The organism is Dysgonomonas sp. ZJ279, assembly GCF_011039205.1.
In the GTDB taxonomy this organism is placed as follows: domain Bacteria; phylum Bacteroidota; class Bacteroidia; order Bacteroidales; family Dysgonomonadaceae; genus Dysgonomonas.
The window spans coordinates 173,015-230,685 of the sequence record NZ_JAAKEL010000005.1; the positions used below are offsets into that span (position 1 = coordinate 173,015).

General features: G+C 37.8%; 51 protein-coding genes and 1 tRNA gene (2 of these 52 running past the window's edge). 20 read left to right on the forward strand and 32 right to left on the reverse strand.

Features of this window, described 5'->3' with window-relative positions; translation table 11 throughout:
- The 3 genes from G7Y57_RS08825 to G7Y57_RS08835 all read left to right on the forward strand — a co-directional run.
- Positions 1 to 1,200, forward strand: partial view of a DUF4301 family protein gene (locus G7Y57_RS08825; protein ID WP_165022506.1) — the 3' portion only. It extends 321 nt beyond the left edge of the window; 1,200 of the gene's 1,521 nt are visible here — the last part of the coding sequence; its start codon lies off the left edge, out of view; its stop codon occupies positions 1,198 to 1,200.
- A gap of 309 nt (positions 1,201 to 1,509) precedes the next feature.
- Entirely contained in the window at positions 1,510 to 4,035 is a 2,526-nt protein-coding gene (locus tag G7Y57_RS08830; RefSeq protein WP_165022509.1) for a T9SS type A sorting domain-containing protein, read from the forward strand.
- 53 nt (positions 4,036 to 4,088) lie between these two features.
- A complete protein-coding gene (locus G7Y57_RS08835) occupies positions 4,089 to 4,478 on the forward strand; it encodes a hypothetical protein (protein ID WP_165022514.1) in 390 nt (129 codons plus the stop codon).
- Between the two features lie 78 nt (positions 4,479 to 4,556).
- Here the strand turns inward: G7Y57_RS08835 and gdhA are convergent, their stop codons facing one another.
- The gene (gdhA, locus tag G7Y57_RS08840) at positions 4,557 to 5,894 is read right to left on the reverse strand and encodes an NADP-specific glutamate dehydrogenase (protein ID WP_165022517.1); all 1,338 of its coding nucleotides are present in this window, start codon (positions 5,892 to 5,894) and stop codon (positions 4,557 to 4,559) included.
- Between the two features lie 208 nt (positions 5,895 to 6,102).
- Here gdhA and epsC point away from each other — a divergent pair, with 208 nt between their 5' ends.
- A complete protein-coding gene (gene epsC, locus G7Y57_RS08845; protein WP_165022520.1) occupies positions 6,103 to 6,918 on the forward strand; it encodes a serine O-acetyltransferase EpsC in 816 nt (271 codons plus the stop codon).
- Positions 6,919 to 6,984: 66 nt separating this feature from the next.
- Complete coding sequence (locus G7Y57_RS08850; RefSeq protein WP_165022523.1) at positions 6,985 to 7,437, forward strand: hypothetical protein; 453 nt, start codon at positions 6,985 to 6,987, stop codon at positions 7,435 to 7,437.
- Positions 7,438 to 7,455: 18 nt separating this feature from the next.
- On the opposite strand, the gene G7Y57_RS08855 is transcribed toward G7Y57_RS08850, so the two are convergent.
- The 6 genes from G7Y57_RS08855 to purL form a co-directional block, all read right to left on the reverse strand.
- Complete coding sequence (locus G7Y57_RS08855; RefSeq protein ID WP_165022526.1) at positions 7,456 to 8,154, reverse strand: histidine phosphatase family protein; 699 nt, start codon at positions 8,152 to 8,154, stop codon at positions 7,456 to 7,458.
- 1 nt (position 8,155) lies between these two features.
- Positions 8,156 to 8,563 carry an acyl-CoA thioesterase gene (locus G7Y57_RS08860; RefSeq protein ID WP_165022530.1) on the reverse strand — a complete coding sequence of 136 codons (408 nt, stop codon included), beginning with the start codon at positions 8,561 to 8,563 and terminating at the stop codon, positions 8,156 to 8,158.
- 3 nt (positions 8,564 to 8,566) lie between these two features.
- The gene (locus tag G7Y57_RS08865) at positions 8,567 to 8,980 is read right to left on the reverse strand and encodes an acyl-CoA thioesterase (protein WP_165022534.1); all 414 of its coding nucleotides are present in this window, start codon (positions 8,978 to 8,980) and stop codon (positions 8,567 to 8,569) included.
- Positions 8,977 to 9,762, reverse strand: coding sequence for a hypothetical protein (locus tag G7Y57_RS08870; protein WP_165022537.1), 786 nt, complete (start codon positions 9,760 to 9,762; stop codon positions 8,977 to 8,979). Before G7Y57_RS08870 ends, G7Y57_RS08865 begins: the two co-directional genes overlap by 4 nt.
- Positions 9,763 to 9,875: 113 nt before the next feature.
- Positions 9,876 to 10,469 (reverse strand): hypothetical protein, encoded by a 594-nt coding sequence (locus G7Y57_RS08875; RefSeq protein ID WP_165022540.1) that lies wholly within the window; start codon positions 10,467 to 10,469, stop codon positions 9,876 to 9,878.
- 79 nt (positions 10,470 to 10,548) lie between these two features.
- Positions 10,549 to 14,232 carry a phosphoribosylformylglycinamidine synthase gene (gene purL, locus G7Y57_RS08880; RefSeq protein ID WP_165022543.1) on the reverse strand — a complete coding sequence of 1,228 codons (3,684 nt, stop codon included), beginning with the start codon at positions 14,230 to 14,232 and terminating at the stop codon, positions 10,549 to 10,551.
- A 336-nt stretch (positions 14,233 to 14,568) separates the two neighbouring features.
- On the opposite strand from purL, the gene G7Y57_RS08885 reads away from it, so the two are divergent.
- Positions 14,569 to 15,885 carry a UDP-glucose dehydrogenase family protein gene (locus G7Y57_RS08885; protein ID WP_165022546.1) on the forward strand — a complete coding sequence of 439 codons (1,317 nt, stop codon included), beginning with the start codon at positions 14,569 to 14,571 and terminating at the stop codon, positions 15,883 to 15,885.
- Between the two features lie 160 nt (positions 15,886 to 16,045).
- Here G7Y57_RS08885 and G7Y57_RS08890 read toward each other — a convergent pair whose 3' ends face one another.
- The 4 genes from G7Y57_RS08890 to G7Y57_RS08905 all read right to left on the reverse strand — a co-directional run bounded on the left by G7Y57_RS08890 (position 16,046) and on the right by G7Y57_RS08905 (position 19,785).
- The gene (locus G7Y57_RS08890; RefSeq protein ID WP_165022549.1) at positions 16,046 to 16,585 is read right to left on the reverse strand and encodes a glutathione peroxidase; all 540 of its coding nucleotides are present in this window, start codon (positions 16,583 to 16,585) and stop codon (positions 16,046 to 16,048) included.
- 71 nt (positions 16,586 to 16,656) lie between these two features.
- A complete protein-coding gene (locus tag G7Y57_RS08895; RefSeq protein WP_165022552.1) occupies positions 16,657 to 17,553 on the reverse strand; it encodes a DUF1080 domain-containing protein in 897 nt (298 codons plus the stop codon).
- A gap of 124 nt (positions 17,554 to 17,677) precedes the next feature.
- Entirely contained in the window at positions 17,678 to 18,184 is a 507-nt protein-coding gene (locus G7Y57_RS08900; protein WP_165022556.1) for a hypothetical protein, read from the reverse strand.
- A gap of 47 nt (positions 18,185 to 18,231) precedes the next feature.
- Positions 18,232 to 19,785 carry a hypothetical protein gene (locus G7Y57_RS08905; protein WP_165022559.1) on the reverse strand — a complete coding sequence of 518 codons (1,554 nt, stop codon included), beginning with the start codon at positions 19,783 to 19,785 and terminating at the stop codon, positions 18,232 to 18,234.
- 390 nt (positions 19,786 to 20,175) lie between these two features.
- Between G7Y57_RS08905 and G7Y57_RS08910 the strand changes: the two genes are divergently transcribed.
- Both G7Y57_RS08910 and G7Y57_RS08915 read left to right on the forward strand, forming a co-directional pair.
- The gene (locus G7Y57_RS08910) at positions 20,176 to 22,428 is read left to right on the forward strand and encodes a GH92 family glycosyl hydrolase (RefSeq protein WP_165022562.1); all 2,253 of its coding nucleotides are present in this window, start codon (positions 20,176 to 20,178) and stop codon (positions 22,426 to 22,428) included.
- Positions 22,429 to 22,449: 21 nt separating this feature from the next.
- Positions 22,450 to 24,006: a family 43 glycosylhydrolase gene (locus G7Y57_RS08915; protein WP_165022565.1), complete on the forward strand. Its 1,557-nt coding sequence runs from the start codon at positions 22,450 to 22,452 to the stop codon at positions 24,004 to 24,006.
- Positions 24,007 to 24,079: 73 nt separating this feature from the next.
- Here the strand turns inward: G7Y57_RS08915 and G7Y57_RS08920 are convergent, their stop codons facing one another.
- From G7Y57_RS08920 to G7Y57_RS08955, 8 genes are all read right to left on the reverse strand, one after another.
- Positions 24,080 to 25,753 (reverse strand): tetratricopeptide repeat protein, encoded by a 1,674-nt coding sequence (locus tag G7Y57_RS08920; RefSeq protein WP_165022568.1) that lies wholly within the window; start codon positions 25,751 to 25,753, stop codon positions 24,080 to 24,082.
- Positions 25,754 to 25,818: 65 nt separating this feature from the next.
- A complete protein-coding gene (locus G7Y57_RS08925) occupies positions 25,819 to 26,025 on the reverse strand; it encodes a hypothetical protein (RefSeq protein WP_165022571.1) in 207 nt (68 codons plus the stop codon).
- Positions 26,026 to 26,274: 249 nt separating this feature from the next.
- On the reverse strand, positions 26,275 to 27,960 hold the full coding sequence (locus G7Y57_RS08930) for a tetratricopeptide repeat protein (protein WP_165022574.1): 1,686 nt from the start codon (positions 27,958 to 27,960) through the stop codon (positions 26,275 to 26,277).
- A 60-nt stretch (positions 27,961 to 28,020) separates the two neighbouring features.
- Positions 28,021 to 28,224: a hypothetical protein gene (locus tag G7Y57_RS08935; RefSeq protein ID WP_165022577.1), complete on the reverse strand. Its 204-nt coding sequence runs from the start codon at positions 28,222 to 28,224 to the stop codon at positions 28,021 to 28,023.
- 1,075 nt (positions 28,225 to 29,299) lie between these two features.
- A complete protein-coding gene (locus G7Y57_RS08940) occupies positions 29,300 to 30,916 on the reverse strand; it encodes an MGH1-like glycoside hydrolase domain-containing protein (RefSeq protein ID WP_165022579.1) in 1,617 nt (538 codons plus the stop codon).
- A 26-nt stretch (positions 30,917 to 30,942) separates the two neighbouring features.
- Positions 30,943 to 32,394, reverse strand: a complete 1,452-nt coding sequence (locus G7Y57_RS08945; protein WP_165022582.1) for a PA14 domain-containing protein — start codon at positions 32,392 to 32,394, stop codon at positions 30,943 to 30,945.
- A 7-nt stretch (positions 32,395 to 32,401) separates the two neighbouring features.
- Positions 32,402 to 34,351, reverse strand: coding sequence for an alkaline phosphatase (locus tag G7Y57_RS08950; protein WP_165022585.1), 1,950 nt, complete (start codon positions 34,349 to 34,351; stop codon positions 32,402 to 32,404).
- Between the two features lie 17 nt (positions 34,352 to 34,368).
- On the reverse strand, positions 34,369 to 35,220 hold the full coding sequence (locus G7Y57_RS08955; RefSeq protein ID WP_165022588.1) for an endonuclease/exonuclease/phosphatase family protein: 852 nt from the start codon (positions 35,218 to 35,220) through the stop codon (positions 34,369 to 34,371).
- A gap of 360 nt (positions 35,221 to 35,580) precedes the next feature.
- Here G7Y57_RS08955 and G7Y57_RS08960 point away from each other — a divergent pair, with 360 nt between their 5' ends.
- Genes G7Y57_RS08960 through G7Y57_RS08975 form a run of 4 tightly spaced genes read left to right on the forward strand, consistent with a single transcriptional unit; the run spans position 35,581 to position 40,801 of the window.
- Positions 35,581 to 37,905, forward strand: coding sequence for a TonB-dependent receptor (locus G7Y57_RS08960; protein ID WP_165022591.1), 2,325 nt, complete (start codon positions 35,581 to 35,583; stop codon positions 37,903 to 37,905).
- A gap of 32 nt (positions 37,906 to 37,937) precedes the next feature.
- On the forward strand, positions 37,938 to 39,011 hold the full coding sequence (locus G7Y57_RS08965) for a sensor histidine kinase (RefSeq protein ID WP_165022594.1): 1,074 nt from the start codon (positions 37,938 to 37,940) through the stop codon (positions 39,009 to 39,011).
- Positions 39,012 to 39,021: 10 nt separating this feature from the next.
- Positions 39,022 to 40,083 carry a sensor histidine kinase gene (locus G7Y57_RS08970; RefSeq protein WP_165022597.1) on the forward strand — a complete coding sequence of 354 codons (1,062 nt, stop codon included), beginning with the start codon at positions 39,022 to 39,024 and terminating at the stop codon, positions 40,081 to 40,083.
- A gap of 1 nt (position 40,084) precedes the next feature.
- A complete protein-coding gene (locus G7Y57_RS08975) occupies positions 40,085 to 40,801 on the forward strand; it encodes a LytR/AlgR family response regulator transcription factor (protein WP_165022600.1) in 717 nt (238 codons plus the stop codon).
- A gap of 210 nt (positions 40,802 to 41,011) precedes the next feature.
- On the opposite strand, the gene G7Y57_RS08980 is transcribed toward G7Y57_RS08975, so the two are convergent.
- Together G7Y57_RS08980 and G7Y57_RS08985 are read right to left on the reverse strand one after the other, a co-directional pair.
- On the reverse strand, positions 41,012 to 41,572 hold the full coding sequence (locus G7Y57_RS08980) for a lipocalin family protein (RefSeq protein ID WP_165022603.1): 561 nt from the start codon (positions 41,570 to 41,572) through the stop codon (positions 41,012 to 41,014).
- A gap of 37 nt (positions 41,573 to 41,609) precedes the next feature.
- Complete coding sequence (locus G7Y57_RS08985; protein WP_165022606.1) at positions 41,610 to 41,813, reverse strand: hypothetical protein; 204 nt, start codon at positions 41,811 to 41,813, stop codon at positions 41,610 to 41,612.
- A 171-nt stretch (positions 41,814 to 41,984) separates the two neighbouring features.
- Between G7Y57_RS08985 and G7Y57_RS08990 the strand changes: the two genes are divergently transcribed.
- Positions 41,985 to 42,317, forward strand: a complete 333-nt coding sequence (locus G7Y57_RS08990; protein ID WP_165022609.1) for a hypothetical protein — start codon at positions 41,985 to 41,987, stop codon at positions 42,315 to 42,317.
- Positions 42,318 to 42,502: 185 nt separating this feature from the next.
- Here G7Y57_RS08990 and G7Y57_RS08995 read toward each other — a convergent pair whose 3' ends face one another.
- The 6 genes from G7Y57_RS08995 to G7Y57_RS09020 all read right to left on the reverse strand — a co-directional run bounded on the left by G7Y57_RS08995 (position 42,503) and on the right by G7Y57_RS09020 (position 46,079).
- A complete protein-coding gene (locus G7Y57_RS08995) occupies positions 42,503 to 42,697 on the reverse strand; it encodes a hypothetical protein (RefSeq protein WP_165022612.1) in 195 nt (64 codons plus the stop codon).
- A gap of 135 nt (positions 42,698 to 42,832) precedes the next feature.
- Positions 42,833 to 43,141 (reverse strand): hypothetical protein, encoded by a 309-nt coding sequence (locus G7Y57_RS09000; protein WP_165022615.1) that lies wholly within the window; start codon positions 43,139 to 43,141, stop codon positions 42,833 to 42,835.
- Between the two features lie 373 nt (positions 43,142 to 43,514).
- Positions 43,515 to 43,601: transfer RNA gene (locus tag G7Y57_RS09005), tRNA-Ser, on the reverse strand.
- Between the two features lie 28 nt (positions 43,602 to 43,629).
- Entirely contained in the window at positions 43,630 to 44,406 is a 777-nt protein-coding gene (locus G7Y57_RS09010; protein ID WP_165022618.1) for a TatD family hydrolase, read from the reverse strand.
- Complete coding sequence (locus G7Y57_RS09015; RefSeq protein WP_165022621.1) at positions 44,393 to 45,091, reverse strand: hypothetical protein; 699 nt, start codon at positions 45,089 to 45,091, stop codon at positions 44,393 to 44,395. The genes G7Y57_RS09010 and G7Y57_RS09015 overlap by 14 nt, the downstream gene beginning before the upstream one ends.
- Before the next feature lie 16 nt (positions 45,092 to 45,107).
- Positions 45,108 to 46,079, reverse strand: coding sequence for a polyprenyl synthetase family protein (locus tag G7Y57_RS09020; protein ID WP_165022675.1), 972 nt, complete (start codon positions 46,077 to 46,079; stop codon positions 45,108 to 45,110).
- 238 nt (positions 46,080 to 46,317) lie between these two features.
- Here G7Y57_RS09020 and G7Y57_RS09025 point away from each other — a divergent pair, with 238 nt between their 5' ends.
- The 5 genes from G7Y57_RS09025 to G7Y57_RS09045 all read left to right on the forward strand — a co-directional run bounded on the left by G7Y57_RS09025 (position 46,318) and on the right by G7Y57_RS09045 (position 50,859).
- The gene (locus G7Y57_RS09025) at positions 46,318 to 47,274 is read left to right on the forward strand and encodes a glycoside hydrolase family 43 protein (RefSeq protein ID WP_410492641.1); all 957 of its coding nucleotides are present in this window, start codon (positions 46,318 to 46,320) and stop codon (positions 47,272 to 47,274) included.
- Positions 47,275 to 47,294: 20 nt separating this feature from the next.
- A complete protein-coding gene (locus G7Y57_RS09030) occupies positions 47,295 to 48,437 on the forward strand; it encodes an aldose epimerase family protein (protein ID WP_165022627.1) in 1,143 nt (380 codons plus the stop codon).
- 139 nt (positions 48,438 to 48,576) lie between these two features.
- Positions 48,577 to 49,425: a sulfite exporter TauE/SafE family protein gene (locus G7Y57_RS09035; RefSeq protein WP_165022630.1), complete on the forward strand. Its 849-nt coding sequence runs from the start codon at positions 48,577 to 48,579 to the stop codon at positions 49,423 to 49,425.
- A gap of 6 nt (positions 49,426 to 49,431) precedes the next feature.
- Positions 49,432 to 49,845 carry a DUF1634 domain-containing protein gene (locus G7Y57_RS09040; protein ID WP_165022633.1) on the forward strand — a complete coding sequence of 138 codons (414 nt, stop codon included), beginning with the start codon at positions 49,432 to 49,434 and terminating at the stop codon, positions 49,843 to 49,845.
- A gap of 12 nt (positions 49,846 to 49,857) precedes the next feature.
- Positions 49,858 to 50,859, forward strand: coding sequence for a M28 family metallopeptidase (locus G7Y57_RS09045; RefSeq protein ID WP_165022636.1), 1,002 nt, complete (start codon positions 49,858 to 49,860; stop codon positions 50,857 to 50,859).
- A gap of 230 nt (positions 50,860 to 51,089) precedes the next feature.
- On the opposite strand, the gene dprA is transcribed toward G7Y57_RS09045, so the two are convergent.
- The gene (gene dprA, locus G7Y57_RS09050; protein WP_165022639.1) at positions 51,090 to 52,211 is read right to left on the reverse strand and encodes a DNA-processing protein DprA; all 1,122 of its coding nucleotides are present in this window, start codon (positions 52,209 to 52,211) and stop codon (positions 51,090 to 51,092) included.
- On the reverse strand, positions 52,212 to 52,883 hold the full coding sequence (locus tag G7Y57_RS09055; RefSeq protein WP_165022642.1) for an ABC transporter ATP-binding protein: 672 nt from the start codon (positions 52,881 to 52,883) through the stop codon (positions 52,212 to 52,214).
- Between the two features lie 102 nt (positions 52,884 to 52,985).
- On the opposite strand from G7Y57_RS09055, the gene mtgA reads away from it, so the two are divergent.
- Together mtgA and G7Y57_RS09065 are read left to right on the forward strand one after the other, a co-directional pair.
- Positions 52,986 to 53,711, forward strand: coding sequence for a monofunctional biosynthetic peptidoglycan transglycosylase (mtgA, locus tag G7Y57_RS09060; protein ID WP_165022645.1), 726 nt, complete (start codon positions 52,986 to 52,988; stop codon positions 53,709 to 53,711).
- Between the two features lie 34 nt (positions 53,712 to 53,745).
- Positions 53,746 to 54,276, forward strand: a complete 531-nt coding sequence (locus G7Y57_RS09065; protein WP_165022648.1) for a hypothetical protein — start codon at positions 53,746 to 53,748, stop codon at positions 54,274 to 54,276.
- 205 nt (positions 54,277 to 54,481) lie between these two features.
- On the opposite strand, the gene G7Y57_RS09070 is transcribed toward G7Y57_RS09065, so the two are convergent.
- The 3 genes from G7Y57_RS09070 to G7Y57_RS09080 form a co-directional block, all read right to left on the reverse strand.
- The gene (locus G7Y57_RS09070; protein ID WP_165022651.1) at positions 54,482 to 55,636 is read right to left on the reverse strand and encodes a glycoside hydrolase family 76 protein; all 1,155 of its coding nucleotides are present in this window, start codon (positions 55,634 to 55,636) and stop codon (positions 54,482 to 54,484) included.
- A 77-nt stretch (positions 55,637 to 55,713) separates the two neighbouring features.
- Entirely contained in the window at positions 55,714 to 56,862 is a 1,149-nt protein-coding gene (locus G7Y57_RS09075; protein ID WP_165022654.1) for a SusE domain-containing protein, read from the reverse strand.
- A gap of 50 nt (positions 56,863 to 56,912) precedes the next feature.
- Positions 56,913 to 57,671 carry the 3' portion of a RagB/SusD family nutrient uptake outer membrane protein gene (locus G7Y57_RS09080; protein ID WP_221412121.1) on the reverse strand. Its footprint extends 867 nt past the window's final position, so 759 of the gene's 1,626 nt are visible here — the last part of the coding sequence; its start codon lies beyond the right edge, outside the window; it ends in the stop codon at positions 56,913 to 56,915.

Genomic DNA, 57,671 nt, shown 5'->3' on the forward strand with positions numbered 1-57,671 from the left:
GATGAGTTAAGTCAGTTTGCCTTTTATGAAGACCTGGATGAAGCTTGCTTAAAACATTCACATAAAAATATAGAACACCTGCTAAAGGAGGGGAAATATAAAAGTATAGTAGGGAATTTAATAGAACCCTACGGTCTTAAATACGGCGATCTGCCTAAAGGATTATTGAAATTTCATCGTTATGATGGTTTCTCCCGTACGCCGGTCGAAGAACATCTGAAAGAAGGTTATCTATATGCGTGCAATAGTAAAGGTGAAGTTAATGTGCATTTTACTGTATCGCCCGAACATCGCAAGGAGTTTCAAAAACTGATCAATGATAAGATACCATCGGTAGAAGCTGAGCTGAAGGTTGCTTACGATGTTACTTTCAGTGAACAGAAATCAAGTACAGATACTGTAGCTGCAGATTCTAATAATGAACCATTCAGAGAAAATGGCGAATTGCTTTTCCGCCCGGGTGGGCATGGAGCTTTGATCGAAAATCTGAACGATTTGAATGCGGATATAGTCTTTATTAAGAATATAGATAATACAGTGCCTGATAAGTTTAAAGAAACAGAGACAAAATATAAAAAGATACTTGCAGGAGTGTTGGTATCTACACAAAAGAAAATATTTGAGTATCTGAAATTGCTCGATAGTGGTCGATATACTCACGATGAGTTGCTCGAAATTCTGCATTTCCTGCAAAATGTTCTCAATATTAAAAACCCTGAAACCAAGCTACTCGAAGATGCTGAGCTGGTTTTATATCTTAAGCGTAAGCTCGATCGTCCCAGCCGTGTATGCGGTATGGTGAAAAATGTGGGAGAGCCCGGTGGCGGTCCGTTTTTGGCAGAAAATTCGGATGGTACTATTTCTCCGCAAATACTGGAAAGCTCGCAAATAGATATGGATGATCCGACTAAGAAAAGAATGTTCAGTGAGGGTACGCATTTCAATCCGGTTGACTTGGTGTGCGGTATAAAAGATTATCGTGGGCGGACATTCAATCTTAAAGATTTTGTAGATGAGAATACTGGTTTTATCTCTATAAAGTCGAAGAATGGCAAGAAGCTCAAAGCACTCGAATTACCCGGCTTGTGGAATGGGGCAATGTCTGACTGGAACACTATATTTGTAGAGGTGCCGATTGAAACATTTAATCCGGTAAAAACAATAAACGATTTGCTTCGGAAGCATCATCTGAATGTGTGATTTTAAATCATTTTATTCATTTTGCTGTTATTATTTGCCCTCTGCAGATGTGATGAAATATTAAGAATAACTAAAAGAATAATAAATTATTAATCATTTAATATTAGGCATTTAACCTATGTTATTTTATAGAAGAAAAAATGGTGTTTTATTGTAATGTTGAAAAAAAGAACTATATTTGCATAATATTCTGAGGATGCGACCGACTGATTGTGTATCGAGGGCTGTAATACCCTGTGTCGCATATAGTTTTAAAACTATATTTATGTTACCGACTTTATTTAAACTACTTTATTTATAGAACTGCATATGAGATTACGATTATTACTAATCATACTTTTATTTATTCCTTTTGTCGCAAAGGGTCAAGAGCCTAGTCATAAAGTGACCTTTTATAACAAGGGGGCGATGTATACTGCACCAACGACTCGTACAAGCACTAGTCCTATTGGAAGAGATAAGGTGATAATGTTGATTGATGGTTCTGCCGAATTTGCTTCAGGTAGTGCCGTTAAGATGCAAAATGAATCTGCGTTTGGTATTACAGGAGACTTTATTAGTAACCCCGTTTTGGCATCAGATAGTGTTTTTGTTGATGCTGATAAGTCTGGTTTCCAAACTGGTAAAGTTTGGTTTATGAATACAAACTTTGACTTTCTCACCTCTTCTGTGAATGTGCCTGTTGCTATTAGTCCTGCTAAAGAGTTTGCTATATCGGTGTTGCCTACACCTTCTACTGGTAGCCCTATTTCGTCATATCTTAAAGATAAGCAAGTTATAAAGATGAATTCTACAACGAGAGATGTGCATCACATTGCTTTCCCTAGCATTGTTGTGGATAGCACGTCTTATGTTGCCGTTGATCCGTCGGCTGCTGTATTGGTTAATGGTATCGTCCTAAATTCCGGATCGTGGTTTACGCAGGAGGCAAAATATAATTCTGCTAATTCTAGGGTGTTGGATATTGCTTATATCAAATCCAGAGGTGCAGCAGGTATAACTAAAGCTGTTAGCAATGGTGTTGTAAGTGGTTATGCTGATAACGATTATAGAACTTGGTATCAGGGACGTTCTTTTCTTGATCTGAAATTGTATAATCCTGTAACATTACCGGGAGCAGGTGCTCCGGGTTCGAATCAATTGTCTGGTGATGATGGGTATATGCTGACTGGTTTTACCCCGATACAAGGTCGTAATATGATTGGGTATCCGGCGTCGGGTGTTCGTGCTGACCATATGTTTTTCAATACATTGTTAGATCCGAAACCTTGGAGTTTAACTGGTTCTACGGGACCTGTTGTAGATCCTAAATTTGACATGAAACCAGGTAAAGGTTATTTTATGGCGCAAGATGTTACATCTTTTGATTTCGATCTTATTGAAGATAATCATTCACTTCCTGGTGGTACCGATGGCTATAGGGCTGTTGGTGGTTACCAATTTAATAGGGCTTTATTGACACAGGTAAGATATGGATTTAATCAATTCCCTGCTACTGCAAACTCTGCTTCAGGTGCCATTTCTCCGACAGATGTGAACAACTGGACGGACTACAGAGAAAGCTTTTTGAATATAGAATCGGCTGTTTCTCCGATGGTAGCATCTTACACTGTCGATTTGACAAAAGGTCTTAACTTTTTGGGTAATCCGTACGGAGCTCCATTAGATTTGTCCGATATAATTAATGTGGCTGCATCTGTAGGTACTGATACTCCTACATCTTTACCTGATTGGGGTGTGACAGTTTCTGATAATAATACTGCTGCCGATATCCGTAACAAATACTGGATTGTTGGCGATGGCAGAATAAGATATAAATTAGAGGGTGGAAAGCATTATTTCCAATACAAGGTATCTTACTGGGATTCACCGTCGGGTGGTATAGGTGGTACTTTGCTAGGACTAGATGCTGTCGGTAACTCGGTTAATATTGGTGCCGATAATGGCTTAGTAGCTCCAATGCAGATGTTTGCATTGCAAGCAAGTAAGAATGTTACAATAACATTGCCAAATAAGAAAACAAAATTCGGTAACCCGACTCTTAGAAAAGCTGTTGCTGAAAAGGTAGACGAAATTTTGCTGCAATCTATCGTATTGGGAGACAACAATGAGAATTTGATGGAAGATCGTATGACAATCGTTCTTCGCGAGAATGCAACTTTGGGCTCTAATGATAATACGGATTCACGTAAGGGTATTGTTAATGCACGTGGTTCTGCTGAACATGGACAAGGTGGTCAATTGACAGATAATGGAGAAGATCCGGCTCTAAATTATAGTGGTATTATTTATACCCGATCGAGCGAAGGTGTTCCTATGCTGACAAATACGATTCCTACTACAACTAAGCAGATTGCTGTATATTATACACCTACACAAACTACGCAACGTGTGCGTATCAAACCATTCCGCATGGAGTCACTGCAATCAGTGCAACGTGCATGGTTGGTGGATAGATTTGAAAACAATAAAGAAATAGAACTGACACCGGAGACAGAGTATGTATTTACTTCAAAACCTCTGACTGGCGAGCAAGCTAAAGAAAATCGTTTTATATTATATTTCGATAAAAAACCAAACGAAATTATAGTAGATGAGGTTCTGCCAATTAGCGTTTATTACAATAGTTCTATTATTTACATTGATGGATTAAATGATGGTGATATGAATAGCCTTGTTCAGATATACGACCTTCAAGGTCGCCTTATGGGTAAGACTACTGTAACAAATACGCCGTCGATGCAATATATGAAGATATTAAGCCAAGGAACTTACATCATCAAGATTACCGGAAAGAGAAACTTTACAACTAAATTTATTACATTACAAAACTAAGATATTATAACACTAACGACAGAGCACGAAGCACAAAGAAAAACTAATAGAGAATGAAGACTAAATTAATAATATTGTTGCTACTTATTGGCTGTTTCACCTTTGCATTACCAACTGTAGTTCAAGCTGACACTCCGGATGTACCTATAAATACAACTGAAGTTCCGTCGGAATCATATTTGCGCAAAGAAAAGCGTTCTATGGCTGGAGATAATGTATCACCTTTATCTGCATCTGCACAAGGAGTATCTTCTTGGGTAGGATATGGAAAGTCTTGGGACGAAGGTCTTATATTCCCCGGAGGAGATGAATGGGAAGAAGGTAACGCCGGCAATGTCGGAGGCCCTATTGGTGATGCAACTCTACCTGTTGTATTGTCTATTCTTTTACTCTACATCGGATTTAGAAGGATGACGACATCTAGACGGAAGAATGATATTTAATGAGATAAAATAACTATAAAAAAAGAGGCATATCCGATATGCCTCTTTTTTTATTATCAATCGGATTATACTGTTTTATTATATTATACCTTGTGCCATCATGGCCTTTGCTACTTTCATAAAGCCTGCAATATTAGCACCCTTTACATAATTGATACATCCATCCCTTTCTTTGCCATATTGCAGACATTGGCTATGGATGCTATTCATTATCTGATGCAATCGTTGATCTACTTCTTCTGCCGACCATTGAATATGCATCGCATTCTGACTCATTTCTAGGCCCGAAGTGGCAACACCACCGGCATTAACAGCTTTTCCAGGAGCGAAAAGGATTCTTTTTTCGATAAGTAAATCGATGGCTTCGGCAGTACATCCCATATTAGACACTTCTGCTATACATATTACATTGTTAGTAATTAGATTTTTAGCGTCAACTTCATTCAACTCATTTTGAATGGCACAAGGTAATGCTATATCGACCTGCTGTTCCCATGGCTTCTTGCCGGCATAGAATACCGCATTTGGATAGCGTTGGGCATAAGGAGCAACTATATCCTCTCCCGAGTCTCTCAATTCCAGCATATATTCTATTTTCTCGCCCGATATACCATCTTTGTCATAAACATAACCATCGGGCCCCGATATTGTAACTACTTTCGCACCGAGTTCAGTTGCTTTAAGGGTTGCGCCCCAAGCTACGTTTCCGAATCCTGATACAGCAACGGTTTTCCCTTTTATATCTATATTCTTTGATTTCAACATTTCATTGACGAAATAAAGGGCACCAAAGCCTGTCGCTTCGGGGCGAACTAAAGAACCACCATACTCTAGGCCTTTGCCCGTAAATGTGCCTGTATTTTCTCTCGCTAGTTTTTTATACATTCCATATAGGTAGCCTATCTCGCGAGTACCTACTCCTATATCTCCTGCCGGAACATCTGTGTCGGGGCCTATATTACGCCACAATTCGAGCATAAAGGCTTGGCAGAAACGCATGATCTCCGTATTCGATTTTCCTCTCGGACTGAAATCCGAACCGCCTTTACCACCTCCCATCGGAAGGGTTGTAAGCGCATTCTTGAATATTTGCTCGAAGCCTAGAAATTTAAGGCTTGAGAGGTTCACCGAGGCATGAAAACGGAGCCCTCCTTTGTATGGGCCTATTGCATTGTTGAATTGCACACGGTATCCCAAATTCGTCTGTATTTGGCCTTTATCATCAAGCCATGTTACACGGAACGTAAAGATTCTATCCGGTTCTACCAGACGCTCTATTATACGTGCCTTCTCAAATTCGGGATGTTGATTGTACACATCTTCTATGGAAACCAATACCTCTTTTACTGCTTGGAGATATTCATGTTCGCCCGGATGCTTTGCTTCCAGCGCTGACAGAATGTTATTTATATTCATATTAATGTTGTTAAATATGTGTATGTAACTATACAAATGTAAGAATAATGGATTTTATTTAGATATTTTATTTTTATGTTTTTTAGCCTGAAAAATGTGATATAAAACATATTATTAATAAGACAATTTCGTGAACCTTTTTTTCTTTTTTAATTATTACATTTGTTTGTGTAAATAATAAAAGGTCTGCGACCTTAAAACTTAGATTATGGTAAACGTTCATAATATTGCTAGTCGCCTAAATGCTACGTCGAAGCATTTGCCTATTAATAAGATAGAGTTGGAGGATGCTTTGGATACGCTGATTCATCGTGTTCTCTTTCCGATATGTGATCACGAAAGAACAGTAGAGAAAAGTCTGTACTTATTTTATTCGGTTTTGGTCGAGAATCTAACTGCGCTTCTCGATCGTGAGCGGGCAGAAGCGATAATCGACACATTTCTGGAGAAGTTGCCAAAATTACAAGATCGTTTATATAAAGAGGCAGAAGTATATTATTTGAACGATCCTGCTGCAAGGTCGGTCGAAGAGGTGATGATAACTTATCCCGGTTTTTTTGCAATGACAGTTTACCGTATTTCGCATGAATTCTATAAACAAGGAACACCTATAATACCAAGGTTATTCTCTGAATATGCACATTCGAAAGTAGGAATAGATATTAATCCCGGTGCAGTGATCGGTGATTCGTTTTATATCGACCACGGAACAGGGATTGTAATAGGTGAGACAACGATAATAGGTAATAATGTGAAGATATATCAAGGCGTAACGCTCGGTGCCTTATTTGTAACTAAAGGACTGTTTAACGAGAAGCGCCATCCGACGATCGAAGATAATGTAGTGATATATGCAGGGGCTACTATTTTGGGTGGAAAAACTGTAGTTGGTCACGATTCGCTAATCGGGGGTAATGCCTGGTTGACAAAAAGCGTAGTTCCTTATTCGCAGGTGATGCAAAATGCTGAAATTAGAATTCGTAGCGCTTTGCATGGCGGTGAGGCTGCCGATTTCTCTATTTAATAGTATGTAGACATCAATTATTCGTTTATTTTATTACCTTCGTAAAAAATAATTAGCTCGAACCTTATGGATGAGAAAAATAAAGAGATACCTCAATTAATTAAGAAGACTTTTCTTGAAGCAGTAGACATTTTGTCCAAAAACTATCAGGGAAGTTCTCTTACTGATATTTTTATCACAGTAGATAAAGAGAGTGGTGAGGTGGCAATCTATGACGACGAAGAAAATCGTGCGGCAGAGGTTGTTATTTTCGATTGGATTGATAAGGTAGATGAACTGCCGGATGAATATATTGCATCCGTTCTTCGCGCTGTAACGGAGGATTTGGATGGTCAGGATGCTTTTGCATCACTAGAGCTATACAAGCCTTTTTCTATAAATTATGCTGACGAAAACTTTGTGGTAATAGAAGAACTTTTACTAATTACCGACGATTCTACCGTTCAGCTGGATAATGACTTACTCGAAAAATTTGATCGTGAATTCGATGAGTTTCTTGAGAAATTATTAAAAGAGTAAGAAAAATCTTACTCTTTTTTATTCCTTTTTCTTGCCTTTTTCGACATAGCTCATGTCGCCCATCGATTCTACTGTGAACTTGCCATCTTCGTAGATGACTTTGCATACAGCAGCATTATCTAGCGCACCTTTTAAAAGTTTATCACCTCCCAGATTGTAAAGCATACCAAGGATGCTCATACCATGTGCTATAACCAATACATTGCCATCTCCGTATTGTGCTTCATTTTCAGCTATTTCTTTGAGGCTTTCCTGTGTGCGGGCTTCCAACTGATCGAAGCTTTCGGCCATACCCATTTTATCGAGCTTTTTGATAACATTTAGTACATGGCTGTAATTGATCTTCCGATCCATTATGTCTTTGTACATATCTTCGTACGAAGTGTATTGTAAGAAAAGTGCAGCATTGCCCCACATCACACCATTATAGTCGGCTTCGAAGCTTCCAAAACATGCCTCACGCAGTCCGGCTAGTTCTATAACGGGTATATCATCCTGTCCTTTAGCTCCCAGTACAATCTGAACTGTTTGGCGGGTTCTTCTCAGGTCGCTGCAATAAGCAGTTCGAAAAGTTATATCATCCATACCATAACCCAGATACCGGGCTGCGTCAATACCTTCTTTTGTAAGGGGGGAGTCGCACCATCCTTGTACTTTATCAAGGCTATTCATCATTGTTTTGCCATGACGGGCAACGTATATTGTAATTTTACTCATGTTATTTCCAAGTTATATAATTAGTAAATGCTTTATCAAACATTTCGGGTTTAGCTACTTTGCCATCTATAAGGCACACTACTTCTATAATAGCACTCGAGCACAAAACGCTGTCGGCTGTACGCGTAATATCCTGATGAAAATAATAGCGCATACCTTCTCTTACTATTTTAATTGTACTCATAAATTCGTCAGAACCTCGTAATGAGTTTTTATAGCTGATATTTGCGTTTCGTACTACCGGCAGGATATTTGCTTCTGTCAGATCGCGAAGCCTGAGTCCGCATTCTTCCATCAATTCATGGCGTGTAGCTTCAAAATAATGCAGGTAATTTGCATTGTTGACTACACCCTGTGCATCACATTCGTAGTCACGCACTTTCATTTTATGTTCGTATGTTAGAGCCATTTTTTATTGCATGTACTTATCAAAAGCCTTGTCGAAAATATCAGGCTTGCCTACTTTCCCATTTGTCATACAAGCGACCTCTATCTTTGCTGTCGAGCAAACTTTATTGTCTTTTAACCGTACTATTTTTTGGTGAAAAATGTATCGAATACCTTCTTTCTCAAGAGAATCTATGGTGCATATAAAATCGTTACCTCCTCTTAGCGAGTGTTTGTAACGAATATACACACTCACTACTACGGCATCGATACCTTGCTCGTGCAGTTCGTAAAAGTTTAATTGATGCTCTTCCAGAAATTCGTGGCGAGCTACCTCATAGTAGTGCTGATAGTTGGCGTTGTTTACAATTCCCTGTGCGTCGCATTCGTAGTCGCGCACTTTCATGCTGTGTTGATATATTGATTGTTTATTATTCATTTTATTTCATTTTCTGGTTCAACCTCTTCACTTGTGGCTCTGAAAGGAGAGGTAATAAAATCTAAGAACTTATCAAAATCCATTTCGTAATAAAAATTCTCATACATAAGGTCTGTTTGATAATATTCGTCGGGATAATCGGCAGCAGTGATATATAGACCTAATTCTCCGTATGTTTCGACATCATTATATTTGCTATTAAGTGAAGACTTGCTTACCCTATATATTTCGTCTCTTGCATTGAATTGAGATTCGTCATATATCAGAAACTGGACAATGTTTTTCTCCACATCTACTCCAAATTTAAAGACAAGATATACCGAATAATTTGTATTCTCGTCTAAATTTATTGACTGAGGCTTCTTCGAGAATTCATTAGCCAATGCCCTGAAAGCAAATGTATTTCTTATGGGAGATATCTCGTGTGTTGCTTCTTTATATTCATCAATGTCCAAAATGTAAGTTTGTGACTCCTTCTTAAACCAGAAACTATTTTCGGTCAAATACTCTTTGGTAAAATAGAGATAACGTTTATCGCCAAAGGTTACAAATCCAAATTCATAACTCTTGAAATTGTCAATATTACCTATTATATTACTATCGCCTATCCATTGATCTTGCTCTCCATCATACCACCAACCTTTTGCTTTTGTAATCTTAGCAAAGGGTTTTGAATATATGGCTTCGTCCTTGCCTTTTTGCACAATATCCTTTTTATCTGTTTCGTTTGAATAAAGACAGATGGGGATAATGATAGAAAGTAGTAATATTATTCTTTTCATAGATAATGTGTTCTACTATTTTTCTAATGACATACTCCAAATTATTTCGGTACTGTAACAAATATAGTGAAATAGAATGGAAATATAATTAGCATGCAAGGGGCTTATATCATTTAGAAATCTTTCAAATTCTTATTTTTTTCTTTAGCTTCAACGATATCGCTAATCTTCAGATAATTATAAAAGATTGCTATCTTGGCTGCATCTGTTATACCTATCGAGACCGTAGATGTGGGCATTCTATTAGGAATACTCCATCTAGATCCTATGTTCGATTTACCACTTTTTATTGCCGATAGCTCATGTCCGTCACCCTCTTCAAAGGGATAATCAAAACTATATGTCTTTTTGTCTGGTTTTCCATATTTAGTAGATATATCGTCTACAAGAGAGTCGTATTTAGTCAATAATCTCGATTCTTTTGGTTTTAGCATGATTATAGCTCTATAAAATTGATCCTTATAAAAATTCAATGCTACAAGCTCTGCATCCTCACCCGCAAAGGAGCAATCAGAATAGTAAATTAAAGTATTATCACTATCCGCCGTGTCATTAACTATTTCCGGATCAGTCAATCCACGTTCTTTTGCTATCTGGGCAATGGCTTGTTTTTGAGTTATTCCATATTTTAAGTTCCATAAACTAAGTTCTTGCGCAGATAATTGCAGTGATAAAAAGAATGTTATTCCTAAAATAAAGTTTCTCATAATTATGTATTTTGCATTATAAATCCCGTCTTTTATTCTTAAAAACTAAGAACAACAGACGGGATAAATTATTCTTAGATTAATTATTTTTTATCCACTCTCTAGCATTCACAAATGCTTCCATCCAAGGAGTTACATCATCCTTGCGATGCTCGAACGGATAGTAGGCATTTTGCCATGGGAACAGAGAGCGTTCTAAGTGAGGCATCATAACTAAATGACGACCATCTGCTGAACAAAGACCTGCTGTATTATAGTCCGAACCATTCGGGTTACCCGGATATTCGTCATAAATATATTTTGCAATAATCTTGTATTCAGATTCAGCTTTAGGCATAGAGAAACGACCTTCGCCATGTGCTACCCAGATACCGATCTTGTTGCCCGAAAGTGAACCTAACATAACGGATTCATTCTTCGGAATCTCAACACTTACGTATGTCGATTCGAATTTGTGCGAACTGTTATGTTCCATTTTCGCTTTCACATCATGTTCGGGATATACAAGTCCCAATTCCATCATCAACTGACACCCGTTACATACACCCAGACTCAATGTATCTTTGCGTTCGTAGTAATTGCGTAAAGTTTCCTTTGCCTTTTCGTTATACATAAAGCTACCCGCCCAGCCTTTAGCCGAACCAAGTACGTCGGAGTTGGAGAATCCACCACAGAATACAATCAGATTGATATCTTCGAGTGTTTCCCTGCCTGTTGCCAAGTCGGTCATATGTACGTCTTTCACATCGAAACCGGCAAGATATAGCGAATAAGCCATTTCGCGCTCGCCATTCGTTCCTTTTTCGCGGATAATAGCCGCCTTGATGCCTGTTGGAGCAGTACGGTTCGGGTTAATATCGTATTGAGCGAATCGCCCTGTGAAATTAGGATTGAACTTGAATTGCAACAGCTGCTTCTTGTAATTTTCGAAACGGGCTTTTGCTAAAGTTTCTCCGCTTTGTTTTCTGTCTAGTAAGTATGATGGCTCATACCATACATCGCGCAATTCATCAATATCAAATTCCTGACGGAATTCATCTTTCTGTATAATCAACTTACGTTCTTCGATAGGGCGTGCTACAATAGCAAAGCCAACACCGTAATCATCCAGGATTTTTTCTACCAAATGATGATGTTTCACCTGAACAAGAATACCCGGATTTTCAGCAAATAAGATCTTAATAAGGTCAGTATTGCGAATTTTATCTAAACGTGTATCCAAACCACCTTGCGGATTGGCGAAACACATTTCGAGCATTGTTGTAACCAGACCTCCTGCCGACACGTCGTGTCCTGCAAGGATTAGTCCTCTATTGATCAGTTCCTGAACAGCTATAAATGCATTCTTGAAATATTCGCTATCTGTAACTGTTGGTACTTCTTCACCCAGTTTACCAAGAGTTTGGGCAAATGCCGAACCACCGAGCTTGAATGTGTCGAACGAGAAATCTATATAGTATAAGTATGTTCCTTTGATATAAGCCAATACCGGTGATACAATCTTACGGATGTTGCTTACTTCGCCTGCTGCCGAAATTATAACAGTTCCCGGAGAATAAACTTTTTCATCGCCATATTTTTGAGTCATCGACAAAGAGTCTTTTCCTGTCGGGATATTGATTCCCAAATCGCATGCAAATTCTGAACAAGCTTCTACTGCTTTGTACAAACGGGCATCTTCACCCGGATTTTTACATGGCCACATCCAGTTGGCACTTAGCGAAATGCTTTTCAGACCTTCGGCCATCGGAGCAAATACTATATTGGTCAACGATTCTGCTATAGCCAATACCGAACCTGCGGCAGGATCTACCATCGCAGCTTGCGGTGCATGACCGATCGATGTTGCTATACCTGCTTTTCCGTGATAGTCTAAAGCCACAGCACCAAGGTCGCTTAGTGGTAGTTGTATTTCACCTTGTGTTTGCTGGCGGGCAACTTTACCTGTTACAGAGCGGTCAACTTTGTTTGTTAACCAGTCTTTAGAAGCAACAGCTTCGAGTTGCAACACATTTTTTATATATTCTTCTAATTTAGAAAGATCGTAATCGGGATTAGAGAACTCTTCTTCTATGGTCGTATCACGCATTATAGTTTGCGGAGCTTTACCGAAGAAATCTTCTAATTTAAGATCGATAGGACGTTTTCCGTCTGCTTGTTCGAAAACAAACTTCATATCGTTTGTTGTTTCACCTACTACATACATCGGTGAACGCTCACGCGAAGCTATACGCTCGATTCTTTCGGTAGCTTCTGCAGGGATCAACAATCCCATACGTTCTTGACTCTCGTTACCCACAATCTCTTTCGACGATAGGGTCGGATCACCTATGGGAAGTTTAGATACGTCTATTTTTCCGCCGGTAGTTTCAACCAGTTCCGATAAACAGTTTAAGTGTCCGCCTGCGCCGTGGTCGTGAATTGATACAATCGGATTATCGTTCGATTCTGCTAAAGCACGTATTACGTTAGCAGTACGTTTTTGCATTTCGGGATTGGCACGTTGTACAGCGTTTAATTCTATACCACTCGAAAATTCGCCTGTGTCTACAGACGATACTGCTCCACCGCCCATACCGATACGGTAATTGTCGCCACCAAGTATAACTACTTTCTCACCGGGTTTAGGTTCGCCCTTTAGCGCATCACGTTTATTAGCATACCCTACACCTCCGGCAAGCATGATTACTTTGTCGAAAGCAAATTTCTTTTGATTTTCTTCGTGTTCGAATGTAAGTAACGAACCGCAGATAAGTGGCTGACCAAATTTGTTTCCAAAATCGGAAGCTCCGTTCGAAGCTTTTATCAGAATTTCCTCCGGTGTTTGGTACAACCAAGGCCTTTCAGGCATTATTTGTTCCCAAGCTTTTCCTGCTTTTGTACGAGGATATGAAGTCATATATACTGCTGTTCCTGCAATAGGCAAAGAGGCTTTACCTCCGCCTAAACGGTCACGAATCTCACCACCCGAACCTGTTGCAGCACCATTGAACGGTTCTACGGTAGTAGGGAAGTTATGAGTTTCAGCCTTTACCGAAATCACCGATTTGATTGGTCTTGTTTCGAAATAGCTTGGTTTGTCGCCATCTGTCGGTGCAAATTGTTCTATTTCGGGACCATCGTTGAATGCCACGTTATCTTTGTATGCCGAAACCAATTTGTTCGGATTGGTTGCTGCTGTTTTTTTGATTAGTTTAAATAGAGAACTTTCTTTTTCTTCTCCGTCAATGATAAATTTACCATTGAATATTTTGTGTCGGCAATGTTCTGAATTTACTTGCGAGAATCCAAATACTTCACTGTCGGTCAGCTTTCTGCCTAATCTTTTGCTAACATCATTCAGATATTCTATTTCGTCTTCGCTCAATGCTAAGCCTTCTTGCTTATTATATACAGCTATATCATCAATTTCGATAATCGGATCGGGTTGTTTGTTGATGGTAAACATCTCCTGATTCAATCCGTCGTATACCCGCTGAAGCATTGGGTCGTGCGCTGCATCTTTAGACGAGACAGTAAAGAATTCCTCGATACGAAGAATATCTTCAACTCCCATGTTTTGCGTTATTTCTACAGCGTTGGTACTCCAAGGTGTGATCATTTCGCGGCGGGGACCAACAAAAAAGCCTGAAACTTTATCAGCTTCAAGCAGGGTTGCACCACTAAATGCCCAAGTGAGGCGCTCGACGAAATCGGCATTGATACTAACTTTTGTCTGAACAGCAATAATGTTCTTTGAAGAGGTCTGAAAGAAAGAAATCATACTTTTATCCAATTAATATAAGCTATTATAAATAGGTAGACAAAGTTAGTGAAAAGAAAGCATAATCTAGGTATGCTAAATTGCGAAAATGTAGAAATTAAAATCTAATCGGAGTTTTGTCTGAGCTGTAGTAAATTTTGAATTTCTAACATATAATTTTGCTTTATAAAAAGTCAGTTATACCATGAGTTTGTATCCATTTGAGGATTGAACGTTATCCGGAGTGTGTATTTTACTTATTTTTGAGTGTTTTACTCATCTTTTACTTAGTATTTTACTTATCTTTGCACCGTATTTAATACACAAATTGTTGCAAATAATGTCAAAATATTCAGAATGAAAATAGCAATTGTTGGTACAGGATATGTAGGTTTAGTTACAGGGACTTGTTTCGCCGAAATGGGTACAGATGTTTACTGTGTGGATATCGATCAAAAGAAGATCGATAATCTGAAAAATGGTATTATACCTATTTTCGAACCGGGATTGGATGAAATGGTTGAACGTAATCACAAAGCCGGTCGCTTACATTTTACTACCGATCTTAGTTCGATACTTAATGATGTAGATATAGTTTTTTCTGCCGTGGGAACACCTCCCGATGAGGATGGCAGTGCCGATTTGAAATATGTGTTGGATGTGGCACGCACAGTAGGACGAAACCTGAATAAATATATAGTTGTTGTAACTAAAAGCACTGTGCCGGTAGGTACTGCTAAGTTAGTAAAACAAGCAGTTCAGGAAGAATTGGATAAAAGAGGTAAGTCGGACGTCAAGTTCGATGTGGCATCAAATCCTGAGTTTTTGAAAGAAGGAGCAGCTATTTCAGACTTTATGCAACCCGACCGTGTAGTGGTTGGCTTGGAATCTGACGATGCTAAGAAATTAATAGAACGCCTGTATAAACCGTTTACACTGAACAATTACCGCATTATATATACTGATATTCCTTCTGCTGAAATGATTAAGTATGCAGCTAATGCAATGCTTGCAACTCGTATCAGCTTTATGAATGAAATTGCTAATCTTTGCGAGATAGTAGGAGCAGATGTGAATATGGTACGTAAAGGTATTGGTTCCGATGCCCGTATTGGTTCTAAATTCCTTTATTCTGGTTGTGGTTATGGTGGAAGCTGTTTCCCGAAAGATGTGAAAGCATTAATCAATACAGCAAAAAAGCAAGGCTACGATATGCGAATATTGGACGCTGTAGAGCGTGTAAACGAATCGCAAAAAAATGTTCTTTTCGAGAAACTGATGAAATACTATGGTGGCGATATAAAAGGAAAGACTATCGCAGTATGGGGATTGGCATTTAAACCGAAGACCGACGATATGCGCGAAGCTCCTGCATTGGTGCTGATCGACAAGATTATAAAGGCCGGAGGAAAGGTTAGAACGTACGATCCGGTAGCAATGGAAGAGGCTAGGCATAAATTGGGCGATACAGTTGTATATGCTAAAGATATATACGATGCGACACTTGATGCTGATGCTATTCTTATGGTTACCGAGTGGAACGAGTTCCGTTTGCCGACATGGGAGGTAATAAAGAAAACGATGAAAAAACCTGTTGTGTTTGACGGACGTAATATCTATAATAAACAAGAAATGATTGAAACAGGTTTCGACTACTTTGGTATAGGAATCTGATAAGATATATTAGGAAAAACAAAAAGCTCGTAGATTTAATCTGCGAGCTTTTTTAATATAAAAAAATAAAATGTGTTTGCATCTGTGGTTGGGAAGTCCGTAATAACGCGGAACGTTAGTGATAAAAAAAATAGTGAACTCTATTGTATTGTGTCTTATTTTATTGTTCAATCCATTTAATGATCTTGTCAGAAAAAGGATCTTCACGAGGAGGTACAAAATCTACAAGCTGACCTTTTTCGTCAATCATGAATTTTTGAAAGTTCCATTCTACTTCGGCATCCATTTTACCATTCTCCGCTTTTTCTGTAAGCCATTTGTAAATAGGTGCTTTGTTGTCGCCTACCACATCTACTTTACTCATCATCGGAAAGGTGACTCCGTAGGTTAGCGAACAGAATTCTTTAATTTGTTCGTTGCTGCCGGGTTCCTGTCCTTTGAAATCGTTGGATGGAAAACCAATAATGACAAAGTTTTTATCTTTATATTGAGTATACAAATCTTGTAATTTCTCATATTGAGGTGTCAGTCCACACTTGGATGCCACATTTACTATTAAAACTTTTTTTCCTTTAAGCTCGGATAGATTAAAATCTTTTCCGTCTATGTCTTTTACTTTGAAATCGTAAAGAGATTTATTCTGTCCCATTGCTGCTATTGTTGTAAGAGTAAGTAAAAGAATACAAAAAAACTGTTTCATCTGTTCTGCTTTTTATTTTTATATAACGTTCGATACTTCAAGAATGTTTTAATTTTTGTTCAATCTTTTTATTATACTTTAAAATAAATTGAAAACTCCTCGGGAGCAGTATCAATCTCCTTGATTTTTATGTCTTTAAAGAATACCTCTCCGGCTTCACTTTGCAGTTGTATTGCCCCTTCTATGAGCGGTTTCTTTACATCGCCGTCAGTATATGTGAGGTCGGAGAGAGCCATAACTACTTCTCCATTTACAATATAAAGGCTTTTACCTTCATAACAGACTAGCTCTATATCATTCCATTCACCGACAGGTTTGTCGGCACTTTTACGAACGCCGCAGAATCCACCATTTTCACTACCTGTACCTACTGAAAGTAGTTTGCCTTGGGGATCGAAACGCAATAAATCGCCTTCTTTTTGTGCCGGTATCTTTACTTGTGAATTACCGATGCTCCAATAATCGCCGCTACTTTCTTCGATTAACTGAAACTCGTGGCTAAGCATCCAACTTCTCCAGTAATCGGCACCTGCTTCTCCCTGTGAATGGTATAGGATACCCGAATCGAGAGGTTCATCGAGTCTGGGCTCCCATTTTTTGTTACCCCATTTCATTTTCAGCTTGAACCGATAGTTTTTATAACTGTTCTTTGTAAACAAGCAGCCATATATTTCTCCGCTGATTCTCAATATGGGGGTTCCTGATTCTTCATTGACTGTAAATACATTTTTAACATTACTGTCATAGCCGATCGGTTGGATTGTATCGCCTTTAGCATCGACAGGGACACTGCCGTTATATCCGTTTTTGATTTCGTAACTGAGATAGGTGCGCCACTGTGACAAATCTTTATCAAGAAGGGAAGTCCATTCGTCTTTTTCTATGCTCTTGCTCGCAGAAAAAGAGATGCCTAATAGAAGAGGCAAGAGTAAAGGAAGAACTTTAAGTCCTGAGCATGTCTTTTTCATTCGAGGTAAGGGTCAGTTAATTTATTATGGGTAAATGCCTTATAAAAACACTTGTTTGTAAATATAATAAAAAACAGGATATAACCTAAAGCTATATCCTGTTTTCTTTGAAAATGTAAAAATATTACCACATAAGCACAATATGGAATGTTTCGGTATCCGGAGGGATTTGGGTATTAAAGTCAGAATAAGTCAGATAGAACCGTACACCTTTGGGATAAAAATCAAAATCGAAGGTTTGAGTCCATAAAAATTCACCTTGGTTATCAGAGCCACCTTTGTGCAAGACATACGGCAAACCATTTTTAATGTCTTTTTCTGTCTCTATGTAAGCCACTACAGTTCCTTGATTGAAGACAAAGTTATTGAGTTCGGGTAATGACTTATCCAGATAATAGTATGAGTTAAGCTCTCCCGGAGCCCCCATCAATTGCCATTCACTGCTTTGTATCGTAAATGATGTCACATACCAGCTTGTTCCGTAGCCGGGCTCTCCCGGTTCTCCTTGTACGCCTTGTGGTCCCTGCTCACCTTGTTGTCCTGTCAGACCAGTCATACCCATTGGGCCTTCGGGTCCCTCACACGCTGCAAATGTTAGTACTGTGAATAATAGTATTAATAGCTTTTTCATAACTGTGTAATATTTAGTTTTTCAATGATATATATTTAGCTGTTGGGTTAGCGTCTGCCTCCACTTGTTGATCGGCTTGTCGCTGTTTGTTGAGTTTCTTGCTGTCTGCGACTTTCAGTTTCGCGTCTCTCCCTATCTTGTCTCTCTTGAGCTTCACGTTGTCTGCGGCTTTCAGTCTCTTGTCTTTCTCTTTCCTGTTTGGCTTGGTCTTCCCGTTGTCTGCGACTTTCTGCCTCGCGTCTTTCATTATCTTGTCTTTCCTGAGTTTCACGTTGCCTGCGGTTTTCAGTCTCTTGTCTTTCCCTTTCCTGTTTGGCTTGGTCTTCCCGTTGTTTGCGACTTTCTGCCTCGCGTCTTTCATTATCTTGTCTCTCTTGAGCTTCACGTTGTCTGCGGCTTTCAGCTTCTTGTTTTTCTCTTTCCTGTTTGGCTTGATCTTCTTTTTGTCTGCGACTTTCTGCTTCTTTTCTGTCACTTTCTTGTTTCTCTTGATTCTCACGTTGTCTGCGGTTCTCAGTCTCTAGCCTTTCTCTTTCTTGTTTGGCTTGGTCTTCGCGCTGTCTGCGACTTTCGGCCTCCCGTCTTTCATTATCTTGTCTCTCTTGAGTTTCACGTTGCCTGCGGTTTTCAGTTTCTTGTTTTTCTCTTTCCTGTTTAGCTTGATCTTCCCGTTGTCTTTGATTGTTTGCATCTTGCCTGTCACGGGCTTGTTTTTCTTGTTCTGCCTGTTGCTCTTTCAGTCTTTTGTTTCTCGCTTCTTCGGCACTTTTATCAGTTTTTTCCGATGATACTCTTTGAGACGATCTTATCTCGCTGGTTGATGTAGGTCTGCTCGAAGTCTCTGTATTCGGCCTTTGATTCGGACGCGATCCGGTTATATTTTCAGGCTTAGTCGATTCGGGCTTTGGTCTGGAAGATATTCTGATATCTTCAGTTTCCTCCGGTTGGGGAGATACAGGTCTTGTTGGTACTTCCGGTTTCGGTCTCACAGACGGTCTGTTCCCATTCGGCCTTTCGGGAACAATGGGTTTAGTCGGGCGTTCCGGTTTTGGCTTATGAGGAGGTCGTGGTTTATTTGGTCTGTTTAATGGAGGTGTTATCGGATAACTAGGTTGATAGTAATAGTCGTCATAATAATATTGGTTATAATCGTAATAATTATCTGTATATGACGGATAATAGTAATCTTCGTAATATACATCATTGTAATTATTGGGTTGATAATAGTAATAATTGTCCGACTCGTTTACAGCTGGATAATCACTGTCCGATATATAATATTCTGCAACCGAATTGCTTTGAATATCAACAGGAGTGATGGATTTCAAATAAAGAGGAACCGAATTGATAGAAAGGTTATTGCTATTCCTACTCGCATTCGCCTGCAAATCATCTTCTGCGGAGTACACTTTTGTTGCATTATCATATAGAGTGGGTTTTTGGTAATAAGAAATAGTGTCATCGGCAACAGTTCTATTTATGGGAATGGTATCTGCCTGTTCACTCTCTTTATTTTCGTTTTCCTTATTACTTGTAGCTTCTTTACAACTTAGTTGAAAAGCAAGTAGACCGATTGTAGATAAAAATAGGATCTGTTTCATAGCGGTAAAGTATTAGGTGTTATTATAGATTTATCTTAGATCGCATATCTTGTATGCTGCTAATCGAAAGACGGGTTTGGGTTATGTTTTCATAATAATAAATTTAAATGGGTTAATCTTACGCTTTGTTAATAAGACCTGTTGTTTTGATTTTGGTTTAAGGTATATTTAGTTATTATTATGTGTTATAAAACATGGGTCTGATCTTACATTTTGATTTTATTATTCCTAACTTTTAACCATATTTCCACAACTGTGTGTTGACCCCTGACACAAAAAGTGAATAACCAAGTCGATAAAGTACCGATCTTCTTTTTTTATCAAAATATTGCTTGTATTTTTGATTATCGAATACTGAAATTCAAAATCTTATATAATAACTAATACCAGATGAAGAAAAAAATCTCAAATTTTATCGTCCTGTTTTTGCTGGCTGTTTTTACATGTAATGCCCAAGTCGCAAAAACTCCGGTTGATTATGTCAACCCATATATGGGTAATATCAGCCACCTTTTAGTCCCTACTTATCCTACGGTACACCTACCATTCAGCATGTTGAGGGTATATCCGGAGCGTGCCGATTTTACCAGCGATCAGGTAGCGGGATTGCCGGTTATAGTAACCAGCCATCGTGGAAGTTCGGCATTTAATATCAGCCCTATCAATGGTGGTACGAAAGATATTCCTGCAGTGAAATCATATTCTTATGATAACGAAAAGATTACACCTTACAGATATTCCGTTTATCTGGATGACGAACATGTTACAGCCGATTTTGCACCATCGCATCAGGCAGCTGTATATAGTATCGACTTCGAAAAAGCAGGTGACAATATGTTAGTTGTAAATACCCGCAACGGAAAGCTCGATTTTGACGGCTCGGTATTATCAGGCTATCAAATAATAAATAGGAACGGTACAAAAGTGTATCTGTATCTCGAAACCCAACAGAAAGTAGATAAGGCAGGTAGCATAGCTAATAATACAATCGATTATAAAACGAAATCGGTAGATGGAAAAAATCAGGCGATAGCTTTGGTGTTTAAAGACAAGCAAATAAATGTGCGCTATGGTATCTCTTTTATCAGCAGCGAGCAGGCTAAGAAAAACCTGAAAAGAGAGATCAATACATATAGTGTAGATGAGGTAGCTCAGGTGGCACGTACTAAATGGAATGAAGTATTGGGTAAAATTATGGTTGAGGGAGATGATCTTGACAATAAGACAATATTCTACACATCATTGTACAGAACATACGAGCGTATGATAAATATCTCGGAAGATGGAAACTATTACAGTGCATTTACTAATACGGTGAAAAGTGATGAGGGTACGCCTTTCTATACTGACGATTGGATTTGGGATACATATCGTGCTACCCATCCTCTGCGTGTACTTATCGAAGCAGATGCCGAAAATGATATGGTCAGTTCATATATCCGTATGGCACAACAAACCGAAGAGGGCTGGATGCCAACCTTCCCCGAAGTAACAGGCGACAGCCACCGTATGAATGGCAATCATGCTGTTGCAGTAGTGTGGGATGCGTATTGTAAAGGGCTTCGAGGATATGATTTGGAAGCGGCTTATAAAGCATGTAAAGGTGCGATGACCGAAAAGTCGTGGTTGCCTTGGACACGTATTCCTAATACTGAATGGGAAGCGTTTTATGAAAAGAACGGATATTTCCCTGCTTTGAAAGTCGGAGAAAAAGAATATATAAAAGGTGCGCATTCATGGGAAAAAAGACAGCCCGTTGCTGTAACTCTCGGTGCTTGCTACGATGATTGGTGCTTGGCACAAATAGCTAAACAATTGGGCAAGACAGACGATTATAAGTATTTCTTGAACCGTTCGTATAACTATCGTAACCTATACAATGCTCAGACAGCTTTCTTTCACCCGAAAGATAGTGATGGCAATTTTATAGAGCCTTTCGATTACCGCTATTCGGGCGGTATGGGAGCAAGAGATTATTATTCAGAAAATAATGCATATGTATATCGTTGGGATGTGCCTCACAATCCTGCCGATCTGATCAGCTTGATGGGTTCGCCTAAAAACTTTGTGGACAATCTGAACCAAACATTCAGAGAGCCATTAGGTAAAAGCAAATTTGAATTTTATGCACAATTACCCGATCATACAGGAAACGTAGGGCAGTTTTCTATGGCCAACGAACCTTCATTACATATCCCGTATTTATATAACTATGCCGGTCAGCCATGGATGACTCAAAAGAGAATCAGAACATTGCTTAAAGAATGGTTCCGCAACGACCTTATGGGGGTTCCGGGTGATGAAGACGGTGGTGGGACATCGGCTTTCGTTGTGTTCTCGGCAATGGGATTTTATCCTGTGACACCGGGTTCGCCAACTTATAATATTGGCAGTCCGTTGTTCAAGAATGCTAAGATGACAATGAGTAATGGCAAAGTTTTCGAAGTGGAAGCTGTAAACTGCTCTGATGAAAATAAGTATATTCAATCGGCAACATTGAATGGTAAGACATGGGATAAACCTTGGTTCAGCCATAGCGATATAGCCAATGGTGGAAAACTTGTTCTTATAATGGGGAATAAAGCAAATACCAAATGGGGAGCAGCACCTGAAAATGTTCCTCCATCGGCAGAGAAACTTTAATATTCTTTTAAATCTAATGCTATGAAAAAACTATTATATATAGGTATATTATGTCTTCTCTCGTGTTCTCTTTTTGCACAGAAAAATATAGAAAATACTTATCGCAATCCTGTCATATCTGGTGACTTTCCCGATCCTACGGTGATCCGTGTAGGGAATGATTATTATGCTGCGGGAACAACGTCCGATTTTGCACCCAGTTATCCACTGTATCATTCCAAAGATCTAGTCAATTGGGATAGGATAGGAAGTGTTTTCACCGATCCTCCTGCATGGATAAAAGGCGATTGCTGGGCACCCGAACTGTTTTATAACGATGGTACTTTCTATGTATATTATACTGCCCGACGAAAGAGTGATAATATCACATGTATAGGCGTTGCCACCACGAAAGATATTACCAAAGGCTTTACCGATCATGGTATAATCGTCGATTGGGGCAAGGAGGCTATCGATGCTTATATCAACAAAGACGATGATGGTAAACTCTATATCACATGGAAGGCTTATGGCTTGGATGATAGGCCTATCGAATTACTCGGTTCGGAACTAAGCGCCGACGGACTATCGTTGGTGGGCGAACCATTCAGTATATCGTTACCTAGCAAAGGATGGATAGAAAGAGGGGATGAAGGACAATGTATTGTGAAGCACAACGGATATTACTATATGCTATACTCAATAGGCGGATGCTGTGATTTCAGATGTGATTATCGTGTGCATGTAGCCCGTTCTAAATCGCTTAAAGGTGATTGGGAGCAATACGAGCCTAACCCTATATTAGAAGGTGGCAATTTGTGGAATTGTTCGGGGCACGGTACACTGGTACAAACACCCGACGGACGATATTTCTACTTGTATCACGCTTATCAAACCTACGATTTTGATTTTGTAGGCAGACAAGGTTTACTAGATGAAATGCTTTGGGATGAGACTACGGGATGGCCTTATTTCAAAAATGGAAATACTCCGACAGCTCAAGCGCCGGTTCCATTCGAAGGAACAGTACAAAAGAGGCAGTATCAGTTTCACGATAATTTCACAACTGCCGCCAACGATCAATATTGGTTGTGGGACATGAATTTGCCTAAGCCCGAAATCATCAAAGGAAATGATAAAATGACTATGCGTGTGACCGAAAATAACAACATGGTATTCAGAGGAATCAATCCGAAAACAGGGAATTATGTGATGCAAACAGAAGTCGAAAATACAGGATCCAACCTTAAAGGGCTTGCTGTTTACGGCAATAAGGATAATCTCTTTGTATGGGGGCTTAGCGGATCGTCGGTTAAATTATATAAATATGTGAAAGGTGTAAAGACCGAATTGTTTTCGAAGCAAGTAGATGCTAAGAAAGTGGCGTTGAAAGTGCAATCTGTCAATGCCCGATCATTCCGTTTCTCTTGGTCGGCTGATCCTAAAGACTGGACTTCATTTCCCGAAGGTAACAGTGTTGTAGATGGCGGCTTTTTACCTCAATGGGGTAAAGGTGTGCGTGTCGGTTTATTTGTGAATAGCGAGAATGGAAATGATAGTGGTACATTCTCTTATTTTACTATTGATAATAAGTTTTAAGGACTTATATAAATTTGATATAGAAAGGGCTGCTCAAACTAGCAGCCCTTTCTTTGTTATATATTAATGCATATTATTTCTTATCATCATTCTTAGCAAATAATATTTCATTCGTTCTGGATTCAGTCATTCCTAAATTCAATAGTTTTCGTTGTATATCTAGTTTTTGTACATGCAGATTTTTAGATCCTGCCATATCTCCTAATATAATAGTCATTTCTTTTTTGCTGTATTTGCAATAAGAAAGCATAATGATGAGTAATTCTTTTTCATTCAGCAGTTCGATAGCTTGCTCACCAAAAGGTTCCTTTTTCAGAAAGTCTTTCGCATTTTCTATTAGTTGTTGATTTGTTTTTCCTTTTACATCTTCAACCATTTGTCTGATTCTTACATATATAGTTGGTTCTTCTTTTGCGCCCAATTCAATAGCTAAAGATTTGACTTCGTCTTCTATACCTGCCCATTCGGTTATAATGTTGTGATAGATACTTTGCAAAAATAACAGATTCTCAAGTTTTTGTTCGAGTAATTTATTCTTTTCTACTTCCCGTGCGTGTTTCAAGCGGTTGTTTCTATTTCTGAACCAGGTTACCAATACAATCAGTATGGCAAAAGATATACCGATAGACATATAAAGGTATGAGCGTATTTGTAAACTCTCTAACTCTTTTTCTCGTAGAGACATCTGATATTTTTTCTCTATCTCTAATAACTTCTGGGAATTGTTGGCTTCTGTTATTTTATGCTCGATTTCCTTTTGTAAGTCGCTATAATATTGAGCCTTCTGCTCATCTCCAATTTGATTGTTGTATGTATAAAGAGAACGATAAGCACTTAGAAGAGTCTTATTGTTCTTTATTTCAGCTAACCGACTTTCCATAAGGTCGATGTAATACTTTGAAGAATCTAGTTGATTCTTTTTGTTATATAGCATTGACAAATTGAGATATACGCGCAACGAATCATTTGAGTCTGATGTTTGCTCAAGAGACTTTTGAAAATAAACCACTGCTTTATTGTAATCCTCCATTCTTCTAAAAACAACACCTAGGTTTGATGTTGCTATGGCTTGGGATGGTTTGTCATCGATTTTATTCGCTATCTCTAAACTTTTGTCAAAATAGAAATAAGCACTATCTAAGTTATCAACTGCTTCGTAGGCACGACCAATTAAATTCATTGCCAGCCCTTTCAATTGATCAGTGTTTTGTTCTTTATTATAATAGTTAAGAGCCTGTTTATAACGGACAATAGCGCTGTCCATAATCTTACGCTCAAAATATAAAAAACCTATATTATGTATACTTTTACCTACTAATATATTGTTATTAGTTTGGCGTGCATAGTCTTCTGCTTGTAAAAAAGATTTCAAAGCCTCATCATGCATTTGTTTACTTTCGTATAAGTGACCTATTAAGAAATGTGTCAAAGCTAATTTTTTAATATCTTTTTTTTTATCGAAATATTTTTGGGCTTCAAGAATTAAAGTTTCGTTTGTGTTTTCCTCTTGTTTCTTGTGTTGTATATCAGTAAGTGTTACAATATATTGCATGTAATTATCTATATCCATCTCTTCTGCGTTATGAATAGAATCAAGTAGCATAAGAGCAGCAGTAGGGTCGCTTTCGGCTAGATTTTGTGCTTGTTTGAGCAGATCAATAGATGTGCTGTTATCTTTGCAAGAAAATAATATGCTAAATATTGATAGAAGGATATAATTTAATTTTCTAAATGCTGATATTTTCATAAGAAAGAAGATAAATTAAAAGAGTTTAGCAGTATTAAACTGCTAAACCTTTGTTGGATAGATTTTTATTTGACTTCAAAATCACGGTGGGTTTTGCTGTCATTTGCCTTGTCTGCCGAGGGATCTGTCGATTTTTTTTCTGCAGAGGACTCTGGGGGTCTACCACCAGTTTCTCCACCATCACCCATCTCATCTGTTTGAGAACAAGATGTACTAGCAACAATAATTCCTGCAACAAAAATGGTTGACAAAATAATTCTTTTAATTTTCATAATGTAATAGTGATTTTAATGAGGTGTGTCAGATAACTTCCAGATAATGTAACGTTGTATGAGTTTAATTGTATTTAATAAATATTGCAATATTAATAAAAAACAATGAGTTATGATGTTTTTTATGCCAATATTCGATTCCTATTTAGTGGTTTCATAATAAAAATAGTATCATGCTTGTTAAGTTATTGATTATGCGATGTTTATATGTGTAAATTTGTGGTGTTTTTTGTATTGGTCTAGTCCTTCTTACATAGATAACGAATTATTCTCTCCGCTTTTAGCAAATAATATCTCATTAGTTCTGCTCTCGGACATTCCTGCATTTAATAACTTTCGCTGTATATCCAACTTTTGTACATGCAGATTTTTTGAACCAGCCATGTCGCCCAATATGAGAGCCATTTCTTTTTTGTTATAGCCACAGTAAGAAAGCATACTGATCAACAACTCCTTATCAGTCAATGCTGTAATAGCCTGTTCGCCAAAAGGTTCTTTTCTAAGATAATCTTTCGCATTTTCGATGAGTTGTTTATTTGTCTTTTTTTTCACATCCTCAACCATCTGTCTTATCCTTCCATATATCGATGGTTCTTCTTGCGCACCAAACTCAATAGCGAGTGATTTTACTTCTTCTTCGATGCTTACCCATTCAGTTATAATGTGTTGATAAATACTTTGAAGGAACAATAAGTTTTCGAGTTTTTGCTCAAGTAGTTTATTCTTCTCTACTTCCTGTGCATGTTTTAAACGGTTGCTTTTGTTTCTAAACCAAGTTATTAATACAATTAGTATTGCAACAGATATACCGATAGACATATGGAGGTATGAGCGTACTTGCAAACTTTCTAATTCTTTTTCCCGTAGAGATAGCTGGTATTTCCTCTCTATGTCTGATAACCTTTGCGAATTATTGACTTCTAATATTTTCTGCTCAACCTGTTTTTGTAAGTTACTATAATACTCCGCTTCTTTCTCATTTCCTGCTTCTTTATTGCTTTTGGCAAGAAATTTATAAGCGTTTCTTATCATATAGTTATCCGAAATGAGAGATAATTTATCTTTCATCAAATTATTATAATGTATTGCCGAATCAGTTTGATTCTTTTGAATATATAATATAGATAAATTGAGATGTATTCTTACGGAATCAATAGGATTCGAGGTCATTGTCAGGGCTTTTTGATAATAATCGACCGCTTTCTTGTATTCTTTCATTCCATCGTATGCTAGACCGATATTAGAGATTGCAATAGCTTGTAATGGTTTATCTCCAATTCTATTTGCTATTTCTAAACTCTTATCAAAATAAAAATAAGCACTGTCATATATACGAAGGGCTTCATAAGTACGCCCTATTAAATTAATTGTATGGGCTTTTAATGATTCTGTATTGTCACTTTTGCTAAAATACTCTAAAGCTTGTCGCGCACGAACGATACTGCTATCCATAATATTTCGTTCAAAATACGAAAAGCCTATATTATGTATACATTTTCCTATTAAAATATTATTATTGGATTGTCTGGCATAGGTTTCAGCCTGTAAGAATGCCTTCATTGCCTCATCGTGCATTTGCTTTTCTTGATAGACACGACCTGCATAGAAATTAGCTAATGCTGCTTTTTGTGGATTTTTTGTATTGTTAAAATATTTTTGAGCTTCTACAATAAGGCTATCACTCGTCACATCCTGATTCGCAATCAGTTTGGCCTGAGTCAAAGTTATGATGTATTGCATATAGCTGTTTCTATCCATGTCTTTAGGATTGTGGATAGAATCTAGCAGCTTAAGAGCATCTATAGGTTTAGTTGCAACAGTACTTTGTGCTTGTATTAGTAAATCAAGAGAAAGATCATTTTTTTTGCATGAAAATAAGAAGCTTAGTATTAATAATAAAAGACAACTTATTTTTGCATATACTGAAGTTTTCATAAACAAAGTTTTTAAGAGCGAGATTTTAACCTAACTGTATCCTAATATTACGATATGAACTTATTTAAGTTCAAAATCAATGTAATTAATGCTATCATTTTTGCTATTTGTAGGTAATTCTACCCTTTTCTCTTTCAAAGTACTATTTAGACCTCCTCCAGCGCTTCCCCCTTGATCCATCTCGTCTTCCTGAGAACAAGAGCTATTACAAAGTGCTATACCAATAATAAAAGCAACTGTTAAAAAAAATCTTTTCATTTTCATAATATTCAAGTTAGTTTAATAAATATATTAGGTAAGATTGTTTAAGCATTAAATTATTATCTGGTTCATAATAAGCATGTCAAGTGCCAGTGCCCTAGCAATAACTATGATTGTCAAATTAAATTGTTTATACTCTATTGCTGTTTTGTTTGTTTAATAACCGCTGCAATATTAATAAAAACAAATTAAATAAAAGTTATTTTTAATTTATTTTTACATAAATGCATTTGATTTATTTCTGAAATAAAGTTTCGTGTGTTAAATTGGCGTGAATTATTAATTTTTGTACGTGAATACGTAATCAATATGAATTTGACACAGAGAAACTGTAAATAATAAAATATTTACTTGAGCTTATCATCTCTTACGCTAGCCTTATCTAACCTTCTTAATAAATAGGATATTATGTATAACTATAATTTGTTTCTGAAGTAGAGCCCTGTATGTTGAATTGGCGTGAATTATTAGTTTTTGTACGTGAATGTGTAATTTATGCGAGTTTGACACAGATGAGAAATGATATGTGATAAAACTTTTGCCTGACCTTGTTATCCTTATGTGCTAGCCTTATCTAACCTTCTTAATAAATAGGATATTATGTATAACTATAATTTGTTTCTAAAGTAGGACCCTGTATATTGAATTGGCGTGAATTATTAGTTTTTGTACGTGAATGTGTAATTTATGCGGGTTTGACATAAATAAGAAATGATATATGATAAAATTTTTGCCTGACCTTGTCTTTCTTGTATGCTAGCCCTATCTAATCTTTTCAGTAAATAGGATATTATGTATAACTATAATTTGTTTCTGAAATAGAGTTTCGTGTATTGAATTGGCGTGAATTGTTAGTTTTCGTACGTGAATATGTAATTTATGCGAGTTTGACACAAATAAGAAATGATATATAATAAAACTTTTGACTGCCCTTGTCTTTCTTATATGTCAGCTTTATCTAATCTTCTCAATAAATTCACATACTCTCTTTAGGAAACCTAGATGGGGCTTTTACAAAAAAGACGGATAACCAGTCTAGCACTGATTATCCGTCTTTAATTATTATTATATTTTCTTCTTAGATAGTCTGGCTACCTTCTTTTATACTTACTTTCTTACTCTTGTCTTTACCCCAAAGAATGGTCATTTCGAAAGGGATATTCGATTTAACTGTAATACTTGGAGTTTCGTCTTGCGAACTTCTCTTATTTACTTTAAAGTCCACTGTGCCCTCTGGCCCAAACGGATAACGCTCCATACCATGTGCTTCGGTATTGGTGATATCCCATACAACGGTATTGTTTGAGAAGTCTGAACGGATACCTAATATATATTCTATAAATACAGCAATAGGAGGTAGTCCAGTCCAACCTACAAACTCTTTGCGAGCCATAAATCCCGGTTCAGTTTTTTCAGGAGCATAGTATTCCCAGAATGTACCTGTGTTTTTATATACCTCGAATACCTGATTGTAATGGTTTCTGGCAATATCTTTTGCCATCTGCGAGTAGCCTTTATTCTGGAGACCTGTTATTACCATGTAGTTAGATCCCGGCCATACGCCACCTTGCCAGTAGCGGCCTAGCGGGTTATATTTAGGATTGTCGGCAGAGAGAGACGGTACTCTATGCGGACGATTGAAGGTCTTAGGGTTATCCAGTTCTTTTACCAACCTGTCCATTCTGTCTTTGCTTAATACATCGGTGTATAGCGACCAGTAAGCAATAATCCCTTTAGTTGTAGATAAGCTGCCATCGGCATACTGATCGTAAAGGAATCCTGTTTTCTCGTCCCACATATTGTCCTGAACATACTTAGTCAGCATCTTGATCTCATCTTCATATTCTTCAATCTCTTGCCAGCGTTCGAGGTAAAATCCCATTTCGAGCAAGATATTTGCCGTAAATATTTGTTGAAGACAAGCATCCAGCCATACCATGTGACCGTGACTGAAAATCATGCTGTATTTGGATTGTACACGTGGCATATTGTCCATACCTGTACCCCAGCCACTCGACCAGTATGTACCATTCGGCCATGTATGATTCAGTTTCAACCATTTATAGTAGGCGCATAGTACAGGGAATATCTTATTGAGACGGTCGGTATCACCATACTGTTTATAATAAAGCATTTCGCTCCAAGGCAATAAGTTAGGCCCTGTACTTACAGGGTCGTAACGCTCGAAACAATCTGCACCATCGCCCTTTATTTCGCGACAGATAAATCCATCGGGATGTTGCTTCGCATAGAAATTGTCAAGTGTATTCTGGAAAGGGAAGTAGCGGTATCCGTAGCGGGCAAACATCATAATGAATGCCGAGTCCCACATGAAGATGTTACCGTTGTAAGCCGTATCGAGATAGGTAGATATAAATCCCGATCCTTCTTGCGGTTGTCTGATGTTACCGATAGCAATTTGCCATGCTCTCCAATACATTTCGAGTTCCTTTTCGTGACCTTCCCAAATTGGATTAGGTAATATATTTCGGGCTTCCTCATAACTTTTGGGAGTAATGAGGTTTGGCTTTGCTACACGAAATTCATTTTCGGCAACAAGAGCTTCCTTTACGTATGTGTTTTTGTAAGGCAAGTTATACTTTGGAGGAGCAGCATCATTTTCCTGCGAAAACAGGTTCGGAGAAAACAGGATTGATGCAAATAAGATTATCGATATTGATAATAATTTTTTCATAACAGAATATCTATAAGTAGTGTTTATTATTTTTCGGGTACATACAACATATTGTCGGGTATAGGTATTTCGAGAATACTACGCGAGGAGATGCCGACTTCGAGGCTTTCTCCCATATAATCTTCGAAATAAAGAACTTTCAGTTCGTGATAGCCTGCTTCTAAAGCAATCTTGCCTTCTCTGCGCCTTGCATTGTGCGAACCATCGTTATCGACAACGAGTTTTCCATTTATAAAGAGCTTAGAGCCATCGTCGGAATGTGTGTAGAAACGATACATACCCCTCTCCGATATTTTAATCAATGTTTTAAACTCAAAGGCAAACGAGTCTTGTGCAGATGCAGGGGCTAAAGATATATTATTTATTATACCCGTTTTGAGTGGCGTTAATGATGCTATTCTGTCGGTCGATTTTATTCTTCCTTCATAGTAGGTATAAGCTACACCTTGCTTCTTAGGGTTAGTTTTTATCGCAGGCATGTATTGAGCAGACGCTTCTTCCTGTGCCGATATTCCAGATGGATAATAATACAGCAATTCAGTCCCCGATTTAGTTCTGATCCATGTGTCGAACTGATTTTTTCCTTCGTACATTGTAATAATACGGGCACCTCTTTCAAAATCGCCGTAAGCATCAGCACCCGTCACGCGCCCATAAGCAAGAGCTATGTCGTGGAGTATGCCGATGTAGTTATTATCGTGATCATGTCCTACGAATGTACCCATTACATCACCTTTCTCCATAAGCGAGCAGAAAAAGCCGGAATTAACGACGGGTGACGAAACACCTTCTTCGTTTTTTGCTCCATGAGTTGTATCTTTTCCTATTATCTCTTTATATTCGGGAAGGGGAATATGAAAAAAAGCGAGAGAGGGGAGCGGTTTCCCATTATTTTGAGCTGTATACTTATCGCTTGTCTTTCTGTACCAATCTATCTGATCGAAATGGATCCAATCGTAGTGACCCAGTTTTTGATCGGCAGGATAATCATTCGAGTCCACACAGTATAATACCGCTGCAATTTTAGAGCTTTGCGAACTTAATATTGGCAGTGAATAATTACCGCAACCTGTCAGTTCTTCGCCTTTTTCACCTATATAGTAAGGCATACCTTCGAGAAACTCAAATACACCATCGCGCGTAAGATCGTCTTCCGAATCGTGGTTTCCCAACGTTATTGCCCAAGGAGTCTTGGCCTCTTCAAATATTTTAGCAACCGTGAGCCATCCTTCTTTTACCGAATCTTTCCAAACGACATCACCCGAGAGAATCGCTACATCGGGTTTTTCAGTTTCCAATACATGTTTTATAGTCTCTGCTGTTTCGATAGAATTCGGAGAGCCATGTATCCAATGTAGATCTGTGAATTGAGCTATCTTAAATTGTCCTTTCTTATTGAACTTCAATTGTATATCGGATGCATTTGCAACCAAAGAGCATAGAAAGAGAGCGATTGTAAAAATCAATTGTTTTTTCATAATCAGCTTATTTTAATCCCATAAGAGATTTTATTCTATGGAATATCTGCGTATTCGGATATACGCCTGTAAGTTTAGATGCTCCGGGTCCGTAAGCAAATACAGGAAGCATAATCGGTGTATGGTCGTCAGTCATATAACGTGCTGTGATATGCCCTTTTGCTCTGTCTCCGTCTACTAATGTCAATCCGCCTGTTTCGTGATCGCCTGTCACTATAATTAGTGTTTCGCCATTCTTATCAGCAAATTTCATAGCTTCGGCAACAGCCAGATCAAAACTTAGTGTTTCCATTATCGAACCCGGTAGCGAGTTGGCATGTCCCGCATAATCTATTTTTGCACCTTCTACCATCAGGAAGAAACCTTTGTCGCTTGCTCCACTAAGTTTTTGAATAGCTTCGCGTGTAGCATCGGCTAGAAGAGAAAGGGTTTCTTCTGATGCAGCTAAGTCCATACGCTCATCTACACATATTACTTTACTTTTATCTTTGTTTATGTCATCGATAGAAGTCGAGATTCTATATTGTGATTTCAGTTCACCAAGTAAATCCCTGTTATCTTTCCTTTTGGTGAATACATCCATTCCGCTGCCATTAAGCAATGTTAGTTTGCCATCTAGTAACCAGTTCGTTATTTCGTCCGAATTATCACGTTCTACCGAATGACCGTAGAATGCGGCAGGAGTCGCATCGGCAAGATTACCTAACGTAACTACACCACATGCAAAGCCTTCGGGATAAAGCACATCTGTCATCGACGAGTATGGTTTACCATCGTCACTCATACTTATATGGCGGTTGCTGTTCGATTCTCCTGTGGCGAGCGCACTACCAGCGGCGGCAGAGTCGGTCGTATAGGCATCTTTCGAACTTGTCTTTTGTAGTCCGATATAGTTCATATTGAGCATTGTAAGACCATGGTTTACCGTTTCTCCTGCACATAATTGCGCTAAGCCCATACCATCACCAATAAGGAAGATGATATTTTTGATAGGCTTGATAGCCCCATCGTTGAGATATGTCGGTTGATAAACATCTATGCCTTTCGATAATTGCAGTTTCTTGTTATTGAAACCTTGAAATCCGACAGTCGTTTTATCCAGTCGTTTCGCACGGCTCACTTCATCAGATACTTCGCTGTTGCTACCCGCTATGTGGTAGTTCTTATTTTCGAAATTTCTGAAATAATCGGCACATGCTTCAGGGCGGTCTGTATTGATATAATCTACGCCTATATTATGGAATGTATTCCAAGCCGTAACACCATCGGGAGTTCCCCAGAAACGGATAGGTTTACCCAGAGTATGTGCTTCTTTGATAGCCTGCATCACTTTCTTAAACTCATCGTTTATCATTGTGCCTTTTCCGTTCCATTGCGTATGGTCACGAAGGTTTAGGCTGATCATCGATATTCGTTTCAGTTGTTCAGGGGTATAATCTGTTTTGCTGCCGTCGAACGAAACAACTGCTGGGTATTTCCCATAATCGTTGGGATCGGGACGATTGCCCGATATTACAACACGTACGGCATAGGGATTAACTGTTGGATCAAATACTTCGGGATAAACCTGCAATTTCTTGATAAGAATATCTAATGTCGGATTTGCAGGAGTTTTTAAATCGACCAGAAGAGTAAGTATATTATCCGAGTTTTTCCAAGCCTTACCATTGTTTTGCTTATATAGATTGACCAATGGCAAAATATACGATTCCTCTAGGGTAGGAGCAGTGGTTAGCTGATCACGATCGTGAGCTACTAACAATTCATTGGGCTTGTTGGTGGTGTAAATATCGGCTTCTATAGATGCTACTTGCTGTGCATAAGCCTGATAAAATGGAACGCGCTGCTCATAATCGTTATGAGAATGTATAAGTATGGGTTTTTGTGCAAATACTATTCCCGAACATATAATGGAAAGTCCTAGAAATAGAATCCGCCTTAATATTGTTTTATTCATGATCTGAATAGTTTGATTTATTTAATTTCGATTTCTGCAACAACAAGTGAGTGATCCGAAATGAATTTATCGTTCATCTTTTCAGGTAAAACGGCATGCTTTTCCACTAAAATTCCTTTGCTTACAAAGATATAATCGATAAACTCTCTTTGTTCAACGGGTAATCTTCCAAAGTCGTGGAATGTCCATTGTGTTCCGCTGGTTGTAGATGCAATGTCTTTGCTGTGGATCAAATGCTGTGGATTTGAAGTATCTGTTACGTGTTTGATAACATCCGATTCAGGCGTTGCATTGAAATCTCCTGTCATAATTATAGGGAAACCCTTAGCCAATTCGGTAGCACGATCTAATAATAGAGTTACGCCTTCTTGACGGGCTATTTTACCTATATGATCTAAGTGGGTATTGATAAAAAATACTTGCTTTTTAGTCTCTTTGTCCTGTAATACAGCCCATGTAGCAATGCGTTCACATGCACCGTCCCATCCTTTAGAGCCTGCAATTTCGGGTGTTTCGCTCAACCAGAAATAGCCGGACTGAATTTCGTTGAATTTATCTGTTTTATAAAGAATAGCACTATATTCACCTTTATCTATTCCATCTTGGCGACCTACACCTATTGCAGTGTATTCGGGCAGACGCTCTTTCAAATCGTTGAGTTGGTGCGACAATACTTCCTGCGTTCCTACTATATCGATATCGTGGTCTTTTATAACTTGTGCTGCAATGTCTTTGCGGTATTGCCAGCTATTGAGACTGTCTCCGGCATTATCGTAACGAACATTAAAACTCATAATATTCAGATCGACTGTTTTGCTTTCGCACGAAACAAATAGAATTAAGGCTACTAGGTAAAATAACTTTTTCATGGTGGTATTATTATAGATTAATTTCTTTTTAGATAAAAAACACTTGCGGAAGCTTCTAAATGAGCTATGCATAGATACAAAGATAATACCTGTGGATGTACAGACAAAGTGTTCTATTCGATTTGTTTTGTTAATTGATAGTTACGAAGCCATTTCATGTTTTATACGACTCTTTATTTTCGTTGCTCTCCAAAGTTAAGATTTTCATCTTCACCTAATATTAATTCCGTATACAGAAAAATCATTTCTGTATATAAAATATAGCTCTCTGTCTATTTTCAAAATATGGCTTCTGCTGATAATCTACTTTTGGTTCTATAATTAAAACAAAAACTATAATTAATATAAAACTAAAGGATTATGAAAAATAAATTCAATTCACTAATAGCATTCTTGCTATTCTTATTTGTATCGGTTGGCATGTCGGCACAAACAATACGGGGTGTGGTAGTCGACTATGCCTCGGGTTCACCATTGTCGTATGTTACTATCGGGCTTTTAGATAAACCCGAGATAGGAACAATGACGGATAGCTTAGGGCGATTCTCTTTGAAAAATGTGCCTGTCGGACGTCATACAGTACAAGCTACATCAGTAGGTTACGAACCCAATATATTTCGTGAAATATTAGTTACATCAGCAAAGGAAGTCTATTTGGAGATACCATTGACTGAAAATATACAGGAGTTGGGCGAGGTTGTTTTTACCCAACGAACAAATAAAGACAGGGCGCTTAATAGTATGGCGACTACGGGAGCGCGTATGCTTAGTGTAGAAGAAGCGAACCGCTTTGCGGGTGGAATGGATGATCCGGCTCGTTTGGTGGGCTCTTTTGCCGGAGTAGTTTCTAGTGTAGGTAACAATGGTATATCGGTACATGGTAATGCACCACATTTGTTGCAATGGAAACTCGAAGATGTCGAGATACCAAATCCGAATCACTTTGCAGATATTTCGACATTGGGTGGTGGTGTGTTATCTTCGTTGAGCAGTAATGTGTTAGGAAATTCTGATTTCTTTACGGGAGCTTTTCCTGGCGAATACGGAAATGCCGTATCGGGAGTTTTCGATATGAAACTGCGAAATGGTAATAATCAGAAGTACGAGAATGCTTTCCAGATAGGTATCTTAGGTATCGACTTTGCTTCGGAAGGACCTTTCAGTAAAAAACACAATTCGTCTTATATATTCAACTATCGTTATTCAACTACAAGCTTCTTAGACCTTGGTGGAAATCTCGATTATCAGGATTTAAACTTCAAAGTGAATTTTCCTACTAAGAATGCCGGTGTATTTTCTGTTTGGGGAACAGCTTTATTGGATAAATTCACGAATGATTTTGAAGAAAATCCCGATAAATGGGAATTTATGGACGATAATAAAAAGTCGAGAGCAAAACAATCTGCGTTAGCCGCAGGTGTGACTCACCGTTATTTTTTCAATAACAATGCTCAATTGAAGACTACTTTGGCTACAACTTATTCGAGCAATGATGCCAGTGAAGATGCTTTTGATACGAAAATGAATTCTACACCTACATTAGATATGGACACCCGTAATACTAACCTGATCTTTAACACGTCTTTCAATCGTAAATTCAGTTCGAGATTTACAAGTAAAACAGGCTTCACGTTTACCCGAATGTTTTATAACATGGATTTGCAAATGACACCTTTCAGAAATAAGCCGTTGGAGACTATTTCACAAGGTGACGGTAGCACTAATCTGATCTCGGCATATACGAGTGCTGCAATAGGACTTAGTGATAAACTTACAATGAATCTTGGAGTAAACAGTCAGATACTAACATTGAATAATAGCTTCACTATCGAACCGCGTGTGGGTATGAAATGGCAAGCAAGTAACAGAGCATCGTTTGCTGTGGCCTATGGTTTGCATAGCCGTATGGAGAAAATGGATGTGTTTTATGTCAGAACAGCAGGGGTGGATAGTAAGCCTGTTAATCAAGATCTTGATTTTACGAAAGCTCATCACTTGATGCTTACTTTTAATTATAAGATATCGGATAACGTGAATCTGAAAATAGAGCCTTATTTCCAATCCTTATTCGACGTGCCTGTTATTGCAGACAGTTCTTACTCTGTACTCAACCGTAAAACATTCTATGTAGAAGATGCACTTGTGAACAAGGGTAAAGGACGTAATTACGGAGTCGATCTTACTTTGGAAAGATATTTAGATAAAGGCTTTTATTATATGCTTACAGGATCGGTATTCAGTTCGAAATACAAGGGTGGAGACGGCGTGTGGCACAATACGAAGTTTAATCGCAACTACGCTTTCAATGTCTTAGTGGGTAAAGAGTGGATGATGGGATCGAATAAGCAAAATATATTGGGAGCCAACCTCCGGTTTACTCTTCAGGGTGGTGAGCGTTATTCTCCGGTCGATGTAGAGGCTACAATGGAACATCCTGACAAGGAAGTGCAGTATGATGAAACAAGAGCGTATTCGAAGCAACTATCGCCTATGTTTGTAACCAATGCTTCGGTAAGTTATAAAATGAACAAGAAAAAAGTATCGCATGAGTTTGCAATCAATATACTTAATTTAACCGGCTATGAAGAGTTTTTGGGACACCAGTATAATCTGAAAACAGGTGAGATAGAACTTTATCGTCAGGCTACAGTCTTACCTAATATTAGCTATAAATTGCACTTTTGAGCGAAAAGAAAAAATAAAAATAGTAAATTCGAATGTTGAAGATAATTAACAAGCGTATGCCGGAAACGAATATAGAAAAACAATCTTCCTTATATAAAGTTTTAATCGATCCTAGCTATAGGATATGGAGGTATGCGCTGTTAATTTTGGCTTTCGGTATCATGGCTATTAATAAGACACTGGTAAATTTTAAGGCTATATTACCGGAGTTAGGCAATAAGGTATATATAGTAGCCGGTCTTATATTTACGACTTATATGACTATTATCTTCTTAAACCGATATTCTTCAAAATATTTACTAAAGAAGAAATATATAGTGTACGTACTGCTCATTCTCTTCATTACGTTCTGTTTTATGGTGATCCAAAATTGTATGGAATATCTGATATTACTGAATTATGGAGTAGAACTCAATTATAGCTTTCTTCTTCTCGACAATATATCCTCTTACATTGTATACTTGATATGCTTTGCAGGAATGTCTATCCCTGTGTTTTTAAAGCATTGGATGGAATATAACAAGCGTGTTAATCAACTCGAGAATAATAAGATATATTCGGAGGTAGAACTACTGAAAGAGCAGATTAGTCCGATACTGCTATTCAATATATTGAATCGTACAGGTGTTTTAGCTAAGAATGAGCCGGACAGGGCTTCTAATATGCTGATGAAATTAAGTCAATTGCTTCGCTATCAGTTGTACGATTGTAATCGTGAAAAGGTATTGTTGTCGTCGGAAATTACATTTTTGAAAAATTATCTGGAGTTAGAACAATTATATTCACCACTTTTGCACTTTTCGCTGAATAGCGAAGGTAATTCTTATGGGAGGTTTGTTCCACCTTTAATTTTTCTTCCTTTTATCCAACTGATGGTAAATTCCACAAAACAAGAGGAGAAGGGGCTTGTCGATGTTTCTATATCTGCACATCAAGATGAAGTTTTGCTTGAGTGTAAAGTCAATAATGTAAATATTGGAGCATCTGCCCCTGAGTATCAAAAGGCTGTACAGCGACTCGATATGCTGTATAAAAAAAGCTATTCATTGTCGTTATACAATAATGAGGACGCAAATCAGACAATGGTTAGTTTGAAAATAAATTGACAGAATCACGATGATAAAAATTGATAATAATATAGTTCCTAAGTTCTTATTAAGTCCTAGTTGGCGTGTTTGGCGGCATTTGCTGCTTTGGAGCTTGATTTTCTTTATTTCAGCAGGATTTATATGGAACACCCCCGGAGAGTATGGGGCAGGAGTGAAAAAAGCTATCGGATTGGCATTCTATATGTTTGTATTTATGGGTGGGATATATCTGAATATTTACTGTTTGGTTCCTAAGTTATTATTGAAAAACAGGCTATGGCTTTACTTTATATCCTTGCTGGGGGTTGTGTTTTTGATAATTGTACTTATTTTTATCGCTCAAGAGTCTATTTATCAGTCTGATACTCCGTTAGGTGATGTTGGCTATGGATTTGCTATAATCAGCTCGTTGTCGGCAGTAATTTCGTTTGTCTTTCTGTTTGCAGGAACCGGTAGTGTTTTGCTATTCAAACATTGGATGACTTACATGCAGAGGGTAGATGAACTCGAGTCCGCAACTTTACAATCAGAATTGAAATTACTTAAAGACCAGATCAATCCGCATTTTCTTTTCAATATGCTTAACAATGCCAATGTATTGATAAAAAGAAGGCGTGAGGAGGCATCGGAAGTACTATTTAAACTCGAAGATTTATTGAGGTATCAGATAAACGATAGTTCGAGGGATAAGGTGCTGCTAACATCGGATATTCGCTTTTTGGATGATTTCCTTAAACTGGAAAAGATACGGCGCGACAAATTTGAGTATGTAATATCAAAAGAAGGTGTTATTAATGAAGTATGGATTTCACCTCTTTTATTTATACCGTTTGTAGAAAATGCTGTGAAACATAATCCTGATAGTGAAAATGAATCGTATGTATACCTGACATTCAAAGTATGGAATAATAAATTGGAGTTTAGATGTGAGAATTCGAAGCCGGTTACTACATTTGAAAAAAGTAGTGTCGGAGGTCTTGGATTAAAAAATGTAAAGCGTCGTTTGGAATTATTATACGCTGATCGACATTCATTAGAGATTAAAGAAGACGATAAGTCGTATATCGTTAACATGCAAATAGAATTATAATATGAAATGTATAATAGTAGATGATGAACCTCTGGCTCGCGAAGCCATCGAAATATTAATAGATGAGGTGAGTGGAATAGATTTGATCGGTTCATTCAATAATGCGACCTCTGCCGCTAAGTTTATAAAGGAGCAACCTGTCGATCTGATATTTCTCGATATACAGATGCCTAATATAACAGGTATAGAGTTTGCCCGTGATATTCCTAAAAGCACACTGGTTATATTTACAACAGCTTATGCCGAATATGCTCTGGATAGTTACGAGGTGGAAGCAATCGACTATCTTATTAAGCCTGTCGAATTGGATCGTTTCAAGAAAGCGGTTGAAAAAGCTGTCGCTTATCATTCTCTTTTGATGAGAGAAGAAAAGGAGGATATAGATGTAGAGAATATAGAGAACGAATCTATTTTCGTAAAATCAGATCGTCGTTATTTTAAAGTGAACCTGAAAGATATTCTTTTTATAGAAGGACTGAAAGATTATGTAATTATTCAGTTGCAAGATCAGCGCATTATAACAAAGATGAATCTGAAAACAATGCATGAGCTTCTTCCTCAAAAGACGTTCCAAAGGATCAACAGATCTTATATTGTTAATGTCAATCAGATTGATTCGTTCGACAATAACGATGTATTTATAAAGACGCACGAGATAGCAATAGGGAATTTTTACAGGGATTCTTTTTTTGAAGAATTTGTCTCAAAAAGGGTATGAGATAATTCTAAAAGATCAAAGAGGGGGGGCACAAGTAATTTTTCGTATAATATTGTCATCCTGAACGGAGAGAAGGATCTCTCAATGAAGAGTCGGGATTCTTCACTTCGTTCAGAATGACAAAAAAGAGTATCACTTAGATAGTGTACCTTCATTTATGACGCTCCATCTTCGATCTTTAGAGATATTGGTATGGAAATTTAAAAAGAATTATTTGTCGGATTTTCTGTTATGTTCTACCCAAACTAATTTAGACGTATCATAACCTAAATCCTGTGCTTTTTGAAGATACGATTCTTTTATCTTCTCTGGCATTGTTGTCTCTCTCGATAATAACCATAGATAGTTGAAGTTTTTGCCTGCAACCAATGCATATTTATAATCCTTATCTATATCGATAACGTTATAACCTGCATAAAACGGACCGAAAAAGGATACCTTAAGCTTCGCTTCATCAGCCGAATCAACAAATTTAGCTTTTCCGGTAGCTTCTTTCTCTTCGCCTTTCTTGTAGTTGTAGCCACGATTTACAACCTTGATACTACCATCTTTATTCAACGAATATTCGGCGGTAGTATTATTCATATCTTTTTCGAAACGAAAATCGAGACGCGCTATCTCATACCATTTGCCTAGATATTTATCTTTATCGAATGGTTTTACAGCCGACACACCTTTTGGTATCGTATTACACGAGTTGAGGATAAGTGCAGTGCCAATAGCCAATGTGACACTTCCTGCTAATATGCCTATGTTCTTATATTTGCTCATAGTTTATGATATTCTAATCTTAATAATTAGGAGAAACTTATTTCTTAGCCTTAGGTTTGTGATCTTTGTCTTTCAGATCATGTATTTTATCTTTAATTATTTCTTTCTCTTCGCTGATTTTGATTTTAGCATCATGTTTGGCATTATCGATAACCTTTTTCGTTTTTTCTACAGCTCTTTCAATTTTACCTTCCAGTTTGTCTTTTGCTCTTAGAGCTTCGTCTTTCAAATCTTTATCCATAATCGTAAAATTTTAATTGTTGTGTAAGACTAAATTTTAAATAAATCTGTTATCTAGTATAACATTGCGACAATGTATTTAGGTTGTTGTATTAGATTTATTTAAGTATTATATATTGAGTCGTCGAACTATACTATATATATTTACACTATTAATTAAACCTTAATTTTTATGATAAGAAAAGGACTTTATTCGCTACTATTGGTAATTGTGCTAACATCTTGTGCTTCTACATTCGGGGTTGCAAATCTTAATTCTAAGATTAAAAAATTAGAACTCGGAATGACTAAGAAAGAAGCATTAAGTATTGTTGGAAAAGAATATGATTTGGTTGTGGCTTCTCAGACAGCCGATGGAAGGCTCGAGGTGCTGCGTTTCACACCTGTTGCCGGTCGTATTTATCTATTGCATTTCCTCAATGGTGAACTTGTCGAATATCATGAAGAAGTGCCATTTCATGGACCTCGTGATGTTCGAATTATAAATGAAGATATAAACGAATAGATATAGAATTTTGATAGATTAAGAAAAGGTTATGTCTTAGGTAAATGTACACCGTCTAAGTGTTACTCTCTTTTGTCATTCTGAACGAAGTGAAGAATCCTGACTATCAATAAGAGATCTTTCTCTCTGTTCAGTATGACAATATCATGCGAAAAATTACTTATGACATACCCTCCGTATTTTATTCAAATAACTAACCAGAACAGCAATGCTAATGTAAAACCTAATAAAGAGGTGAAAAACATAAAGCCGCCTATTTTGTCGTATTTTATTGACAGGTCGGGTTTACGCCTCTTTACTAATCCCGATATAAACCAGTAAGAAATGCTTAAGACAAAGAGAATTATACTTACGACTAGAAATATTATATCGACTTTCATGACAGCATTGAATTATAAGATTAATTATTATATCTGCTAAGTAGAAGACATGTTTAATGTCGCATCTCGAAGTTATAACAATTAATCAAGCACAAAAGATCGATAAGGAAAAGTTTATTTTACAACGAACCGTTCTTAATGGATCTCTCCTTTAAATTTCCATTTCTTATCACTACCGTCAAAAGCAACAGAGAACATATCGGCAGAAGGTAGTCTTAAATAAGGGAATTGTCCGTTTAGTGCTGCCCTTATTCCTTCAATATTGGCTACATAGTAGTTCCAGTCTAAAATTGTGGCATAGTCGGCATTCACTCTTTCCATATTGGATCCTTTGATTGCAATGTTGATGTCTTCGACTGTTTTCTTAATATCAGAATTATCCCTTTTGACAGTTAATTCATTGTATTTTTCCATGTAATTCTTAGATAGTTCTTCAAAGTCCATATCTGATCAATTTTAGGGGTTATTTATCCATTAAAATTACGAATAAAATTTACCGTAGAAAATATCTTATAGTTTTTTATATAAAACAAAATACGATATGAATGGTTTGTTGGATTTATTCGTGCCCGAAAATGAAGATACTTTTTGCAAATCTCATTTTCGTTAAACAGGTAGATAAGAAGAGCCGTATAAAGCCTTGCTTCTATCAGAGTTTCTTTTAGGTATAGTTGGAATGGTTGATTCCGATTACCTGATGCTAATCAGATATTTGTTTTATAAATCGCATTTGCTAGAGTATTGACGCATTACTGACGCAGGTAGACATGAAAAAACGTTGGAAGCTTTAGCCTTCAACGTTTTAAACCTATTTCTGCGGAGAGGAAGGGATTCGAACCCCCGAAACAGTTACCCGTTTACATGCTTTCCAAGCATGCGCCATCGACCACTCGGCCACCTCTCCTTATTAAATTGCGACGGCAAATATAAGATTAATTTTCTATTCTGAATAATCGTTTTGCATTTTCGGTCGTAATATTACCTACTTCTTCAGGACTGATACCATATATTTCGGCTAATTTCTCTATTACCTTGATCGTGTACGACGATTCATTTCTTTTGCCCCTATAAGGGATAGGGCTAAGGTACGGCGAATCGGTTTCTACGATAATATGCGAAAGGTCTGTTTCTTTCAGTACCGTTGACAAAGAGGAATTCTTGAATGTAACAACCCCGTTGATACCCAGCACGAAATTTTGGAGAGCTAATATCTCTTTCAATTCTTCTGTTGTTCCTCCGAAGCTGTGGAATACACCCCTTAGTTTATCACTTCCCACCTTTTTGATGCTTTCTATACATTCCCATATAGCGTTGCGCGAATGGATGGCGACAGGAAGATTATACTCTATGCTCCAGCGAAGCTGTTCTTCAAAAGCTTCCTTTTGCTGTTCCTCGTGTTTCTTATCCCAATAAAGGTCTATACCTATTTCGCCAACGGCAATATAAGATCGTTTGCTAAATTGTTCTTTCAAAATCGCTAGTTCATCTTTCCAGTTGTCGCCGACACTCGTCGGATGCAGTCCCATCATCGGGATGCAGTAATTGGGATAGTTGTCGACTAATAAGTGTAGTTGGTCTATTGTCGAAGAATCTATATTCGGTAATAATATTTTATCGACTCCTACTTGTTTCGCTCTGGTGATAACATCACCTATATCATGTTTAAATTCATCAGCATAAATATGCGAATGAGTATCAATTATCTTCATTTTCTCTTTCTCCTTTTCTGAGGTAATACACCACTCCAAAATCTTTGCATTTTTTCAATCGTTCCTCATTAGGCAGATAGGCGAAATACGCTTCTATCTGATTCCAAAGTTCATGGAGAACTTTGTCGACATCCTTACGTTGAACGCTCAATGCTTCCAATTGTCTGCCGGTATTGTTTTGATATGTTTTCTGAGCAATATAAGCATCCTTGAATTGGGAAAAAGCTACATTGACGCGTGCAATAGTTGGGTTGTAGACAGGGATACCTCCTTGTGCAAGGCGGGCTTGTTCTCCCTTTATAATATTTTCGCCCCATGTGAGTAAAGACTCATTACTTGTAAGATCGGGGATGGTATAATTGTCAGGATCGAGATGATAAAGAAATTTCATTTCTTTTTTTATCTCATTACGAATCACACAGAAGTTGAATACCTGAATAAAGTGAGATATATAAAGGCGTGCGTTTTTGATAAGCTTCTGCATCTTTCTGTTTGCAGTAGCTTGCGTATCCAAACTTGCTCTATAATGATTTTGCGATGTCTCAAAAGTACGAAGCATCACTTCCAGCTTTTTCACATCCAAGCTTACTACGTCCTGCCCGAAGAGAGAACTATTTTTCTCTATGGCTGTCTTTAATGCTTTTATTCGTGCATTGTCAGTATTAGGTAGGCGACGGTAAGGCATATATCCTTTACTTTATTTAAGAATTTCTAAACATCAAACTTTCAGCAACATCGTACAGTATCTTTTTTCTACTGTCGTCTATATTAATCTGCTTTAGGCATACTATAGCCTTTTCGTAATATTCGGTGATGAGTTTTTCCGATTTTTGTTTTAAATTCAGTCTGTCGTATATAGCTGTTACAGCTTTGATTTTCTCTGCTTCGATAAAATCTTTTTTGTCAAACCAGCCTATCAATTCCCTTTTTGCCGATTCATCAGCCAATGCATTTATAAGCAGGAATGTTTTTTTATTACATAAAATGTCCCCGCCTATTCTTTTGCCAAAGCTCTCGGCATCTCCATATACATCCAATAGATCGTCTTTCAATTGGAAAGCCAGACCGATCTTGATTCCAAAGTCGTATAGATGATCGGCATCAGCATCGTCTGCTCCACAGATTATAGCTCCTTCTTTCAACGCGCAGCCTAATAGAACCGCCGTTTTCAATCTGATCATCTCTATATATTCGGGAATAGTTACATCCATTCGTTTCTCGAATTCCATGTCTAACTGTTGCCCGCAACATATCTCAGTAGCAGTCACAGAAAACAAATCGAGTATCGGTAGCAGGTATTTTGGATTTACTTTAGCTATCTCTTTATAAGCCTCTATCAACATTGCATCACCCGACAAAACAGCCGTATTGTCATCCCATTTAATGTGAACAGTGGGTTTTCCTCTGCGTACATCTGCTCTGTCCATCAAATCGTCGTGCAAAAGAGTGAAATTGTGAAATACTTCTATACCTAAAGCAATAGGGATAGCCGGAGTTACATCCTCCTGATATAAGTTGCACGCCATGAGCGACAATGCAGGGCGAACACGTTTTCCTCCGAGCGATAAAATGTATGAAATAGGATCGAATAACGTTTTTGGTGTATAATGATTATACGATATTTTTTCTATTTCGAGATTAACAATGTCGAGTATTTCATCAAAGCTATACAGAGGTTTCATTATTGGTCTTCAATTATTAAAGGATTATAAATCTAGGAAAATGCTAGATACATACAATCATATTAGAATGATTAGTATCTTAGCAAAGATAGTTTTTTGGTTATAAAAATCAAAATATAAGGGATGGAATAGCAAAATCTTATTATTTTTACATAGTTTTATCAAAAATGATAATTAATTTAATATAATGAAAAACAGATTCTTACTTGTTGTAGCCGCTTTGGTTGCAATGCAGGCGTATAGCCAACAAACAAAACAGTCCAGTACACAACCCGAAAAAACGTCAGGTAACCCGATTGCCGAAGGATGGTATGCCGATCCCGAGGGAATAATCTTTGGTGATAAATATTGGGTATATCCGACTTACTCGGCTCCTTACGACCAACAAGTCTTTATGGATGCCTTTTCGTCTCCCGACCTTGTTAACTGGACAAAACATGAGCGTATAATCGATACTGCTGCCGTTAAATGGGTTAAGAGAGCTCTATGGGCGCCTGCTATTGTAGAAAAAGATAAACGTTACTACCTCTTTTTTGGAGGTAATGATATTCAAAGCGATAATGAGTACGGTGGAATAGGTGTTGCCGTTTCAGATAAACCCGAAGGGCCGTTCAAAGATCACATAGGTAAACCTCTTATCGATAAGTTCTATAATGGAGCACAACCAATCGACCAATTTGTGTTTAAAGATGTAGATGGAAGTTATTATATTTATTATGGTGGATGGAGACATTGCAATGTTGCAAAACTGAATGATGATTTTACTGCTATAGTACCTATGGCTGACGGAACAATGTTTAAAGAAGTAACACCCGACAAGTTCGTAGAAGGAGCATTTATGTTTATGCGCGGTGGAAAATATTACTTTATGTGGTCGGAAGGTGGATGGACAGGTCCTGATTACTCGGTAGGATATGCTATTGCCGATAGCCCTATGGGGCCATTCAAACGTATAGATAAGATTCTGCAACAAGACCCCAAAATAGCTACAGGCGCAGGTCATCACTCAATTATTCATGAGCCTAAATCAGACAAATGGTATATTGTTTATCACCGTCGTCCATTGACCGAAACCGACGGAAATCATAGAGTAACATGTATCGACGAAATATTTTTCGACGATAATGGTCTGATAAAACCTGTTGTGATAACAAATGAAGGAGTAAAAGCGAATCCATTAAAATAAATAAATTTAGTATTAGTATTATGAAGAAGACATTTTTAGGCATGATAGCAGTAGCTTTGTTAGCTGTTAGCTGTACAGAGCCGGCAAAAGTAGGAAAGCTTACCGATTCGGGGCTTGATAAAACGAAATTTGAGACAGAGGTTAAGGGTAAAAAAACCGACCTTTATGTATTGAGAAATGCAGGCGGCATGGAAGTCTGTATCACCAATTTTGGTGGTCGTATAGTATCTATTATGGTTCCAGACAAGGATGGTAATATGAAAGATGTTGCTCTAGGTTTCGATTCTATTCAGGATTACATTAACGTGCCATCAGACTTTGGTGCACTTATCGGTCGCTATGCGAACAGAATAGCAAATGGTAAATTCGAATTGGATGGTGTAGAGTATAATTTACCTAAAAACAATGGTAATCATACATTGCATGGTGGCCCTAACGGATTTCAATATGCAATATTCGATGCAAACTTACTGAATGACAAGGTTCTTGAACTTACTTACACATCGGTAGATGGAGAAGAAGGTTTTCCGGGTAACCTAACATGTAAAGTGATTTATTCGTTGACAGACGAGAATGCTATTGATATTACATACGAAGCAACAACAGATAAAGCGACTGTAATCAACATGACAAATCACTCATATTTCAATCTGGATGGTGATGCAAACGTGAAGAATTCAGAATGGTTGGTATCTATCAATGCTGATAAATACACTCCGATCGATTCTACATTTGCTACTACTGGCGAAATATTAATAGTAGAAGGAACAGATATGGATCTTCGCACACCTGTTGTTATCGGTAGTAGAATAGATAATGTTGCATTCGAGCAATTGAAAAACGGACGTGGTTTCGACCATAATTGGGTGCTGAATACAAACAACGATATATCGCAAGTAGCAGCTACATTAGAATCACCTAAAACAGGTATTGTACTTAGTGTTTATACTACAGAGCCGGGTATTCAACTATATACAGGAAACTTTCTTGATGGAACAGTAACCGGTAAAAAAGGCATTATTTATCAACAAAGAACAGCAGTTTGCCTCGAAACTCAAAAATATCCGGATACTCCTAACAAGAAAGACTGGCCTACGGCTACGCTTCGTCCGGGAGAAAAATATACAAGCCATACTATCTTCAAGTTTTCTGTGAAGAAATAATATGAAATAGTATATCTCAAGAGTTAATAGAAAAGACTTGGTAACCTAATTACCAAGTCTTTTTTCTTTTATCTCCCCGATTTCTGCTATCAAAAGTTTATCTTTGCATACATTAATTATTAGAAGAAAAAATTAAAAGATGGAGTTAGGTTTAATAGAATTCTCTCTTATTTTGTTTCTGGGGGCTTGTCTTGCAGGTTTTCTGGGGTCGCTCACCGGATTGGGAGGTGGAGTAGTTGTAATACCACTGCTGACACTGGGTTTTGGTGTAGATATGCGCTATGCAATTGGTGCAGCTCTGGTAACATCCATCGCCAGCTCGTCGGGGGCGGCAGCGGCTTACATAAAGGAGGGGATAACCAATGTGCGCATTGGTATGTTTTTAGAAATAGCTACTACTACGGGCGCTGTTGGTGGTGCAATTGTAGCTATGTATCTCGATAAGATGTATATCGCTATAATATTTGGCTGTGTGCTTATCTTTTCGGCAATAAGATCCATTAGTAAAAAGGATGACAATATAGATTATGCTGCACCTGGAGATAAACTAGGTGCGACGTTAAAATTGAATGGTTCGTATCCGACACGCGATGGGCAGGTTGTAAAATATAATGTTCACAATGTTGTTGGAGGCTATCTCTTGATGAGCCTTGCGGGCGTACTTTCAGGTTTGTTGGGCATCGGATCAGGAGCATTGAAGGTATTAGCAATGGATAGTACGATGAAAATACCGTTTAAAGTATCTACTACTACCAGTAATTTCATGGTCGGTGTAACAGCTGCTGCGAGTGCCGTAATATACTTGCAACGTGGATATATCGATCCCGGATTGGCTATGCCTATTGTGGTAGGTGTTCTTTTGGGAGCATTTTTCGGCTCGAAGATATTACCAAAGACGAATGTGAAAAAATTACGATTACTTTTTAGTGTCGTTATCTTCTTCCTTGCCCTTTCGATGATGTATAATGGTATAACCGGAAAACTGTAAGATATTATGAAACATTTATTTACAAAAGAATTCTGGGCCGAACGTGATGTGGAGCTTTTCATTGGCAAACTACTTCGCTATGGTGTTATGCTATCTTGTGGTATAACATTAGTTGGGGGTATTATCTACTTCTTTCAACGAAATGGTGTACGTCCCGATTATTCGCCGATCCCCGATGATCAGACGTTTCCCGGTGTAGATCATTACTTGAGAGAACTATCTACCATTATACCGCGCGTGATGGCTTTCGATGGTGCTGCCATTATTCAGTTGGGCGTGTGTGTGCTTATAGCTACTCCTATTCTGCGTGTAGCATTCTCTGTTATAGCTTTCCTTATGGAAAAAGATTATATGTATGTGGTGATAACACTGATAGTCTTGTCTATCATTATAGCTAATATGGTTTTAGGATTACACTGATTTTTACTGATTATGAAAAACATTACATTTATCATTGCTTTTTTATTTGTTTCGAGTCTGGCTATTGCACAAAAGCCGGTTGAAAAAGGTTTGGCAACAATCAATCGTCAAAGTGCTGAAGCTTACATCGGCTTTTTAGCTAGCGACGCTTTGCGCGGGCGTGAAGCGGGTAAGTCGGGTGGTAAAGTCGCTGCCGAATATATAAAAGCTACGTTAATGGATATGGGTATCAAACCATTCGAAGGGGAGTATTTTCAACCATTCGATGCCTACGCTCGCGAAAGACAGATACGTGGGCGATTTCAGGTAAATCCCGATTCCATTGCTGTCTATAAAAAACAATCGGCTTATCGTAAATTGTCGATGCAGAATGTACTTGGGTATATAGAAGGAAAAAATAAGAATGAATTTGTAATTGTTGGTGCGCATTTCGATCACATAGGTACCGATCGCACATTGGTAGTCGATAAAATATACAATGGGGCAGACGATAATGCTTCGGGAGTATCTGCTGTATTACAGATAGCTAAAGCTTTTCTGGCATCGGGAGTACAACCTGAGCGCTCGATTATTTTTGCTTTTTGGGATGGTGAGGAAATAGGTTCGTTAGGCTCGCAGTATTTTTTACTTGCCAGACCAGATATTTCAGGAATTAAGGGGTATCTAAATTTCGATATGATAGGTAGAAATCAAGATGAATCTAAACCGAATCATGTCGTTTACTTTTATACTGAGGCACATCCGGTATTCGGAGATTGGTTAAAAAACGATATAGCAAAATATAAATTGACTTTAGAACCCGATTATCGTCCATGGGATAAGCCAGTGGGAGGTAGCGACAACAGTTCGTTTGCAAAGAAAGATATTCCTATTATCTGGTATCATACAGACGGTCACCCCGATTATCATCAACCGACTGATCATGCAGATAAATTGAATTGGGACAAAGTCGTAAATATAACCAAAGCATCATATCTCAATATGTGGAATATGGCTAATGAAAAAAGCTTCTGAATAAAATAGAATAATAATAACAGTCGTGCTAAAAGTGCGGCTGTTTTATTTTAATATGAGTTTAAGATAAAGGACAAACAATATAATCTTTTGTCATCCCGAAACGTAGTGAGGGATCTTGATTACAATCTGTTATCGTATACAGATCCCTCCTTTCGGTTCGGGATGACAGAGTGAAATAGATAGGTAGATATATAAAAAGTAAAGTGACACTTATGTCTATTTTTAAATTAGTTTAAGGCATAAAGATTACCCGGTAGGTTTTTAATCAGTCCTTTCATTTCAAGATCGAGTAATGTTGAAAATAATTGATAGATAGGAACGCACGATTCGGAAGCCAATTGATCTACATGCAGGCTATCGTTGGTTGACAGAGCATCTACTACCTTTTGTTCTTCTTCATTCAGATTGATAAATAATTCTTTCTGCTTAGGAGTTTTCTTCGTTTTTTCCGAATTGTCATCCCAACCCATTTGTTGAATAAAATAGTTGAAAGATTGAAAAAGATCGGCTTTGTGGTCTGCTATCAGCTTATTACATCCACCCGACTTAGGATCATTTATTCTTCCCGGTAGAGCGAATACATCTTTACAATATGAATTTGCAATTTCTGCTGTAATAAGTGAACCACCTTTTGTATTCGATTCTACTACAATCACAGCATCGGCCATTCCTGCAACAATACGATTTCGTCTGACAAAATTAAATTTATCAGGTTCGGTTTTACTCGGGAATTCTGTTAGAAGCCCTCCGTGTTCAATCATTTCTATGGCTGTCTGCCGATGTGCCGAAGGGTATATTCTATCCAGTCCGTGAGCAAGTACACCGATAGTTGGTAGGTTATGTTTCAGTGCCGAACGGTGTGCATTAATGTCAATACCATATGCTAATCCGCTAATGATAAGTGTATCGGGTAGGGCAGATGCCAGCTCTTCTAAAAAAGCGTCGCAAAAATTATTACCATAATTACTGGAATTGCGAGTACCTACTATACTGACAATCTTATCAACATTAAAATCGGTATCACCTTTGAAATATAAGAGAACAGGAGCATCTATACATTCGCGTAATCGATGAGGATAGTCTTTATCGTTGATAAAGTATGTCTTTATATTATTTTTTTCTACAAATAAGAGTTCTTGTTCGGCTCTTCTTAATACTTCGGGGTTGAGTATTTCGTCAATGGTTTTAGATGCGATACCTTTAATACTAAGTAGCGATTTCCTGCTCGATCTGAATATAGCCTCTTCGTCTCCGACAGCTTTTAGGATATTGCGTGCAGTGATATCTCCAACACCGTTTATTTGTGTAAGGGCTATCTGGTATAAGAGTTTATCGGAAGCAGCACCCATTTATAAATCGATAGATTGATTGTCTATTATCATTCCATCACGCATGTGAACGGTACGATCTGTAATAGATGCCAAATGCTCATCGTGAGTAACGATTACGAATGTTTGCCCTAAGGTATCTCTTAATTTAAAAAAGAGTTGATGTAAGTCCTCCTTATTCTCTGTATCCAAACTTCCCGACGGTTCATCGGCAAGAATTACAGCAGGATTGTTTATAAGAGAACGGGCAACAGCAACACGCTGTTTCTCTCCACCCGATAGCTCGTTTGGTTTATGGGTCACCCTATCCGAAAGACCAAGCATATCCAATAGTTCTTTTGCTTTAGCTTTTGCTTGCGATTCTTTTACATTACCTATCAAGGCAGGAATCATTACATTCTCCAGTGCTGTAAATTCGGGTAGTAATTGATGAAATTGAAAAACAAAACCTATATTTTGGTTGCGGAAATCCGACAGTCTTGAATCATTTAGTTTACTTAGATTAACACCGTTGATAGTAACAGAACCGCTATCGGCTTTGTCTAGTGTACCAATGATCTGAAGTAAGGTTGTCTTACCTGCACCACTAGCTCCCACGATAGATATAATCTCTCCTTGTTTTACCGAAAGGTTTATCCCTTTCAGTACTTGCAGCGTGCCGAAGCTCTTTGTTATTCCGTTTACTTCAATCATTTTTTATAGAGTTTACATATAGTTACAAAAGTAGGAAAAATATTGTATAATTTTGCAGCTTCTTAATTATGTCTATATTGAAGATATTTGAATGATAATAGTATGAAGAAAAATAAGAAGCCGAAGCGGAGAGTTCTTAAGTGGATAAGGAATCTGATTATATTCCTGTTCCTTTTTAGCATATTTCAGGTCGTTTTATTTAAGTATGTGCCGGTGTATTATACACCATTGATGGTTGCTAACAATGTACAACAACTTTTTGATGGGGAGAAGATAGTTTACCATCATACGTGGGTTCCACTGAATGAAATATCTAAATCGCTTCCATTAGCTGTTGTAGCATCCGAAGACAATTTATACTTGGATCACTCGGGCTTCGATTTCAAGCAGATACAAGTGGCAATGGATGAAGCCGAAAAAGGGAAACGCCAGCGAGGAGCAAGTACTATTAGCCAGCAAACAGCTAAGAATGTATTTCTATGGCAGGGGAAATCATTTATACGAAAAGGTTTTGAGGTTTATTATACTTTTCTTATCGAAAATATATGGGGTAAAGAACGTATCATGGAGGTGTATCTCAATTCAATAGAAATGGGCGAGAATATTTATGGTGCCGAAGCTGTTGCCCGGAAGCATTTTAATAAATCGGCTAAAAAATTGACGGCAGGCGAGTGTGCCTTGATTGCCGCGACATTGCCCAATCCGAAGAAATTTAATTCAGCTAAACCATCTGCCTATATCTTAAAGCGTCAGGCTAAAATACTCGATTTGATGACAAAAGTAAAACCTGTCGATTTTGAGGTGAAAGAGGATACGAAGAAGAAGTAATTCACTAACTTTACTAACTTAAACTTTGTCGGCTATGGAAGAAAAAAATGAAGAAAAACGATTACTATTTATTATCAGGGGACTGATCGTACTGTATATCTTTTCGCTAGTTATATGGGGTGTAACTGCATTTCCGTTAGAAAGTGAGTTGGCTATTCTCTGCAATATCTTAGGCATATCGCAAGGTGTTTCACCCGAAAATTATGAGGGTTTACATTATTGGATTGCAACGGTAAATGAGGGGTTGGTTAATACCAATCGTAATTATTCTTTCTTAGCCTATGGTACAGACTGGCTTGCTTTTTCTCATTTGGTTATTGCTGTAGCTTTTATCGGGCTTTACGTAAAACCTGTTCGCAATATATGGATTGTTTATTTCGGGATGATAGCTTGTTTGGGCGTTATACCTTTAGCTTTGATATGTGGAGCTATAAGAGGTATTCCTTTTTACTGGCGATTGATAGATTGTTCTTTCGGCGTATTTGGTGCTATTCCTCTATATTTTCTTCATGTGTATATTAAGAAGCTGGAGAAGTTGATAGGATATGTACCTAGTAAATACTGATCGGGTATTTTTTTGTTGCTTAAGTAAGTGTCGAGTGGTATAGTATGTTTATCGGTACTCGAATATGAATATTATGCTTACTGACCGTAAAGAAAAACCGGATTCAAGTCATCTGCTTAAATCCGGTCATTCCCAGTGTTTCACTCATATAAAATACAAAAGGTTTGAATGTAATGAATATTTATCTCCACTACTATCTAAACCGCTATTCAATATATCCTTCTTTTTTCAACTTGCCTAATGATTCCATTAACATGCATCCGCTCAGTTGTGTACGCAGTGCAGTTGTTCCATTAGGTAGTTCCCACCATTTATAACCATATAAAACTACAGGGCTTTTTGTTGTTGCTTTTGTCCATAGAGACTCTCCACTCCTTTTCAGGAAGCCGATATATCTCTTTCTGGTGCTTTCCGGTAAGTCTTTATGCATGATTAGTTCAGTGAAATAGCGAATAAAGATACCTTTAAATAAGTTTACATCGTGATCTTGTTGTTCAGCCCAATCTGATAAAACCGAATTTGTGGAGTTTATCAATGTAGATGTTGTCCAATCGGCTGTCTTAATCGCGTCATTCAAATAAACTTTGTTTCCGGTAATATTATAGTACTCTAAAGCAGCACCGATGTAAGTCCCTGCATTGTAGGTCCAATCGCCATTTTTGTCATCAATGTTTTCAAAAACTCTCCCCGATTGTATAACAACTCTATTTTCTTTCATCCAGTCATAGATTCTGCCAAGCCATACCAAATTATCGGCTCCATTAACTACTTCGTTCGGATATTTCTGATAACGGCGAGCTGCTATAATAGCTGCAGGCCCATTAGATGGAATACCTTTGCTTTTTCCGGCATCATTATCTTCATGATTCCAAGGAATGCCACCACCATCGTAGTCGTTCCAACCAACGATAATATCTTCCCATAGCTGTTTAGCAGATGCTTCGTAACGGGCATCGTTTGTTGCTTCGAACGCTCTTAGATGAGCCATGCCATGCCAACCCATATCATCATAATAGTTATTCCAGAATTTACCTCCATTTTTTGCTTTTACTCCTTCGTAAAACTCATAAATACGTTGTTTGTAAATCTCGTTTCCGGTTCTCTCGTAAGCATCTACCAGTACGTCGAGACCATGTGCTTCGGGCCAGTAATCATATTGCCCGATGTTGCCAAAGTTATCATTGTTGAAATGATGTTTGGTAGAGTTCCAATAAACACTTACAAAGCTCGAGCTGCTACTGTCTGCTGCGGCCTCCCAGTTAATGGCATAGGTTGGGTTTGTCTCAATGTATTCATCTTCAAAGTTGTCACAAGAGACTACAAATAGAGCTATAAAGGGTATTAATAATAATTTATTCATTTCGTGTTATTTTTGATTAAACATATTAACAATAAGGATAATATATGATTACCCTTATTGTTAAACATTTGATTTTATTAATTAACCTTTTCTACTGTATGTGTATATTCATTATCAGCTTGGAAGTAAACTTTTATTTTAGCTGTCGCCATATCTATATCACTCATAAATTTCCACTTATCGTCCCATTGGTTAACACTTACTTCTTTTATCAAGAAATATGCTTTCTCATCAGCAGATCCCGGTGCCGAATCGGTACCATTTTTTGTACCCCACTGTGTTGTTTGACTTTGGCCGCTTGAATTGATTATTTCCATTTGGAATTTGTAACGTTGGTCTCTACCCCAACTTTCTTGCTTGAATTCTACAAAACCTTGACCTTCAAAGATTCCGTTTCCTTTATAATCGAGATCAAATAACAATGAATTAGTAGGACAGAAAAATAAGCTTAGTTTTGTTATCTCTGTTATTGTATAGACTCCTGTACTAAAATCGAGATTAATTCTGTATACACCATCATTTTTCACCGTAGCTCCATCAGTATTTTCTTTGAACGTCTTTCCTGTTGCTTCTGCTGAAAAGGTTCTTCTGGCTTCGTTTTTAGAATCTACGAAATAGTATTTTTTCCCTGCAAGTAGTTTGGTGAAAATCTCAAATTCATTACCACCTTCTAGTCCTTTTACTGTTAACGCCTTAGATATATCACCCCCATTTTCAGTACCTTCACCTGTTAAGAAAAGTGCGTCCGGAGCATCAATACCTGCTATTCGAGTAAGATTAATTATACGGCTTTCTGCTGCTGCTTTAGTTTGGGTTAGACCTCTTGAAGACATTACAGTCCATTTAATAGAACCTTCCTCTGCTGATGCTATTCCTGCCAGACCTGCAATTTTATTCAGGACTTTATGTGTAATACTAGCACCTGTGCTAATTCCTTTATTGTCGGCAGTTACAACAAATAGAGGATTCGAAAAATCGCCGTCTACTTTATCGAACAATACATCATAATACACTAGCCCGTTGTCTTCAGCAGTGGCTTTTTCCCACTCGAAGTATAAACTTGCTGTGGCAGAACTTTGTAATATTACATTTCTATTGTTATCCGGTGAGTAAAAAGTCACAACCGGTGTTACTTTAACTTCCTTGAACTCGTTGTCATCACTACATCTTGTAAAAGAGATAAGAGTGAGTAAAGAAACAGTTATCAATAATATTTTATTTCTCATTTTATTTATATTTATTGGTAAACGAATAATGTTCTAATCCTATTATGTAATTAATATCCAGGATTTTGAGTTAGGTTTTTATTTAGAAGAATTTCTTTTCTCGGTATTGCCCATAGATAATCACGGTCTTTACTGAAATTTCCTCCGGCATACTGAATGTAATTATAACTTCCACTGCTCTTATCAAATTTAGCACCACGGAATGGTTCTCTCAATACAATCTCGGCTGTCCTCCAACGGCGAAGGTCGAATATGCGTAATCCCTCGAGAGCTAGCTCACAGCGACGCTCGTTGCGGATAACATCGCGCAAGGTACCTTTGTCGGTACTAGGCATATTCATTGCTTTAGGTACATTATAAAATTTAGCTCTTTGTCTTAGCAATTTTATTGTTTGATTCCATACTGTATTATCCATTTGACCCAATTCGTTTTTAGCCTCGGCATGCATTAGAAGTACATCGGCGAAACGGATCAAAGGAAGATTCAAGTTAGAATCCCAGCCCCCACCTTTGTAAGCTGTCGGCGATGGATCACAGAATTTACGGTAATAATAGCCTGTGGCTGTCTGTGCTGTACCTGCGCCGGTAAATTTGTCTGATTTTTTACCATCGGGAACAACTCCATCAGGATGAGTAACAATCGTGTACTCGTTACCATTTCTGTCTATCCATTTCGAACCGTCGTATGCAATGGTAGCCCCCATTCTTGTATCACGATTAGCATAATCAGGATCGCTGGTAGTCCATTTTTCACCATTCAGCATCAAATAGCTGTCTACTAAACCTTGTGTGGGTGCAGCAGAGCAAAG

Excerpts from the sequence above, each read along its gene's own strand:
- G7Y57_RS08830 (WP_165022509.1), top strand. The coding sequence starts at position 1,510 with ATGAGATTACGATTATTACTAATCATACTTTTATTTATTCCTTTTGTC.
- G7Y57_RS08835 (WP_165022514.1), top strand. The coding sequence starts at position 4,089 with ATGAAGACTAAATTAATAATATTGTTGCTACTTATTGGCTGTTTCACC.
- gdhA (WP_165022517.1), bottom strand. The coding sequence starts at position 5,894 with ATGAATATAAATAACATTCTGTCAGCGCTGGAAGCAAAGCATCCGGGC.
- epsC (WP_165022520.1), top strand. The coding sequence starts at position 6,103 with ATGGTAAACGTTCATAATATTGCTAGTCGCCTAAATGCTACGTCGAAG.
- G7Y57_RS08850 (WP_165022523.1), top strand. The coding sequence starts at position 6,985 with ATGGATGAGAAAAATAAAGAGATACCTCAATTAATTAAGAAGACTTTT.
- G7Y57_RS08855 (WP_165022526.1), bottom strand. The coding sequence starts at position 8,154 with ATGAGTAAAATTACAATATACGTTGCCCGTCATGGCAAAACAATGATG.
- G7Y57_RS08860 (WP_165022530.1), bottom strand. The coding sequence starts at position 8,563 with ATGGCTCTAACATACGAACATAAAATGAAAGTGCGTGACTACGAATGT.
- G7Y57_RS08865 (WP_165022534.1), bottom strand. The coding sequence starts at position 8,980 with ATGAATAATAAACAATCAATATATCAACACAGCATGAAAGTGCGCGAC.
- G7Y57_RS08870 (WP_165022537.1), bottom strand. The coding sequence starts at position 9,762 with ATGAAAAGAATAATATTACTACTTTCTATCATTATCCCCATCTGTCTT.
- G7Y57_RS08875 (WP_165022540.1), bottom strand. The coding sequence starts at position 10,469 with ATGAGAAACTTTATTTTAGGAATAACATTCTTTTTATCACTGCAATTA.
- purL (WP_165022543.1), bottom strand. The coding sequence starts at position 14,232 with ATGATTTCTTTCTTTCAGACCTCTTCAAAGAACATTATTGCTGTTCAG.
- G7Y57_RS08885 (WP_165022546.1), top strand. The coding sequence starts at position 14,569 with ATGAAAATAGCAATTGTTGGTACAGGATATGTAGGTTTAGTTACAGGG.
- G7Y57_RS08890 (WP_165022549.1), bottom strand. The coding sequence starts at position 16,585 with ATGAAACAGTTTTTTTGTATTCTTTTACTTACTCTTACAACAATAGCA.
- G7Y57_RS08895 (WP_165022552.1), bottom strand. The coding sequence starts at position 17,553 with ATGAAAAAGACATGCTCAGGACTTAAAGTTCTTCCTTTACTCTTGCCT.
- G7Y57_RS08900 (WP_165022556.1), bottom strand. The coding sequence starts at position 18,184 with ATGAAAAAGCTATTAATACTATTATTCACAGTACTAACATTTGCAGCG.
- G7Y57_RS08905 (WP_165022559.1), bottom strand. The coding sequence starts at position 19,785 with ATGAAACAGATCCTATTTTTATCTACAATCGGTCTACTTGCTTTTCAA.
- G7Y57_RS08910 (WP_165022562.1), top strand. The coding sequence starts at position 20,176 with ATGAAGAAAAAAATCTCAAATTTTATCGTCCTGTTTTTGCTGGCTGTT.
- G7Y57_RS08915 (WP_165022565.1), top strand. The coding sequence starts at position 22,450 with ATGAAAAAACTATTATATATAGGTATATTATGTCTTCTCTCGTGTTCT.
- G7Y57_RS08920 (WP_165022568.1), bottom strand. The coding sequence starts at position 25,753 with ATGAAAATATCAGCATTTAGAAAATTAAATTATATCCTTCTATCAATA.
- G7Y57_RS08925 (WP_165022571.1), bottom strand. The coding sequence starts at position 26,025 with ATGAAAATTAAAAGAATTATTTTGTCAACCATTTTTGTTGCAGGAATT.
- G7Y57_RS08930 (WP_165022574.1), bottom strand. The coding sequence starts at position 27,960 with ATGAAAACTTCAGTATATGCAAAAATAAGTTGTCTTTTATTATTAATA.
- G7Y57_RS08935 (WP_165022577.1), bottom strand. The coding sequence starts at position 28,224 with ATGAAAATGAAAAGATTTTTTTTAACAGTTGCTTTTATTATTGGTATA.
- G7Y57_RS08940 (WP_165022579.1), bottom strand. The coding sequence starts at position 30,916 with ATGAAAAAATTATTATCAATATCGATAATCTTATTTGCATCAATCCTG.
- G7Y57_RS08945 (WP_165022582.1), bottom strand. The coding sequence starts at position 32,394 with ATGAAAAAACAATTGATTTTTACAATCGCTCTCTTTCTATGCTCTTTG.
- G7Y57_RS08950 (WP_165022585.1), bottom strand. The coding sequence starts at position 34,351 with ATGAATAAAACAATATTAAGGCGGATTCTATTTCTAGGACTTTCCATT.
- G7Y57_RS08955 (WP_165022588.1), bottom strand. The coding sequence starts at position 35,220 with ATGAAAAAGTTATTTTACCTAGTAGCCTTAATTCTATTTGTTTCGTGC.
- G7Y57_RS08960 (WP_165022591.1), top strand. The coding sequence starts at position 35,581 with ATGAAAAATAAATTCAATTCACTAATAGCATTCTTGCTATTCTTATTT.
- G7Y57_RS08965 (WP_165022594.1), top strand. The coding sequence starts at position 37,938 with ATGTTGAAGATAATTAACAAGCGTATGCCGGAAACGAATATAGAAAAA.
- G7Y57_RS08970 (WP_165022597.1), top strand. The coding sequence starts at position 39,022 with ATGATAAAAATTGATAATAATATAGTTCCTAAGTTCTTATTAAGTCCT.
- G7Y57_RS08975 (WP_165022600.1), top strand. The coding sequence starts at position 40,085 with ATGAAATGTATAATAGTAGATGATGAACCTCTGGCTCGCGAAGCCATC.
- G7Y57_RS08980 (WP_165022603.1), bottom strand. The coding sequence starts at position 41,572 with ATGAGCAAATATAAGAACATAGGCATATTAGCAGGAAGTGTCACATTG.
- G7Y57_RS08985 (WP_165022606.1), bottom strand. The coding sequence starts at position 41,813 with ATGGATAAAGATTTGAAAGACGAAGCTCTAAGAGCAAAAGACAAACTG.
- G7Y57_RS08990 (WP_165022609.1), top strand. The coding sequence starts at position 41,985 with ATGATAAGAAAAGGACTTTATTCGCTACTATTGGTAATTGTGCTAACA.
- G7Y57_RS08995 (WP_165022612.1), bottom strand. The coding sequence starts at position 42,697 with ATGAAAGTCGATATAATATTTCTAGTCGTAAGTATAATTCTCTTTGTC.
- G7Y57_RS09000 (WP_165022615.1), bottom strand. The coding sequence starts at position 43,141 with ATGGACTTTGAAGAACTATCTAAGAATTACATGGAAAAATACAATGAA.
- G7Y57_RS09010 (WP_165022618.1), bottom strand. The coding sequence starts at position 44,406 with ATGAAGATAATTGATACTCATTCGCATATTTATGCTGATGAATTTAAA.
- G7Y57_RS09015 (WP_165022621.1), bottom strand. The coding sequence starts at position 45,091 with ATGCCTTACCGTCGCCTACCTAATACTGACAATGCACGAATAAAAGCA.
- G7Y57_RS09025 (WP_410492641.1), top strand. The coding sequence starts at position 46,318 with ATGCAGGCGTATAGCCAACAAACAAAACAGTCCAGTACACAACCCGAA.
- G7Y57_RS09030 (WP_165022627.1), top strand. The coding sequence starts at position 47,295 with ATGAAGAAGACATTTTTAGGCATGATAGCAGTAGCTTTGTTAGCTGTT.
- G7Y57_RS09035 (WP_165022630.1), top strand. The coding sequence starts at position 48,577 with ATGGAGTTAGGTTTAATAGAATTCTCTCTTATTTTGTTTCTGGGGGCT.
- G7Y57_RS09040 (WP_165022633.1), top strand. The coding sequence starts at position 49,432 with ATGAAACATTTATTTACAAAAGAATTCTGGGCCGAACGTGATGTGGAG.
- G7Y57_RS09045 (WP_165022636.1), top strand. The coding sequence starts at position 49,858 with ATGAAAAACATTACATTTATCATTGCTTTTTTATTTGTTTCGAGTCTG.
- dprA (WP_165022639.1), bottom strand. The coding sequence starts at position 52,211 with ATGGGTGCTGCTTCCGATAAACTCTTATACCAGATAGCCCTTACACAA.
- G7Y57_RS09055 (WP_165022642.1), bottom strand. The coding sequence starts at position 52,883 with ATGATTGAAGTAAACGGAATAACAAAGAGCTTCGGCACGCTGCAAGTA.
- mtgA (WP_165022645.1), top strand. The coding sequence starts at position 52,986 with ATGAAGAAAAATAAGAAGCCGAAGCGGAGAGTTCTTAAGTGGATAAGG.
- G7Y57_RS09065 (WP_165022648.1), top strand. The coding sequence starts at position 53,746 with ATGGAAGAAAAAAATGAAGAAAAACGATTACTATTTATTATCAGGGGA.
- G7Y57_RS09070 (WP_165022651.1), bottom strand. The coding sequence starts at position 55,636 with ATGAATAAATTATTATTAATACCCTTTATAGCTCTATTTGTAGTCTCT.
- G7Y57_RS09075 (WP_165022654.1), bottom strand. The coding sequence starts at position 56,862 with ATGAGAAATAAAATATTATTGATAACTGTTTCTTTACTCACTCTTATC.